Origin of the sequence: Streptomyces sp. HUAS 31 (assembly GCF_028198125.1) — a bacterium.
GTDB classification, from domain to species: domain Bacteria; phylum Actinomycetota; class Actinomycetes; order Streptomycetales; family Streptomycetaceae; genus Streptomyces; species Streptomyces chartreusis.
Map to the genome: position 1 here is coordinate 4,782,769 of NZ_CP116353.1, position 57,671 is coordinate 4,840,439.

Annotated in this window: 49 protein-coding genes (2 of these 49 only partly in view); 25 read left to right on the top strand and 24 right to left on the bottom strand. The window is 68.9% G+C overall.

Going from position 1 to position 57,671, the window contains the following annotated elements:
• From PGH47_RS21190 to PGH47_RS21205, 4 genes are all read right to left on the bottom strand, one after another.
• Positions 1-30, bottom strand: the beginning of a protein-coding gene (locus PGH47_RS21190; protein ID WP_271664742.1) for a M23 family metallopeptidase. Its footprint begins 1,035 nt before the window's first position; only the first 30 of its 1,065 coding nucleotides appear in the window; the start codon lies at positions 28-30; its stop codon lies off the left edge, out of view.
• Positions 31-119: 89 nt separating this feature from the next.
• Positions 120-3,650 carry a thiol reductant ABC exporter subunit CydD gene (cydD, locus tag PGH47_RS21195; protein ID WP_271664743.1) on the bottom strand — a complete coding sequence of 1,177 codons (3,531 nt, stop codon included), beginning with the start codon at positions 3,648-3,650 and terminating at the stop codon, positions 120-122.
• Positions 3,651-3,662: 12 nt separating this feature from the next.
• Positions 3,663-4,667 carry a cytochrome d ubiquinol oxidase subunit II gene (gene cydB, locus PGH47_RS21200; RefSeq protein WP_271664744.1) on the bottom strand — a complete coding sequence of 335 codons (1,005 nt, stop codon included), beginning with the start codon at positions 4,665-4,667 and terminating at the stop codon, positions 3,663-3,665.
• A 20-nt stretch (positions 4,668-4,687) separates the two neighbouring features.
• Positions 4,688-6,196 carry a cytochrome ubiquinol oxidase subunit I gene (locus PGH47_RS21205; RefSeq protein ID WP_269639288.1) on the bottom strand — a complete coding sequence of 503 codons (1,509 nt, stop codon included), beginning with the start codon at positions 6,194-6,196 and terminating at the stop codon, positions 4,688-4,690.
• Positions 6,197-6,338: 142 nt separating this feature from the next.
• Here PGH47_RS21205 and PGH47_RS21210 point away from each other — a divergent pair, with 142 nt between their 5' ends.
• On the top strand, positions 6,339-6,731 hold the full coding sequence (locus PGH47_RS21210) for a cyclophilin-like fold protein (RefSeq protein WP_271664745.1): 393 nt from the start codon (positions 6,339-6,341) through the stop codon (positions 6,729-6,731).
• Positions 6,732-6,778: 47 nt separating this feature from the next.
• Here the strand turns inward: PGH47_RS21210 and hisC are convergent, their stop codons facing one another.
• Positions 6,779-7,858, bottom strand: a complete 1,080-nt coding sequence (hisC, locus tag PGH47_RS21215; protein ID WP_107905005.1) for a histidinol-phosphate transaminase — start codon at positions 7,856-7,858, stop codon at positions 6,779-6,781.
• Positions 7,859-8,311: 453 nt separating this feature from the next.
• Between hisC and PGH47_RS21220 the strand changes: the two genes are divergently transcribed.
• The 3 genes from PGH47_RS21220 (at position 8,312) to PGH47_RS21230 (ending at position 11,801) form a co-directional block, all read left to right on the top strand.
• On the top strand, positions 8,312-9,424 hold the full coding sequence (locus PGH47_RS21220; protein WP_269639286.1) for a LacI family DNA-binding transcriptional regulator: 1,113 nt from the start codon (positions 8,312-8,314) through the stop codon (positions 9,422-9,424).
• Between the two features lie 240 nt (positions 9,425-9,664).
• Positions 9,665-10,738, top strand: a complete 1,074-nt coding sequence (locus PGH47_RS21225) for a metallophosphoesterase (protein WP_030966691.1) — start codon at positions 9,665-9,667, stop codon at positions 10,736-10,738.
• A 193-nt stretch (positions 10,739-10,931) separates the two neighbouring features.
• Positions 10,932-11,801 (top strand): hypothetical protein, encoded by an 870-nt coding sequence (locus PGH47_RS21230; RefSeq protein ID WP_271664746.1) that lies wholly within the window; start codon positions 10,932-10,934, stop codon positions 11,799-11,801.
• 260 nt (positions 11,802-12,061) lie between these two features.
• Here PGH47_RS21230 and thiC read toward each other — a convergent pair whose 3' ends face one another.
• Positions 12,062-13,864, bottom strand: coding sequence for a phosphomethylpyrimidine synthase ThiC (gene thiC / locus PGH47_RS21235; protein ID WP_271664747.1), 1,803 nt, complete (start codon positions 13,862-13,864; stop codon positions 12,062-12,064).
• A 523-nt stretch (positions 13,865-14,387) separates the two neighbouring features.
• On the opposite strand from thiC, the gene PGH47_RS21240 reads away from it, so the two are divergent.
• The gene (locus PGH47_RS21240) at positions 14,388-16,022 is read left to right on the top strand and encodes a YibE/F family protein (protein WP_271664748.1); all 1,635 of its coding nucleotides are present in this window, start codon (positions 14,388-14,390) and stop codon (positions 16,020-16,022) included.
• A 360-nt stretch (positions 16,023-16,382) separates the two neighbouring features.
• Here PGH47_RS21240 and PGH47_RS21245 read toward each other — a convergent pair whose 3' ends face one another.
• The 4 genes from PGH47_RS21245 to PGH47_RS21260 all read right to left on the bottom strand — a co-directional run bounded on the left by PGH47_RS21245 (position 16,383) and on the right by PGH47_RS21260 (position 18,666).
• Positions 16,383-16,820, bottom strand: coding sequence for an SsgA family sporulation/cell division regulator (locus PGH47_RS21245; RefSeq protein WP_271664749.1), 438 nt, complete (start codon positions 16,818-16,820; stop codon positions 16,383-16,385).
• 97 nt (positions 16,821-16,917) lie between these two features.
• Positions 16,918-17,778, bottom strand: coding sequence for an IclR family transcriptional regulator (locus PGH47_RS21250; protein WP_376050995.1), 861 nt, complete (start codon positions 17,776-17,778; stop codon positions 16,918-16,920).
• A gap of 195 nt (positions 17,779-17,973) precedes the next feature.
• Positions 17,974-18,186: a DUF5326 family protein gene (locus PGH47_RS21255; RefSeq protein ID WP_030820182.1), complete on the bottom strand. Its 213-nt coding sequence runs from the start codon at positions 18,184-18,186 to the stop codon at positions 17,974-17,976.
• A 162-nt stretch (positions 18,187-18,348) separates the two neighbouring features.
• Positions 18,349-18,666 carry a cupin domain-containing protein gene (locus PGH47_RS21260; protein WP_107905001.1) on the bottom strand — a complete coding sequence of 106 codons (318 nt, stop codon included), beginning with the start codon at positions 18,664-18,666 and terminating at the stop codon, positions 18,349-18,351.
• Between the two features lie 60 nt (positions 18,667-18,726).
• On the opposite strand from PGH47_RS21260, the gene PGH47_RS21265 reads away from it, so the two are divergent.
• From PGH47_RS21265 to PGH47_RS21285, 5 genes are all read left to right on the top strand, one after another.
• Positions 18,727-19,104 carry a phage holin family protein gene (locus PGH47_RS21265; protein ID WP_030957564.1) on the top strand — a complete coding sequence of 126 codons (378 nt, stop codon included), beginning with the start codon at positions 18,727-18,729 and terminating at the stop codon, positions 19,102-19,104.
• A gap of 7 nt (positions 19,105-19,111) precedes the next feature.
• The gene (locus tag PGH47_RS21270; protein WP_271664750.1) at positions 19,112-19,603 is read left to right on the top strand and encodes a low molecular weight protein-tyrosine-phosphatase; all 492 of its coding nucleotides are present in this window, start codon (positions 19,112-19,114) and stop codon (positions 19,601-19,603) included.
• On the top strand, positions 19,600-20,751 hold the full coding sequence (locus PGH47_RS21275) for a cystathionine gamma-lyase (RefSeq protein ID WP_271664751.1): 1,152 nt from the start codon (positions 19,600-19,602) through the stop codon (positions 20,749-20,751). The genes PGH47_RS21270 and PGH47_RS21275 overlap by 4 nt, the downstream gene beginning before the upstream one ends.
• Before the next feature lie 231 nt (positions 20,752-20,982).
• Complete coding sequence (locus PGH47_RS21280) at positions 20,983-21,888, top strand: LysR family transcriptional regulator (protein ID WP_271664752.1); 906 nt, start codon at positions 20,983-20,985, stop codon at positions 21,886-21,888.
• 158 nt (positions 21,889-22,046) lie between these two features.
• A complete protein-coding gene (locus PGH47_RS21285; protein ID WP_030967399.1) occupies positions 22,047-22,529 on the top strand; it encodes an NUDIX domain-containing protein in 483 nt (160 codons plus the stop codon).
• A 2-nt stretch (positions 22,530-22,531) separates the two neighbouring features.
• Here PGH47_RS21285 and PGH47_RS21290 read toward each other — a convergent pair whose 3' ends face one another.
• Both PGH47_RS21290 and PGH47_RS21295 read right to left on the bottom strand, forming a co-directional pair.
• A complete protein-coding gene (locus tag PGH47_RS21290) occupies positions 22,532-24,250 on the bottom strand; it encodes a globin domain-containing protein (RefSeq protein WP_271664753.1) in 1,719 nt (572 codons plus the stop codon).
• 414 nt (positions 24,251-24,664) lie between these two features.
• A complete protein-coding gene (locus tag PGH47_RS21295) occupies positions 24,665-25,297 on the bottom strand; it encodes an HAD family hydrolase (protein ID WP_271664754.1) in 633 nt (210 codons plus the stop codon).
• Between the two features lie 201 nt (positions 25,298-25,498).
• On the opposite strand from PGH47_RS21295, the gene PGH47_RS21300 reads away from it, so the two are divergent.
• Positions 25,499-26,365 carry a GNAT family N-acetyltransferase gene (locus tag PGH47_RS21300; RefSeq protein WP_271664755.1) on the top strand — a complete coding sequence of 289 codons (867 nt, stop codon included), beginning with the start codon at positions 25,499-25,501 and terminating at the stop codon, positions 26,363-26,365.
• 163 nt (positions 26,366-26,528) lie between these two features.
• Here PGH47_RS21300 and PGH47_RS21305 read toward each other — a convergent pair whose 3' ends face one another.
• The gene (locus PGH47_RS21305) at positions 26,529-26,951 is read right to left on the bottom strand and encodes a GlcG/HbpS family heme-binding protein (RefSeq protein WP_271664756.1); all 423 of its coding nucleotides are present in this window, start codon (positions 26,949-26,951) and stop codon (positions 26,529-26,531) included.
• A gap of 150 nt (positions 26,952-27,101) precedes the next feature.
• Positions 27,102-28,313, bottom strand: a complete 1,212-nt coding sequence (locus PGH47_RS21310) for an MFS transporter (RefSeq protein ID WP_271664757.1) — start codon at positions 28,311-28,313, stop codon at positions 27,102-27,104.
• Between the two features lie 142 nt (positions 28,314-28,455).
• Between PGH47_RS21310 and PGH47_RS21315 the strand changes: the two genes are divergently transcribed.
• Positions 28,456-28,914: a MarR family winged helix-turn-helix transcriptional regulator gene (locus PGH47_RS21315; RefSeq protein ID WP_271664758.1), complete on the top strand. Its 459-nt coding sequence runs from the start codon at positions 28,456-28,458 to the stop codon at positions 28,912-28,914.
• Between the two features lie 9 nt (positions 28,915-28,923).
• Positions 28,924-29,376: a GNAT family N-acetyltransferase gene (locus tag PGH47_RS21320; protein ID WP_271664759.1), complete on the top strand. Its 453-nt coding sequence runs from the start codon at positions 28,924-28,926 to the stop codon at positions 29,374-29,376.
• An 83-nt stretch (positions 29,377-29,459) separates the two neighbouring features.
• Here PGH47_RS21320 and PGH47_RS21325 read toward each other — a convergent pair whose 3' ends face one another.
• Together PGH47_RS21325 and dnaB are read right to left on the bottom strand one after the other, a co-directional pair.
• Positions 29,460-30,851 carry a serine hydrolase domain-containing protein gene (locus PGH47_RS21325; protein WP_271664760.1) on the bottom strand — a complete coding sequence of 464 codons (1,392 nt, stop codon included), beginning with the start codon at positions 30,849-30,851 and terminating at the stop codon, positions 29,460-29,462.
• Positions 30,852-30,910: 59 nt separating this feature from the next.
• Positions 30,911-32,389: a replicative DNA helicase gene (dnaB, locus tag PGH47_RS21330; protein ID WP_107904989.1), complete on the bottom strand. Its 1,479-nt coding sequence runs from the start codon at positions 32,387-32,389 to the stop codon at positions 30,911-30,913.
• Between the two features lie 460 nt (positions 32,390-32,849).
• Here dnaB and PGH47_RS21335 point away from each other — a divergent pair, with 460 nt between their 5' ends.
• A complete protein-coding gene (locus PGH47_RS21335; RefSeq protein ID WP_271664761.1) occupies positions 32,850-34,187 on the top strand; it encodes an MATE family efflux transporter in 1,338 nt (445 codons plus the stop codon).
• Between the two features lie 244 nt (positions 34,188-34,431).
• On the opposite strand, the gene rplI is transcribed toward PGH47_RS21335, so the two are convergent.
• The 4 genes from rplI to rpsF form a co-directional block, all read right to left on the bottom strand.
• Positions 34,432-34,878, bottom strand: coding sequence for a 50S ribosomal protein L9 (gene rplI / locus PGH47_RS21340; RefSeq protein WP_030953359.1), 447 nt, complete (start codon positions 34,876-34,878; stop codon positions 34,432-34,434).
• A gap of 18 nt (positions 34,879-34,896) precedes the next feature.
• Positions 34,897-35,133 (bottom strand): 30S ribosomal protein S18, encoded by a 237-nt coding sequence (rpsR, locus tag PGH47_RS21345; protein WP_003949403.1) that lies wholly within the window; start codon positions 35,131-35,133, stop codon positions 34,897-34,899.
• Between the two features lie 57 nt (positions 35,134-35,190).
• Positions 35,191-35,790, bottom strand: coding sequence for a single-stranded DNA-binding protein (locus PGH47_RS21350; protein WP_271664762.1), 600 nt, complete (start codon positions 35,788-35,790; stop codon positions 35,191-35,193).
• A gap of 80 nt (positions 35,791-35,870) precedes the next feature.
• Positions 35,871-36,161, bottom strand: coding sequence for a 30S ribosomal protein S6 (gene rpsF / locus PGH47_RS21355; RefSeq protein ID WP_010353482.1), 291 nt, complete (start codon positions 36,159-36,161; stop codon positions 35,871-35,873).
• Positions 36,162-36,424: 263 nt separating this feature from the next.
• Between rpsF and PGH47_RS21360 the strand changes: the two genes are divergently transcribed.
• The 3 genes from PGH47_RS21360 to PGH47_RS21370 all read left to right on the top strand — a co-directional run bounded on the left by PGH47_RS21360 (position 36,425) and on the right by PGH47_RS21370 (position 39,196).
• Complete coding sequence (locus PGH47_RS21360) at positions 36,425-36,730, top strand: hypothetical protein (protein WP_269641936.1); 306 nt, start codon at positions 36,425-36,427, stop codon at positions 36,728-36,730.
• A gap of 217 nt (positions 36,731-36,947) precedes the next feature.
• The gene (gene femX, locus PGH47_RS21365; RefSeq protein ID WP_030951926.1) at positions 36,948-38,066 is read left to right on the top strand and encodes a peptidoglycan bridge formation glycyltransferase FemX; all 1,119 of its coding nucleotides are present in this window, start codon (positions 36,948-36,950) and stop codon (positions 38,064-38,066) included.
• Between the two features lie 98 nt (positions 38,067-38,164).
• Entirely contained in the window at positions 38,165-39,196 is a 1,032-nt protein-coding gene (locus tag PGH47_RS21370) for an alanine racemase (RefSeq protein WP_107904986.1), read from the top strand.
• A 148-nt stretch (positions 39,197-39,344) separates the two neighbouring features.
• Here the strand turns inward: PGH47_RS21370 and PGH47_RS21375 are convergent, their stop codons facing one another.
• From PGH47_RS21375 to PGH47_RS21385, 3 genes are all read right to left on the bottom strand, one after another.
• A complete protein-coding gene (locus PGH47_RS21375; RefSeq protein ID WP_271664763.1) occupies positions 39,345-40,847 on the bottom strand; it encodes a glycosyltransferase family 87 protein in 1,503 nt (500 codons plus the stop codon).
• Between the two features lie 389 nt (positions 40,848-41,236).
• The gene (locus PGH47_RS21380; RefSeq protein ID WP_271664764.1) at positions 41,237-41,605 is read right to left on the bottom strand and encodes a hypothetical protein; all 369 of its coding nucleotides are present in this window, start codon (positions 41,603-41,605) and stop codon (positions 41,237-41,239) included.
• 885 nt (positions 41,606-42,490) lie between these two features.
• Positions 42,491-45,115: a transglycosylase domain-containing protein gene (locus PGH47_RS21385; RefSeq protein ID WP_271664765.1), complete on the bottom strand. Its 2,625-nt coding sequence runs from the start codon at positions 45,113-45,115 to the stop codon at positions 42,491-42,493.
• 351 nt (positions 45,116-45,466) lie between these two features.
• On the opposite strand from PGH47_RS21385, the gene PGH47_RS21390 reads away from it, so the two are divergent.
• From PGH47_RS21390 to PGH47_RS21405, 4 genes are all read left to right on the top strand, one after another.
• Positions 45,467-46,150, top strand: a complete 684-nt coding sequence (locus tag PGH47_RS21390) for a PadR family transcriptional regulator (protein WP_107904984.1) — start codon at positions 45,467-45,469, stop codon at positions 46,148-46,150.
• Between the two features lie 43 nt (positions 46,151-46,193).
• Positions 46,194-47,276: an inositol-3-phosphate synthase gene (locus tag PGH47_RS21395; protein ID WP_271664766.1), complete on the top strand. Its 1,083-nt coding sequence runs from the start codon at positions 46,194-46,196 to the stop codon at positions 47,274-47,276.
• Positions 47,277-47,371: 95 nt separating this feature from the next.
• Complete coding sequence (locus PGH47_RS21400) at positions 47,372-48,649, top strand: MFS transporter (RefSeq protein WP_271664767.1); 1,278 nt, start codon at positions 47,372-47,374, stop codon at positions 48,647-48,649.
• 111 nt (positions 48,650-48,760) lie between these two features.
• On the top strand, positions 48,761-49,258 hold the full coding sequence (locus PGH47_RS21405) for an LppU/SCO3897 family protein (protein WP_185843776.1): 498 nt from the start codon (positions 48,761-48,763) through the stop codon (positions 49,256-49,258).
• A 103-nt stretch (positions 49,259-49,361) separates the two neighbouring features.
• Here PGH47_RS21405 and PGH47_RS21410 read toward each other — a convergent pair whose 3' ends face one another.
• Positions 49,362-50,804, bottom strand: a complete 1,443-nt coding sequence (locus PGH47_RS21410; protein WP_271664768.1) for a CCA tRNA nucleotidyltransferase — start codon at positions 50,802-50,804, stop codon at positions 49,362-49,364.
• Between the two features lie 277 nt (positions 50,805-51,081).
• Here PGH47_RS21410 and PGH47_RS21415 point away from each other — a divergent pair, with 277 nt between their 5' ends.
• The 4 genes from PGH47_RS21415 to sigM form a co-directional block, all read left to right on the top strand.
• Positions 51,082-53,490: a DUF6049 family protein gene (locus tag PGH47_RS21415; RefSeq protein WP_271664769.1), complete on the top strand. Its 2,409-nt coding sequence runs from the start codon at positions 51,082-51,084 to the stop codon at positions 53,488-53,490.
• 45 nt (positions 53,491-53,535) lie between these two features.
• On the top strand, positions 53,536-55,785 hold the full coding sequence (gene murJ / locus PGH47_RS21420) for a murein biosynthesis integral membrane protein MurJ (protein ID WP_271664770.1): 2,250 nt from the start codon (positions 53,536-53,538) through the stop codon (positions 55,783-55,785).
• A gap of 136 nt (positions 55,786-55,921) precedes the next feature.
• On the top strand, positions 55,922-57,616 hold the full coding sequence (locus PGH47_RS21425) for a protein kinase family protein (RefSeq protein ID WP_271664771.1): 1,695 nt from the start codon (positions 55,922-55,924) through the stop codon (positions 57,614-57,616).
• Positions 57,617-57,634: 18 nt separating this feature from the next.
• Positions 57,635-57,671 carry the 5' portion of an RNA polymerase sigma factor SigM gene (gene sigM, locus PGH47_RS21430; protein WP_271664772.1) on the top strand. Its footprint extends 704 nt past the window's final position, so the window shows 37 of its 741 coding nt (coding positions 1-37); the start codon lies at positions 57,635-57,637; its stop codon lies beyond the right edge, outside the window.

The following is a 57,671-nucleotide window of genomic DNA, read 5'->3' on the forward strand; positions in this document are numbered from 1 at the left end:
GACCTGGAGGCGACAGCGATATGAGCGCATGTCAGCGATCCTGACCCGCAAGTCACGCCGGGGCCTCGTTCAGGTCGTACACCTGGGGGACAATTGACGCGGACGGTCCAGTGCGCGACTCACGCGCCGGGGAGAACCGCGGGCTGGGGCGCCCCCACCAACAGGTCGGCCGCTTCCTCCCGCTCCACCATCGCCCGCAACGGCCCGTCCGTGGCGGCCAGCTCCGCGAACGCGCCCCGCTGCACCACACGTCCCCCGTCCAGCACGACCACCTCGTCCACGGCGTCCAAGCCCGCCAGCCGGTGGGTGATGAGCAGCGTCGTACGGCCCTCGGTGGCGGCCATCAGGTCGGCGGTGAGGGCGTCGGCGGTCGGGAGGTCCAGGTGCTCGGCGGGCTCGTCGAGCACAAGGACGGGGAAGTCGGCGAGCAGCGCGCGGGCCAGCGCGAGCCGCTGCCGCTGTCCGCCCGACAGCCGTGCCCCGTGCTCGCCCACGAGCGTGTCCAGCCCGTCGGGCAGACCGTCGGCCCAGTCGAGCAGCCGCGCACGGCCCAGGGCGTCACGCAGGTCGGCCTCAGTGGCGTCCTTCCTGGCGAGGAGCAGGTTCTCGCGCACCGAGCTGTCGAAGAGGTGCGCGTCCTGCGCGCACAGCCCGACCAGCCGCCGTACGTCGTCGCCGTCCAGCGCGTGGGCGTCGACGCCGCCCAGCGTGTACGAGCCCGCGTCCGTGTCCAGGAAGCGCAGCAGTGCCTGCGCCAGCGTCGTCTTGCCGGACCCGGACGGTCCGACGACGGCGATCCGGCGGCCTTCCTCCAGGGTCAGGTCGAGACCGGCGAGCGCGTCCCGGTCCTGCCCCGCGTGACGGGCGGTCAGGCCCCTGACGGCGACCGGGAAGGGCGATGCGGGCGCCTTCCTGGGACGCCCCGGTTCCCGTACGGGCTCGGGTGCGTCCAGGACCTCGTGGACCCGCTCGGCGCTCTTGCGCACCCGCTGGCGGTACTGCACGGCCAGCGGCAGCCCCAGGACCGCCTCGAAGGCGGCCAGCGGGGTGAGGACGACGACGGCCATGGTCACGCCGCTGAGCCGGCCGTCCACGACCGCCTGCGCGCCCACGAGGGCGGTGGCGGCGACGGTGAGGCCGGAGATCAGCGCGGTGAGCCCGTCGCCGAGCGCGGTCGCGGTGGCGGCCCGCGAGGCGATCCGGGTGAGCGTCCCGTCGGCCCGGCGAGCCTCGGCCGCACGGCTGGGCAGCGCACCTGCGACGGTCAGTTCCGCGGTACCGGTGAGGAGATCCGTCACGCGCGTCGCGAGGACTCCCCTGGCGGGGGCCAGCCTGCGCTCGGCGCGGCGGGCTACGGCACCCGTGACGAGGGGGACTCCGAGGCCGGCCGCCAGCAGCCCCGCCGCGAGCACCGCACCGGCCTCGGGCAGCAGCCAGGCCGTGAAGCCGACGGCGCCGGCGGACACGACCGTCGCGGCGGCCGCGGGCAGCAGCCAGCGCAGCCAGTAGTCCTGGAGCGCGTCCACATCGGCGACGAGCCTCGACAGCAGATCGCCCCGTCGCGTGCGGCGCAGCCCGGCGGGCGCCAGCCGCTCCAGCCGCCGGTACACGGCGACCCGGGTGTCGGCCAGCATGCGCAGCACCGCGTCGTGCGACACCAGGCGCTCGGCGTACCGGAACACGGCCCGCCCGATGCCGAAGGCCCGCGTCGCCGTCACCGCCACCATCAGGTACAGCACGGGCGGCTGCTGCGAGGCCCGCGAGATGAGCCACCCGGAGGTGGCCATGAGCCCGACAGCGCTGCCGAGCGCGAGGCTCCCGAGCAGCAGCGCGAGGGCCAGCCGGCCGGGTCGGGGGCCGGACATGGCACGGACGCGCGCGAGGGCACCTCGCTCGTCCGCGGCGAGCGGCACGTCTTCGGTATCGGCGACAGCGGGCTCTCCGCGCGTTTCGCCGCTCTCGTTCCGACGGACGACGGACGCCTCGCTCTTGGGCAGGGCTTCCGCCCGACCGGGCGCCGCGGGCTCGGCGAGCCGCACCACGCGGTCCGCCACCCCCAGCAGCGCCGGCCGGTGCACGACCAGCAGCACCGTCCGCCCCACGGCGAGCCGGCGCACGGCCTCGACGACCTCGGCCTCGGTGGCCCCGTCGAGCGCGGCCGTCGGCTCGTCCAGCAGCAGGACGGGCCGGTCCGCGAGGAACGCCCGGGCCAGCGCGAGCCGCTGCCGCTGGCCCGCGGACAGCCCGGTCCCGTCCTCGCCCAGGACGGTGTCGACACCCTCGGGCAGCGCGTCCACGAACTCAAGCGCCCCGGCGTCCGCCAGTGCCCGACGCACAGCGGCGTCGTCGGCGTCGGGACGGGCCAGCCGTACGTTCTCGGCGATGGTCCCGGCGTAGAGATGCGGCCGCTGCGGCACCCAGGCGATGCGTGAGCGCCACTCCGCCAGATCGAGTCCGGTGAGATCGGTTCCCCCGACCAGCACCCGCCCGTCGGTCGGCCGCACGAACCCCAACAGGACGTTGAGCAGCGTCGACTTGCCCGCGCCGCTCGGCCCGACGAGCGCGATCGTCTCCCCGGGCTCGACGCTGAAGGACACGTCCGCCACCGCGTCGGCCGTGCGGCCGGGGTAGCGGACGGAGACCCCCTCGAACGACACCCCGCCGGTCGGTACCCCAGCGGTCCCGGACGCCGGCACCGGCGTCTGAAGCACCTCGAAGATCTCCTCCGCCGCGGAGAGCCCCTCGGCCGCCGCGTGGTACTGGGCGCCGACCTGCCGCAGCGGCAGATATGCCTCGGGTGCCAGCACGAGGATGACGAGGCCGTCGTACAGATGCATCTCGCCGTGGACGAGGCGCATGCCGATCGTGACGGCCACCAGGGCCACCGAGAGCGTCGAGAGCAGCTCCAGCGCGAACGAGGAGATGAAGGCGATCCGCAGGGTGCGCATCGTCGCCCTGCGGTACTCGCCGGTGATCCGCCGGATCGAGTCGGCCTGCGCCTTGGCCCGGCCGAACACCTTCAGGGTCGGCAGGCCGGCGACCACGTCGAGGAAGTGGCCGGACAGCCGGGACAGCAGCTGCCACTGACGGTCCATCCGTGACTGCGTGGCCCAGCCGATCAGCATCATGAAGACCGGGATGAGCGGCAGGGTGCCGACGATGATGGCCGCCGAGACCCAGTCCTCGGTCACGATCCGCGCCAGCACCGCGATCGGCACGACGACCGCGAGGCCCAGTTGCGGCAGATAACGCGAGAAGTAGTCGTCGAGGGCGTCGACGCCACGGGTGGCGAGGGCGACCAGTGACCCGGTCCGCTGTCCGCCGAGCCACCCGGGACCCAGCTCGGCGGAACGCTCCAGCAGCCGCCCCCGCAGCTCCGACTTCACCGCCGCGCTCGCGCGGTGGGCGGCCAGCTCCGTGAGCCAGGCGACCACCGCACGGCCGACCGCGACCGCCACCAACAGCAGCAGGGGAGTGCGCAGTTCAGCAGCGGACATGCCCTGCTGGAACGCCCCCACCACCGCCTCGGCGATGAGCATCGCCTGCGCGATGACCAGTACCGCCCCGACAACACCCAGGCCGACGACCGCGATCAGGAAGAGGCGGGTGGCGCGGGCGTACCGGAGGAGACGCGGATCGATTGGTTTCACGTGAAACACACCTCAGTGCACGGTCTCGGCGATGTGCTGCGTACCGATCCGCTTACGGAAGACCCAGTAGGTCCAGCCCTGGTAGAGCATCACGATCGGCGTGGCGATCACCGCGCACCAGGTCATGATCTTCAGGGTGTAAGGACTCGACGAGGCATTGCTGACCGTGAGGCTCCAGTCCTCATTGAGCGAGGACGGCATGACGTTCGGGAAGAGCGTCAGGAAGAGCATCGCCACGGCCGCCACGATGGTGACGCCCGAGAAGGCGAACGACCACCCCTCGCGCCCGGCCTGGTTCGCCGCCACAGCAGCGACCAGCGCCACGACCGCCACGATCAGCGCGGCCAGACTCTGTCCGTCGCCGTTGTCGATCTGCGTCCAGAGCAGGAAGACCGCGGCCACCACGGCGGTCGCGAGGCCCAGCCACAGCGCCAGCCTCCGTGCCCGCTCCCGGATCTCCCCCACGGTCTTGAGCGCCGTGAACACCGCACCGTGGAAGGTGAACAGCGACAGCGTCACCAGACCGCCGAGGAGCGCGTACGGGTTGAGCAGATCGGGGACGTTACCGACGTACTCATGGCTCCGGTCGATCTTCACGCCCCGCACGATGTTGGCGAAGGCCACGCCCCACAGGAACGCCGGGAGCAGCGAGCACCAGAAGATGGCCTGCTCCCAGTTGCGCTGCCACTTCTCCTCGGGCCGCTTCGCCCGGTACTCGAAGGCGACACCCCGGACGATCAGGCAGACCAGGATGAGCAGCAGCGGCAAGTAGAACCCGGAGAAGAGCGTGGCGTACCACTCGGGGAAGGCGGCGAAGGTCGCGCCGCCCGCCGAGAGCAGCCACACCTCGTTGCCGTCCCAGACGGGGCCGATGGTGTTGATCAGCACCCGTCGTTCGGGCCGGTTGCGGGCCAGCAGCCTGGTGAGGACGCCGACCCCGAAGTCGAAGCCCTCCAGGAAGAAGTAGCCGATCCACAGGACGGCGATCAGGACGAACCAGACGTCGTGAAGTTCCATGACTGTGCAGCTCCCTCGGCCTAGTACGAGAAGGCCATCGGCTTGTCGGCGTCAGGGGAGTCGCCGCCGATCTTCGTGGGCGGGTTCAGGTCGGCTTCCGTCAGCTCGGGCGGGCCGGCCTTGACGTACTTCGCGAGGAGCTTGACCTCGACGACGGCGAGGATGGCGTAGAGCGTGGTGAAGACGATCATCGAGGTGAGGACCTCGCCCTGCGAGACGCCGGGGGAGACCGCGTCGCGGGTCCGCAGGACGCCGTAGACAACCCATGGCTGGCGGCCCATCTCGGTGAAGATCCAGCCCCAGGAGTTGGCGATCAGCGGGAAGGCCAGGGTCCAGATCGCGATGCGCCAGTACCACTTGGTCAGCTTCGGGCCGAGTGCCTTCTTGGGGAGCAGCACCAGATGCGGAACCTCGTCCTCACCGGTCCGCAGGTGCTGCGGCAGCATGAACTTCTTGCGCGTCAGCCAGAGCCCGGCCACTCCGACGGCGAGCGACGCCATGCCGAAGCCGATCATCCAGCGGAAGCCCCAGTAGGCGACGGGGATGTTGGGCCGGTAGTCACCGGGACCGTACTTCTCCTGCTCGGCCTTGTTGACGTCGTTGATGCCGGGGACGTACGAGGTGAAGTCGTCCTTGGCCAGGAAGGACAGCAGGCCGGGGATCTCTATGGCGACCTTGTTGTGGCCCTTGTCGACGTCACCGACGGCGAAGATCGAGAAGGGCGCCGGCTTCTCGCCGTCCCACAGGGCCTCGGCCGCGGCCATCTTCATCGGCTGCTGCTCGTACATGATCTTGCCGAGCGTGTCACCGCTGACGGCGGTGAGCAGGCCGCCGACGGCGACGGTGACCAGGCCGAGTCGCAGCGAGGTCTTCATCTCGCGGATGTGCTTCTTGCGCAGCAGGTGGAAGGCGGAGATGCCGACCATGAACGCGCCGCCGGTGAGGAAGGCCGCCGACAGGGTGTGGAAGGCCTGCGCGAGCGCGGTGTTCTGGGTCAGAACCAGCCAGAAGTCGGTGAGCTCGGCCCGTCCCCGCGCCTCGTTGATCCGGTAGCCGACGGGGTGCTGCATCCAGGAGTTGGCCGCCAGGATGAAGTAGGCCGACAGGATCGTGCCGATCGACACCATCCACATGCAGGCCAGGTGGATCTTCTTCGGCAGCTTGTCCCAGCCGAAGATCCACAGCCCGATGAAGGTGGACTCGAAGAAGAAGGCGATCAGCGCCTCGAAGGCGAGCGGAGCACCGAAGACGTCACCGACGAAGCGGGAGTAGTCGGACCAGTTCATGCCGAACTGGAACTCCTGCACGATGCCGGTGACGACACCCATCGCGATGTTGATCAGGAAGAGCTTCCCCCAGAACTTCGTCGCCCTGAGGTACTTCTCCTTCTCCGTGCGTACCCAGGCGGTCTGCAACCCGGCCGTGAGGGCGGCCAGCGAGATCGTCAGAGGGACGAACAGGAAGTGGTAGACGGTGGTGATGCCGAACTGCCATCGCGCCAGGGTCTCCGGCGCCAAAGCCAGGTCCACGTCGCTGCTCCTTACATACGCTTGTGAAAGCGTTCACATTCACAAGCAATTATGCAGCACGGACATTCCAGGCCCTCACGGGGGGTCCCTCGTTCGGGCCAACCCCTTGGCGGGAACTTCAACATATTGTTGAATCGCCTGCATGCAGCCACAGACACCGCTTCGGATATGTATCTCCTGGCCCTCGGGGCATCTCACCGCGACCCTCGACGACACCCCGACGGCTCAGGCCCTCAGCAAGGCCCTCCCTCTCAGCTCCACGGCTCGCACTTGGGGCGAGGAGGTGTACTTCGACACAGGGGTGTCCGTTTCACGTGAAACGGACGCACAACAGGTGGTCGAGCCTGGCACAGTCGCCTTCTGGACCGACGGCGACGCGCTCGCCCTCCCCTACGGACCGACACCGATCTCGCGAGGCGCCGAGTGCCGCCTCGCGAGCCCGTGCAACATCCTGGGCCGCCTCGACGGCGACGCCCGCCTGCTGGCGACGGTCCGCGACGGCGACCCCGTCCGCGTGGAACTGGTCGACGCCTGACCGTGCCGGCATAGCCCCGTCGCCGCCCGGCCGTGCCCCCGGAGCCTCTAGAGCTCCTTGCGGAAGCCTTCCGCCACCTTCAGGAAGATGTCGTTCGCCTCGGCCTCTCCGATCGTCACCCGCACACCCTCGCCCGGGAACGGCCGGATCACCACGCCCGCCTGCTCACACGCCTGGGCGAAGGCGACCGTGCGCTCCCCCAGCCGCAGCCACACGAAGTTGGCCTGGGTCTCGGGCACCGTCCAGCCCTGGGCCCGCAGCCCGTCGCCCACACGGTTGCGCTCACACACCAGCGACCCGACCCGGCCGAGCAGTTCGTCCTCGGCACGCAGCGAGGCGATGGCCGCGTCCTGCGCGAGCTGGCTCACCCCGAAGGGCACGGCCGTCTTGCGCAGGGCCGCCGCGACCGGCTCATGGGCGATCGCGAAACCGACGCGCAGACCGGCGAGGCCGTACGCCTTGGAGAAGGTCCGCAGCACGCAGACGTTCGGCCGCTCGCGGTAGATCTCCACGCCGTCCGGCACCTCGGGGTCGCGGATGAACTCGCGGTAGGCCTCGTCCAGCACCACCAGGACATCGCTCGGCACCCGGTCGAGGAACCGCTCCAGCTCGGCCCGCTTCACGACCGTGCCCGTCGGGTTGTTCGGGTTGCAGACGAAGATCAGCCTGGTGCGGTCGGTGATGGCTGCGGCCATCGCGTCCAGGTCGTGCACCTCGTCCGACGTCAGCGGCACCTGCACGGAGGCGGCACCGCTGACCTGCGTGATGATCGGGTACGCCTCGAAGGACCGCCACGCGTAGATGACCTCGTCGCCGGGGCCGGCGGTGGCCTGGATCAGCTGCTGAGCGACACCGACCGAGCCGGTGCCGGTGGCCAGGTGGGAGAGCGGGACGCCGAAGCGCTCGGACAGCTCGTTCATCAGCCCCGTGCACATCATGTCCGGGTAGCGGTTGAACGACGAGGCAGCCACCGTGACGGACTCCATCACGCCCGGCAGCGGCGGATACGGGTTCTCGTTGGAGGACAGCTTGTAGGCCACCGGACCACCGGCCGCGGCGGGCTTGCCCGGCTTGTAGGTGGGGATACCCTCCAGCTCAGCGCGCAGCTTGGGGCTCGTCTCGCTCACCGCAGTCCTCCTCGCGACCACCGGCGGCCCATCACCACCGCCGGCTCCAATACTTCTCACCTTATGAGGATTCCGCGCCGATGCGTACAGGTGAGGAAGAGGCGATGCCCACGGGCGGGGCAGACCCGGGCTGCTGATCACACCTGTCACACCAGCATCAAGGGCATCGGCGCACGAAGGCGTACGAACCGGGGGGCGCGCCACACATATATCTACGCGCCGGTGGCTCGCGCCCTGGCGCGCATCCCCCGTGAAGGTGAGTTGAGACCTCTTCGAAACATCGGACACTTGGCAGGCCCATGCGCGCCGACAAGTCACGTCTTGCCATTGGATCGTTCAACTCCCTTGCTTTCAAAGGGATCTGACGGTCTATGACCTTGCAGAAACGTGCCTGTCAACGACTGCATATGCGTCCGCACTACCCCACCGCATGAGCCCTACTATCGGCTCGCCATGACAGCAGCAGGGAAGCACCAGGTGAGCCGCGCGGAAACCTCACGTCGAGGCAGTCGGCCCGGTCGGGCGGGCATCAGAGACGTGGCGGCCGCCGCCGGAGTCTCCATCACGACCGTCTCCGACGCCCTCAACGGAAAGGGCCGGCTCCCCGACGCCACCCGCCGCCATGTCCGCGAGGTCGCCGACCGGCTGGGCTACCGGCCCTCGGCCGCGGCCCGGACACTCCGTACCGGCAAGTCGGGACTCATCGGCCTGACCGTGACGACGTACGGGGATGAACCTTTCACCTTCACGGAGTTCGCGTACTTCGCCGAGATGGCCAGGGCGGCCACCTCGGCCGCGCTCGCCCGCGGCTACGCCCTCGTGATCCTCCCCGCGACCTCGCGCCACGACGTGTGGTCGAACGTCGCCCTCGACGGCACGGTGGTCATCGACCCGTCCGACCAGGACCCGGTCGTCAGCGAACTCGTCAGACAGGGCCTCCCGGTCGTCTCCGACGGCCGCCCCGCCGGTTCGCTCCCGGTCACGGCCTGGGTCGACAACGACCACGAGGCCGCCGTGATGGGCATCCTCGACCACCTGGCCGACGCGGGCGCCCGCCGGATCGGTCTGCTGACCGGCACCACGACGGACACGTACACGCATCTGTCGACCACGGCGTATCTGCGCTGGTGCGAACGGGTCGGACAGGACCCCGTCTACGAGGCGTACCCGGCGCACGACCCGTGCGCCGGCGCCGTCGCCGCCGACCGGCTGCTCGCCAGGCCCGACCGGCCCGACGCGGTCTACGGGCTGTTCGACCCGAACGGCACGGACCTGCTCGCCGCCGCCCGCCGCTACGGCCTGCGCGTACCGGACGACCTGCTCCTGGTGTGCTGCAGCGAGTCCACGGTGTACGCCAACACCGAGCCGCCCATCACCACGCTCTCGCTCAAGCCGCGCCGCATCGGCACGGCGGTGGTCCAGCTCCTCATCGACGCCATCGAGGGGGTCGAGTCGGACCAGCCGGTCGAGCAGGTGATACCGACGGAGTTGATCGTGCGTACTTCGTCCCAGCGACGCCCGCCGCGCACGACGGTCAGTCCGCCGCGGTCTCCCGAGGACCATTAGGCGCACGCCGAAGGACCGCAGAAGCAGGTCGGGGGGCGGGCAGGGCGCGGTCGTCGAGTGGTAGAAGCCCTGCCCAATCGGGGCGAAAGCCGCGGTGAACAGCACTCCTGCTCCGATTCACCACCCCTGGGTCATCACATGGCGCGATCGGCATTCCTATGATGGGCCCACGACACCGCGGGCCGCTGCGACCAGGCAGTCCGATGCGGTGCAGATGCGGCGTGATGGTGGAGGGGTCTGATGACTCAGGGGGCCGGTCAGGGACCCGAGGTGGAGCGCACGGCGACGTTGCGCGACTTCCGGGTACCCGCGTACGTCCACGAGACCGGTCCGTATGCCAGCACGCACCCGGGCGACGTCGCCCCGCCCGCCGAGGAGACGTATCCCGAGGGGTACACGCCCACGCAGCGCGACCTGCCGGTCATCAATCGCGGCGACACCGTCCAGGTGCATGTCGACCCCGCCTCGCTGCCGGCCGAGCAGCCGAACAGCGGCTCCGGTGCGCTGTTCGTCGTCGGTGACGTGCACGGCTATCTCGACGAGCTGGTGGCCGCTCTCCAGGAGAAGGGCCTGATCGACTCGGCGGGGAACTGGTGCGCGGGCACCGCACGGCTGTGGTTCCTCGGCGACTTCACCGACCGCGGCCCGGACGGCATCGGCGTCATCGACCTCGTGATGCGACTGTCCGCCGAGGCCGCGGCGGCCGGCGGCTACTGCAAGGCCCTCATGGGCAACCACGAGCTGCTGCTGCTCGGCGCCAAGCGCTTCGGCGACACTCCCGTCAACTCCGGCGCGGGCACGGCCACCTTCCAGGCCGCCTGGCTGCTCAACGGCGGCCAGAAGACCGACATGGACCGCCTCCAGGACCACCACCTCCAGTGGATGTCCCGACTGGACGCCATGGAGGAGGTCGACGGGCATCTGCTGGTGCACTCGGACACCACGGCCTATCTCGACTACGGCGACTCGATCGAAGCGGTCAACGACACCGTCCGCGAGACACTCACGCGCAACGACGCCGACGAGGTCTGGGACCTCTTCCGCAAGTTCACCAAGCGCTTCTCCTTCCGCGACGAGGGCGGCCCGGACCATGTCCGCTCGCTGCTCGATACGTACGGCGGCACCCGCATCGTTCACGGTCACAGCCCCATTCCGTACCTGCTGGGCGAGGTCGGCTCCGAGGACGGCGAGGACAACAGCGGGCCGCTGGTCGAGGGGCCGCACCTCTACGCCGAAGGGCTCGCCATCGCGATGGACGGCGGCGTGACCATGGCCGGAAAGCTGCTGGTCCAGCAACTTCCCCTGGATATCTGAACGTTCACCGGGCAGACGACCCCCCATCACGCAGGGACGGAGGACGGCGCAGGCCAGGGCCCAATTTTGGCAAACCCCCTGTCACCGTGTGCCGTCACCGCTCTACCATCGGCTTATCCGTAGCAGGCTCCCCTCCGTTTCTGCCCGACGGCTCGTTGGCATGCGAGCCCCAAGCCCTACGGAGCATCGGGGGATGCACATGAACAGCGTTCCGCAGCACCTGCACAGCGAGGACCGCCAAGAGTACGAGCGGATCCTCGACGAGGCGCTGCGCTCCGCACCACACCGCCCGGAACTGGCCGCTGTGGGACAGCGGCTCAACCCCGAACAGCTGCGCACCATGGCGCTGAACGCCACCGCACTCATCACGGCGGCCGCGGCGACCGAGTACCAGCACTACGTGAAGGTCCGCGAGGAACTGCGCCAGCCGGCGCCGTCCACCCCGTCGTCCAGCCGCGAGTCCGGCTCCTCCGAGTCGGGCACGGGCGCGATGGGGCTCGCCACCACCATGGGAGAAGTCGCCGAGACGGCCGGCCCCGGCATAGTCGCCGTGGTCGCCGTGCTGGCACCCGTCCTGGCGGGCACCGCCGCGGCGATCTTCCTGCTCGTCGGCTACATCCTGAAGATGCTCAACCCCGAGCCGGCGTTCGCTCAGACGATGCTCACCACCGGATGGGTGTTCGGCGCCATCGCGGCGGCCGCGATCCTGGTCGCCGCCGTCGGTCTCCTGCTCACCGCCCTGCGCAACCGGCCGGCCTTCGACTCGGGGCCGTACGGCGAACTGAGCGAAGAGGTCGCCCGGGCCAGGGAAGCCTGGCGCGAGGCCCTGCTGGAACGCGGCGTCCTGCCTTTCCTTCGGGAGGCACTGGCCGACCCCGGCACGACGGCGGCCTTGCACCGCACGCCGCCGACGACACCGGCCGGCCGCATCCCGAACCTCGGCTACGGCCGTCCGGGTTTCAGCAGCCCGGACAACGGCGCTGTCCCTGGCCCGCGTCCGAGCTACACGAGCCCGGACTACACGAGCCCGGACTTCGGAGGGCCCGAACACCAGCCGGAGTAGCCCCTCGGCTTGCGCCCCCGCCGTGAGAAGGCCCCGTCAGAGGACCTCCTCGCGGGAACCCCGGGGACATCTCCTCGGGGAGGCGCAAGCCGAACAGCCGGCAGCGCACATCCGGCCGACAGGCCCGACCGCGGCGCAGCACGCCCGACTTCGGGGGCTTGGCGCTCCGGATACTGTCGCCGAAGTCGGCCAGTTCAGCGATGCCGGCGTCCAGGCGTGACGAGAGGGGGCAGGGCGCCTGGTCTGCCCCCCTGGTGACGTCAGTCCGCGATCGGCAGGTACACCCGGTTACCCGCCGCGGCGAACTCCTGCGACTTCTGGGCCATGCCCTCCTCGATCTCCGCCCGGGATCCGCCATGGGTACGGCGGATGTCCTGGGAGATCTTCATCGAGCAGAACTTCGGCCCGCACATGGAGCAGAAGTGGGCCGTCTTGGCCGGCTCGGCCGGAAGCGTCTCGTCGTGGAACTCCCGTGCCGTGTCCGGGTCCAGGGCGAGGTTGAACTGGTCCTCCCACCGGAACTCGAAGCGGGCGTCGGACAGTGCGTCGTCCCACTCCTGCGCACCGGGGTGCCCCTTGGCGAGATCGGCCGCGTGGGCGGCGATCTTGTAGGTGATGACGCCGGTCTTGACGTCGTCACGGTTGGGCAGGCCCAGGTGCTCCTTGGGCGTGACGTAGCAGAGCATGGCCGTGCCCCACCAGGCGATCATCGCGGCACCGATGCCGGACGTGATGTGGTCGTATGCCGGCGCGACGTCCGTGGTCAGCGGGCCGAGCGTATAGAACGGAGCTTCATCGCAGATCTCCTGCTGAAGGTCGATGTTCTCCCTGATCTTGTGCATCGGGACATGTCCCGGGCCCTCGATCATGGTCTGTACGTCGAAACGCTTGGCGATCCGGTTGAGTTCCCCGAGCGTCCTCAACTCCGCGAACTGCGCCTCGTCGTTGGCGTCCGCGATCGAGCCGGGCCGCAGGCCGTCGCCGAGCGAGTACGTGACGTCGTAGGCCGCGAGGATCTCGCAGAGCTCCTCGAAGTTCTCGTACAGGAAGCTCTCCTTGTGGTGCGCCAGGCACCACGCCGCCATGATCGAGCCGCCGCGCGAGACGATGCCGGTCTTGCGGTTGGCCGTGAGCGGGACGTACGGCAGGCGCACACCCGCGTGGACGGTCATGTAGTCCACGCCCTGCTCGGCCTGCTCGATGACCGTGTCCTTGTAGATCTCCCAGGTCAGCTCCTCGGCGCGGCCGTCGACCTTCTCCAGCGCCTGATAGAGCGGCACCGTGCCGATCGGCACGGGGGAGTTGCGCAGCACCCATTCGCGGGTCGTGTGGATGTTGCGGCCGGTCGACAGGTCCATGACCGTGTCGGCGCCCCAGCGGGTCGCCCAGGTCATCTTCTCGACCTCCTCCTCGATGGAGGAAGTGACCGCGGAGTTGCCGATGTTGGCGTTGACCTTCACCAGGAACCGCTTGCCGATGATCATCGGCTCGATCTCCGGGTGGTTGACGTTGGCGGGCAGCACCGCCCGGCCCGCGGCGATCTCCTCACGGACCACCTCGGGAGAGACGTTTTCCCTGATGGCCACGAACTCCATCTCGGGTGTGATCTCGCCCCGGCGCGCATAGGCGAGCTGCGTGACCGCCTGGCCGTCACGGCCGCGACGGGGCTGCCGCGGACGTCCGGGGAAGACCGCGTCGAGGTTGCGCAGACCGCCGCGCGGCGAGGTGTGCTTGATGCCGTCGTCCTCGGGACGGACGGGACGACCCGCGTACTCCGCGGTGTCGCCGCGGGCGATGATCCAGTTCTCCCGCAGCGGGGGGAGACCCCTGCGGACGTCGGTATCGGCCACCGGATCGGTATACGGGCCCGACGTGTCGTACAGAGTGACCGACTGCCCGTTGGTGAGGTGCACCTGGCGGACCGGCACCCGCAGATCGGGGCGCGTGCCCTCGACATACGCCTTGTGCCAGCCGATGGACTTCCCGGCCTCCGTGGACGTTTCACCCTGAATGGGCTGTTCGTCCTGGCTGGAGGCAGGCGTGCGCGCGTCCTTGATGGTCATGAGACCTACTCCCTACGCCGGCATTACCCGGTAACAGGTTCGGCGGTCGACGCAGCGGTATCCGTCTGCCGACGTTTCGTGTGAAACATCACTCGTGATGAGTGATGTTTCATGTGAAACATCGCTGGGACGGAGGTCAGCGCCCTCTCAGCCCGGTGCTCCGAGCTCCCGCGTGTACAAAGGTGGCACCACGCTAGCGCCAATTCGGGCGCGCTGAACAGAGGGCCCCCACCGTTCTTGCGATGATCGGGCGGTGACCACGACGCATGAGCCTCCGTTCCCACCGCCCGATCCGCCTCGCGGCCCGGGCTCCGGAAATGGCCCTGGAAACCGCCCCGCACAGGGCAACGGCCGTACGGACGGCCGGGGTTCGGGCGTCCCCGGAGGCAGTTACGACGGTGGATTCGGCCGTGGTTCGGCGAGCACGCCCGACGGTGGATTCGACCGTGGTGCTGCTGGCGTCCCCGACGGTCGCACGACTGACACCGGCGGTTGGCACGCGCACGACCTCCGTCCCGGTGGGATGCGGGAGCCGCGGGGCGGAACCGGCGACTGGCAGGAACCCGGCCCTCGGCCCGGGGGTCCGCATGAGCGCGGAAGCGGAGCCGGCGGTCCGCAGGATCGTGGATACGGCTCAGGCGGCCCGTACCGGCAGGGACCCGGTCCGGGCGATCGTCCCGGCCCCGATGCCGGTGGAGGCCATGGTCACGGCCCTGATGCCGGTGGAGGCCATGGTCACGGCCCCGGATCCGGCGGCGGGCAGGGCGGTGGCGGCGGGGGCAACGATGACCATGGGCATGGGCCCGGACAGGGCCACGGACACTCGCACAGTCACGCCCACGGGCCCGCGACGCCGGTCTCACGGCATCTGCGCAAGGTCATCGCCGCGGTTCTGATCCCGTTCGCCGCGGCGGTGGTGGTCGGTCTCGCGGTGCTGTGGCCGGGCGGTGCCCCGGGCCACGAGCGCACCGGAGTCGGCTTCGACCGGCAGACGCAGCAGGCCACGGTCACCAAGGTCGTCGAGCTGAGCTGCAAGGACGTCAACGCCTCAGGCGTGCCGCCGACCGGCGACACCTCCACCGCCGAGGGTTCCTCCGCGGCGCAGCAGGAGAGCGGTACCTGCAAGAAGGCCACGATCCAGGTCGACACCGGCAAGGACAAGGGCCGTACGTTCACGGAGATCGTGCAGCCCGACCAGTCCCGCCAGTTGCACGAGGGCCAGGAGGTCGTGGTCGCCTACGAGCCCTCCGCGCCGAAGGACCTCCAGTACTCGGTCACCGATGTGAACCGGCGCGTTCCGCTGTCGGTGCTCGCCGGCATCTTCGCCATCGCCGTCGTGGTCGTCGGCCGGCTGCGCGGCGTGATGGCGCTGATCTCGCTGGCCATCAGCTTCATGGTGCTCAACTTCTTCATCCTGCCCGCGATCCTCCAGGGCTCGAACCCGCTGGTCGTGGCGGTGGTCGGGTCGAGCGCGATCATGCTGATCGCCCTCTATCTGTGCCACGGCCTCTCGGCCCGGACATCGGTCGCGGTGCTCGGCACACTGATCTCGCTGCTGCTGATCGGCATCCTCGGCTCGGTGTTCATCGACTGGGCCGCGCTCACCGGCAACACCGACGACAACACCGGCCTCATCCACGGGCTGTATCCGTCGATCGACATGAGCGGTCTGCTGCTGGCGGGCATCATCATCGGTTCGCTCGGTGTCCTCGACGATGTGACGGTCACGCAGACCTCCGCGGTCTGGGAGCTGCACGAGGCCAACCCCACGATGGGCTGGCGCGGGCTGTACCGGGCGGGCATCCGCATCGGCCGCGACCACATCGCCTCCGTCGTGAACACCCTCGTCCTCGCCTACGCGGGCGCCGCGCTGCCGCTGTTGCTGCTCTTCTCGATCGCGCAGAGCGGCGTCGGCACGGTCGCCAACAGCGAGTTGGTCGCGGAGGAGATCGTGCGCACGCTGGTGGGCTCCATCGGCCTGGTCGCATCGGTACCGGTGACCACCGCTCTCGCGGCCCTGGTGGTCTCGGCCGACCGTCCGGAGACGGGCTCGGTGCCGACCGGCGCCCAGCCGGTCCCCGCGGGCGCCCAGCCGGGCCCGGGAGGCGCTCAGCCGGGCCCCAGGCCGGGTGGGCGCGGCCGCCGGAGGAAGCGGTGACGCGGGGGCGTCGGCGGAAGTACTGACGCGCGACCGCCGGAGGAAACGGTGACGCGAGCCCGCCGGGGAAAGCGGTGACGCGCGGCCGCCGGCGGAAGTGCTGACGCGCGACCGCCGGCGGAAGCAGTGACGCGAGCCCGCCGACGGACGCCGTGGCGGCGGCGGGATCCGAGTCGGCGACGGACCGGGAGGCAGCCGGCCCGCGAGGCGTCGACCCCCTGAAGGGCTTCAAACCGCTGCGGCCGACTTCGCCCATCCGGCGGAGCGCAAAGCACACCCGGCGCACGAGGAGCGCTCCCACGCGCCCCTTGCACACCGCTGAAGCGTTACGCCAAACCCGCATCGCACCGGCGTAACGCTTCAGCCGGCGCTCTGCTCCTCCGCGAGGATGCGGTCCAGGGCCTCGTCGAGATGGGCGTCGAAGTCGGCGAGCGCGCCCTCCTGCCCCAGCGGCACCAGCTTGTCGGTGCGGTCGAGGAAGGCCACCAACGGCGCCACCGAGGACCGGAACAGCGCCTGGTCGGCACCCACCTGAAGCCGGATCAGAACATCCCCCAGCGTCTCGGAACCAGCAGGTGAGACGCGTACATCGCCCTCCCCGCACGGCCTGCCCACGCCGTCCACCAACAGCTCCCGACCGAAGGCCCAGGTCACCGGGGCGTCCCCGGGCAGGTGGAAGGTCAGCCGTACCGCATAGGGATCGCAGGTCTCGTAACGCAGCTCGACCGGGATGCGGAACGCGAGCTCGTCGGACACGAGAAAGCTCATCATGACCTCTGCCTGTACGGACTCTCGCATCGCCTACCCCGTCGGTTGCCTTCGACTGGCCGGGACCGGACCCCAGGCCTGGTGGAATCTTGCTGAAAGTACACGAGAGATCACAAGGAGTGAGTTTTCAGATACTGATAGAGATCGCCAGTGACCCCAGGAGTCGCCCGATCTCCTCCTGGAGCTGCCGCGCCGCCGACAGCAGTCGGTCGGACTGCTGGACGGGGAGGGAGATGGCCATCGTCGCCGCCGTGGTACCCAGCGTGATCGGGATCGCCGCGCACACCGTGCCCAGCGCGTACTCCTGACGCTCGACCACCGGCTCCATCCTGCGGACCCGTTCGAGGCGGCGGAGCAGCGAGCTGCCGTCGCGCACCGTGTACGGGGTGATGGACTGCACGGGGTGGCGCTCCAGGTGGTCGCGCCGGGCGTCCTCGTCGAGCTGGGACAGCAGACACTGGCCGATCGCGTGGGCGTGGCCGGTCTCGCGGAAGTCGGCCCATTCCTCGACCGCCGGGTTGCCGGGGGTGTCGGAGACGCACACGACCTCGATCTCGCCGTCGCGGTACTGGGCGTAGTACACGGGCACACCGATGGCGTCCCGGCACCTGGCGAGGGTCTCGGCGACCGTGCTGCGACGTTTCTGCTCGGCTCCGCTGCTGCTCAGCCGCACGGCGGCCTCGCCGAGGAAGAACAGTCCCTTGTCGCGGCGCAGATAGCCCTCGTGCACCAGCGTGCGCAGCAGGTGGTACGCCGTGGGCAGGGCCAGGCCCGTCTCACGGGCGAGTTGCTTGGCGGGGGCGCCGTACTCGTGCTCGGCGACACGTTCCAGCAGGCGCATCGCGCGCTGGACGGATCCGATGAGGGTCGCGGAGTTCGACGGCTCGGAGGGTTCCGGGGAGGCCTGCCGCGGCACCTGGGGTACGGAGGAGCGCGGCCGGGCCGGGGGTGCGTGGGGGTCCGATGGTGCGGTGTCTACCTTGGCCAAGGGTCACTCCCGTAGCGCGAGGGGGGCAGCCCGTGCGGGAACACGGGTGGGGTGTACGCCGCTCGCGGGGCCGGTCCCCGCGTCGATTTCCGGACTCTATTGGCCCGCCACCGCCCGCGGTCGCCCCGTCCGGGAAACTTCCCTCGCCCGAGGGAACCGGTGATTCCTGTTACCGCCCACCGGTCCCCACGGCCCTCACCAGTCGCTGCGTGACGAAGAGCTCGACATGAACTTCCGTACGACGTAGATCAGTCCGCCGACCAGTGCCACGAAGACCAGCACCTTGAAGAGCAGTCCGATCACGAATCCGACCACGCTCGCTATCAGCCCGCCGAACACGACCAGGGCGATGACCGGCACCGCGATCCACTTAACCCACCACGGCAGTCCTGCGAAGATCTCACGCATCGCCCTCGTCCTTACCTCTCCGCCCGTCCTGTGCCGGGTCCTGATGTCGGCGAATCTTCTGATTCCCCGCACTCGATGCTAGGACGGGCAGGTGCCCCAGCGGGGGCCTCGCAGCCCTTGTCCTCCCCTGATCGAACCCCTAGGGAACCCTGAGGCCGAAGGTCAGCTCTCGGGCGGAGAGAACATCACGAGCACCCGCAGGTCCTCGCTGATGTGGTGGAACTTGTGGGCGACCCCGGCCGGTACGTAGACCACGCTGCCGCGCGCCACGTTCGTGGTCTCCATGCCGACGGTGATCTGGGCGCGGCCGCTCACAACGAAGTAGACCTCGTCCTGGTTGTGCGGGCTCTGTGGATCGTGCTCGCCGGCGTCGAGCGCGTACAGGCCGACCGACATGTTCCGCTCCCGCAGAAACTGCAGGTAGGCGCCCTCGTTGGCGGCGCGCTCCGCCTCCAGTTCGTCCAGCCGGAATGCCTTCATCGCTGTCGTCCGCCCTCATCCCAGTGCTCGTGGCCGATCTCGTCTGCCACGATCAGACACATGAAGAATTTCGTAGTCAAGACGATCGCCAACGCGGGCGCCCTGGCGGTCGCCGTCTGGCTGCTCGACAAGATCACTCTCACCGGTGACAGCACGGGCAAGCAGATAGGCACCCTGCTCCTCGTCGCGCTGATCTTCGGCTTGGTGAACTTCCTGGTCAAGCCGATAGTCAAGCTCTTCAGCCTGCCTCTGCTCATTCTGACGCTCGGCCTGTTCACGCTGATCGTCAACGCGCTGATGCTGTTGCTGACCTCGTGGTTCGCCGACAAGCTCGACCTGAGCTTCCATGTCGACGGCTTCTGGACGGCCGTACTGGGCGGCCTGATCATCTCGATCGTCTCCTGGGCGCTCAACCTCGCCCTGCCCGACGGAGACTGAGGACCCGATGACCTACCGCGTCTGCTTCGTCTGCACCGGCAACATCTGTCGCTCGCCGATGGCCGAGTCCGTCTTCCGCGCCCGCGTGGAGGAAGCCGGACTCGACGACCGGGTCGAGGTCGACAGCGCCGGCACCGGCGGCTGGCACGAGGGCGACCCGGCGGACCCGCGCACGGTCTCCGTCCTCGAGGAGCACGGCTATGACGGCGGTCACACAGCCCGTCAGTTCCAGTCGTCCTGGTTCGCCCGCCTCGACCTCGTGATCGCCCTCGACTCCGGGCATCTCAAGGCCCTGCGGCGCCTCGCTCCATCGCCTGAGGACGCGGCGAAGGTACGGCTGCTGCGTTCGTACGACCCGGAGGCAGGCGACGACCTCGACGTGCCGGACCCGTACTACGGCGGCAGGGACGGTTTCGAGGAGTGCCTCGACATGGTGGAGGCGGCGAGCACGGGCCTGCTCGCCGCGGTCCGCGAACAAGTGGAGGGACACGCGGCATGAGCGACCCGGGCCCCCAGGGGCTGCCTTCCGACGGCGACGGCACGCGCGCGGTGCGGGCGGGCCTGCCCGAGCCGGTCAAGTACGAGCCGACTCTGCCGGGTCCGGTGTTCGCCGCCCACTTCCACCTGCCGGGCGAACCGACAGGGCCGTACACCTACGGACGGGACGAGAACCCGACCTGGACGCTTCTGGAACGCGCCGTCGGCGAGCTGGAGGCCCCGGGGGAGGACGGCGTCGAGACGCTGGTCTTCGCCTCCGGCATGGCCGCGATCTCCTCGGTGCTCTTCTCCCGGCTGCGGTCCGGGGACGCGGTCGTCCTGCCCGGCGACGGCTATCAGGCGCTGCCCCTGGTGCGCGCGCAGTTGGAGGCGTACGGCATCGAGGTGCGGACCGCGCCGACCGGCGGGGACGCCCAGCTCGGCGTCCTGGACGGCGCGAAACTGCTGTGGATCGAGACGCCGTCCAACCCCGGCCTCGACGTGTGCGACATCCGGCGGCTCGCCTCGGAGGCCCACGCGCGCGGTGCTCTCGTCGCCGTAGACAACACGCTCGCGACGCCGCTCGGGCAGCGCCCGCTGGAACTCGGCGCCGACTTCTCGGTGGCCAGCGGCACCAAGCAGCTGACGGGGCACGGCGACCTGCTGCTGGGGTACGTCACGGGCCGCGACGTCGAGGCCATGTCCGCGGTGCGGCGGTGGCGCAAGATCGTCGGGGCGATTCCGGGGCCCATGGAGGCCTGGCTGGCCCATCGTTCCCTCGCCACTCTCCACCTGCGCGTGGAACGGCAGAGCGCCAACGCCCTCGCGGTCGCCGAGGCGTTGCGGGACTGGCCGGAAGAGCTCGGTGTGCGCTATCCGGGGCTGCCCGCGGACCCCTCGTACGCGATCGCCTCGCGGCAGATGCGGCGCTTCGGGTGCGTGGTGTCCTTCACGCTGCCCACGCGCGCGCGTGCCGAGCGCTTCCTGGACACCTTGCGGCTCGTCGACGACGCGACCAGCTTCGGCGGAGTGCGCTCCACGGCCGAGCGGCGGGGCCGCTGGGGCGGCGACGCCGTACCGGAGGGCTTCATCCGCATGTCGGTCGGCGCGGAGGATCCGGAGGATCTGGTGGCCGATGTGCTGCGGGCGTTGGACGAATCGGCTGGGTGAACGGGGCCGACCCTGTGCCCGTCGACGGTCCGATACGTCGAACGGGCGGTCCGAGCCTCCCCCCTCGTGGCTCGGACCGCCCTCGGTTCCGCGCGCGAAGAACCGCGCGAACAAGGCTAGTTGACTCTCTGTCAGTGTCCAATCACAGTAGCGACAGAGACCTATCGACTTATTTATAGTTGGGCCCTGCCCTGGGGGCGGGGAGAAGGGCGGGGAAGGGGAGCGTCGGGTATGGATCTGGCCTTGCTGCGCACCTTTGTGACCGTGCACCGGGCCGGCTCCTTCACTCGCGCCGCCGCACTGCTGGGGCTGTCGCAGCCGGCCGTGACCTCGCAGATCCGCACTCTGGAGCGGCAGTTGGGCCGCCCCCTGTTTCTGCGCCAGGCCCGCGGGGTGACGCCCACGACCATCGGCGACGAGCTCGCCCACAAGGCCGCGCCGCATCTCGACGCCCTGGTCGAGATCACCGAGACCGGCCTCGACGACGAGTCCTCCCTGCGGTCCCTGCACCTCGCGGGCCCTCCCGAGTTCACGGCAGAGCGCGCGCTGCCCGCACTCACCGAGCTGACCGGCGAGGACGGCCAGGGCTTCGCGTTGCGCGCGTCCTTCGGGAACGCCGAGGAAGCCCTGGAGGGGCTGGCCGCCGGACATCAGGATCTGGCCATCAGTACGGCCCGTCCGCGCGGCGCCCTGCTCACGGCGACTCCGCTCTGCGACGAGGAGCACGTGCTCGTCGCCGCTCCCCGCTGGGTAGAGCGGATCGGCGAGGGCCAGCTGCGCCACAAGGGTGCGCATGCCCTGGAGGACGTCCCGGTGGTGGAGGTGCACGAGTCCCTCCCCTTCGTCTCCCGTTACTGGGCTTCGGTGTACGACTGCCGCCCCGCCGCCCCGGGCACCGTGATCGTCCCTGACCTGCGCGCGGTCCTGGCCTGTGCGGGCGCGGGAGCGGGGCTCGCGGTGCTGCCCCGCTATCTGTGTGCCGCCGCTCTGGAGCGGGGCGAGGTCGTCGCCCTGCACGATCCGCCGGTGCCACCGCTGCGGACGTACTTCCTCGTGGTCCGCACCGGCACGCTGGCCATGCCGCATATCGCGCGGGCCCATGAGTGGCTGCTGCGAGCGGCCTCGGACTGGGCCTGAGCACGGCGCACCGGCCAGTCCCGAGGGGCGCGTTTCGATGGGTGCGAGCAGCGGTCTGCGGCCCATCTGCGCCCACCCGGCAGGGACATCACCCGGTGAGCTCGACCGGTGACGTTTCGCGATGTTTCACGTGGAACCAGCCGGGCCACATTTCTCCCATGACCGTCCGACCCGTGGTCAAGCGCACCGCACGCGCCGTTCTGCTGGACGGCAACGACCTGATCCTGATCAAGCGCACCAAGCCCGGCATGGATCCGTACTGGCTCACGCCCGGTGGCGGCGTCGAGCCGACGGACGCGACCGTCGTCGACGCCCTGCACCGCGAGGTCTACGAGGAACTCGGCGCCAAGATCACCGATGTGGTGCCCTGCTTCGTCGACACCGTGGAGCACATCGGCGAGGACGGCGGAGCGACCGGCGTGAAGGTGCAGCACTTCTTCGTCTGCCACCTGGGGTCCATGGACCCGTCCTTGCGGCACGGCCCCGAGGTGGACGAGCCCATCGGCGAGTACGAGATCGTGAGAGTGCCGTTCACCCGGGTCGGGATCGCATCCGTACATCTGGTGCCGCTGTCACTGCGGCACTACCTCGACGGGAACATCGAGGGAGTGCGCGCGATGCACGCGCCCGACCTGGGCTGACCTCACATCGCGACGACGAGTTCCTCCACCGAGTCATGGCGTATGCGGTTGACCGGGATGCCGCTGGCCCTCAGCACGTCGACTCCGCTGCGGATCATGCCGGGCGGACCGGAGACATAGGCGTCGTACTCGATCCAGGGTCCGTACTCGCGGATGGCTTCGGGGAGCTGGAGCAGTCCCTGCCGGTCCACCACGGGGCGGACCTCCAGCCACGGGTGGGACTGCTTGAGCCTGAGCATCGTGTCGATGTCGTAGAGGTCCTGGTCGGTGCGGGCGCCGTAGAAGACCTCGACCGGTCGCCGCTCGCCGTGCTCGGCGACGTCCTCGACCAGTGCCTTGATGGGCGCTATGCCGGTGCCGCCGCCCAGGCAGAGAAGCCCGCTGTCGGTCGTGTGGTCCACGGTCATGGAGCCGCCGGGCGGCCCGAGCCGGATGATGTCGCCCGGCCGGGCGCGGTGCACCAGCGCGTTGGAGACCCAGCCCGCGGGCACGGCCTTCACATGGAACGTCAGCAGGCCGTCGGAGCGGGGCGCGGAGGCGAAGGAGTAGTGCCGCCAGACCCGGGGCCACCAGGGCGTCTCCACGCTGGTGTACTGCCCGGCGAGGAACGGATAGGGCTGGTCGGGGCGGACGGTGAGGACCGCGACGTCCGAGGTTCGCAGCTCGTGCGAAACGACCTCCGCGTACCACCAGGCGGGGGCGCGCAGTTCGTCGGCCGCGGCGGCGTCGATCATGACCTGGGAGATCGTCGTGTACGCCCGGACCCAGGCGGCCTCCATGTCCCCGCTCCAGATGTCGGGCGCGTACTTGCTGAGCGCGCCGATGAGGCATTCGCCGACGGCCGGGTAGTGCTCGGGCCGGGTGCCGTACTTGCGGTGGCCGCGGCCGAGGTTCTGCAAGTAGTCGACGAGGACGGGCTTGTTGTCTATGTGCTCGGCCGCGGTGAGCAGGGCCTTCAACAGCCGGTCCCGCTGGGTGTCCATCGCCGCGGGGAACAGGGACCGCAGGTCGGGGTGGCGCACGAAGAGCAGCGCATAGAAGTACGAGGTGACCTTGTCGGCCACGGGGCCCACCTCGGCCATCGTCCGGCGGATCAGTACGGCGTCCGGGGAGGCGGGTTGGGCCGGCGCGGGGCGCTGGGACGGGACGTGCAGCTGCTCGGCGGGCGGTGCGAAGGAGGCCGGCTGCGAAGGGGACGTCGACTGCGCGGGAGAGGTGGGCGCCGCCACGGACCCGGATGCCTCGAAGGCGCTGAAGGACGACGTCTGGGGCCGTGCCGGTGCGGCCTGGGCTGTGGCGTACGACGGCTGGCTCGATGCCGGAGCGGTGGGGGGCGTTGTGGGGGGCGTCTGCTGGGGAGGCGGTATGTGCCCGGAGGCGGGCCGTTCAGGGGGCGCCGTCGAGGGCGGGGCTCCCTGCTGTGGTGCCCTCGCCCCGGCGCCCGTGTGATCGGGACCGGCTGCCCTCGCGTCGGCACCGGTGTGATCGGGACCGGCTGCCTGGTGTGCCTCACCGGGGCCGGTGTCTCGGTCCTCGGCCGGCTGGGCCTCTTCGTCGGTCGTCAAGGTCCTGCCCACCGGGCGCATGGCGGCAAGTCGTCGGCCTTCGGTGGCTTCCTGTTCAGTGCCCGGAGTCGTCGCCGGCTGCTTGCGCGGCGTGAACCAGCCGCCCCCGCCGCCGGAAGTGCCGTTGTCGGCCGACGTGGTGGTCGGAGCGTCCATGGTGTGCCTCGCCTCGAACATCTTTCGGTCGGTCTGCGCACTTCCTCGATCGGAAGGTGCCTGATCCCCCGCGACGGCTTGCATTCCCCGTTCGTTGCCGCGATCCAATACGGCAACATTCAACCCGCATTCACACCCAGTACGGACAAGTAAGGCGAGAGTGTGACATTGGCCGCAGTGCTCTCACCGCAGCATCCCACCCAGCGTCAGCGCCCTGGCTCCATAACCGAGAATGCGGGTCTTCGATCTCTCCGTCCCATTACGCTGCTCTGCCTTGCGCTCGGTCCGCGCCGGGAGTCTGGATCACAGCTCGGACACGAACCGGAGTCGACCCTACCGGCCAAGGCCCCGATCACAAGTCCCCCCTTGCGTCCTCACGAAATGGGCGAGGGGACGAACGGTTAATTCCTTCAATTACCGGCCGCTGCGCACCAATTCATAGGCTTCCCACAGATCCATCCCCATGTAGGTATGGGTCGCAAGGCCGGCCAGATGATGGTCCGCGTTGACCGCGACAGACACCGGAACAGCTCCGAACAGGGCTTTGTCCGACCCCGAGTCGCCATAGGCGACGCATTGGGCTCGCGTCACGCCGAACTCCTCACAGAGCAGGTCGGCGATGCGAACCTTCGCCTCGGCACTGAGCACTCCGGCCGGATCGACGGGTTCGGTGAACGGCACGGCAGGAAAGCGTGAGCCGTACGCCGCGTGCGCACCCCAGCCCGTCAGCCGTTCCACGAAGAATGAGGGCGAAAGCGAGATCACGGCACAGTAGTCGCCTTGTCCCCTGATCTCGGCCCAGACCTCCCGGATCCGGGTCATCCAAGGAGCACTCTCGAAAGCGGCCGCCACATGGACCTCCGTGAGTTCGGCCCAGAGCGCGTGCACCCGCTGCGCATACTCCGGAGGGCCGATCAGCCCTGCCGAGACCTCCCGGTCGAGCGCGGCCGTCTCAAGCTCCAGCCCAAGCTGCCTTGAGATCTCCACGGGCGCAGATGTTCCACGCAGAAGCGTGCCGTCCAAGTCGAAGAGGTGCAGTCTCGCCATGAACCATCAGGCTAATGGCGAATGCCGCCGATCCCTTCTTGGAAGGCCCTATGGCGGATGCTCGCCGTTCGCCCATGTTTCACGTGAAACACCCAGCGACTATCGGCGTGCTGTGCGGGCACCCATGGCATGGCCAAAAGGTCGTACGTCTCCCCGGAAACTGGTGGACGATCAGGGCTGTTGTCAGACAGCCTGACCTGCGTGCCGACTCCTTCCCTCGCCGCTCTGCCCATCCGCCGTCTGACGCCTCGCGACCTCACCGCCTGCGCAGACTTGTCCGAGGATCGGGGCTGGCCCCGTGAGGAACACAAGTGGCAGTTCCTGCTCACAGCCGGAAGGGGCTACGGCATCGACGACCCCGACGGCGGTCTCGTCAGCGCCTGCGTCGTCACGGAGTACGGTCCGCGAGAACGCCCCGAACTGGGAGCCATCGGCATGGTCCTGGTCGCCGAGCGGCACGCCCGCCAGGGCATCGGACGCCGGTTCATGCGACACATCGTCGACTCGATGGGTACGACGCCGCTGACGCTGCACGCGACGCCGAACGGCCGGCCGCTGTACGAGGAGCTCGGCTTCAAGGTCACCGGGCGGGCGGAGATGCTGCGCGGATACTTCACGCCCGGTGCGTCGGTGCCGTCGATCGCCACACGCGCCGTCACCGCCGAGGACCTCAGTACCATCGTGCGGCTCGACGAGGAGGTGTTCGGCGCCGATCGCACCCACATCGTCACGCGGCTGCCCGCCTTCGCCGACCAGCTGCGCGTCGCCGAGGAGAACGGCCGGATCATCGGCTACACGGGTGCCTGGCCCAACATGGACACGCATGTCGTGGGTCCGCTGATCGCTCGTGACGCGGAGACAGCGAAGGCACTCATCGCCTCCCTCGCCGCCCACACCGACCGCCCGCTGCGCACGGACATCGACGTACGCCACGAGGAGCTGCTGGCCTGGGCGAAGGAGCACGGCCTGGCCTCCGTCGCCTTCAACTCGGTCATGACGTACGGCATCTCCGAGCTGCCCGGCGACTGGACCCGGCGGTTCGCTCCGCTGACGGTCGCGGCGGGCTGAGGGCTCGACCGCGGGCTACGACACCCATGGAAACGCCGGCCCCCTCGGGAGCCGGCGTTTCCTCGTCCATGCGCAGGTGCTGTCGGACGAGATCGATGTGCAGGTGCTGTCGGACAAGGCCGATGCGCAGGTTCTGCCGGCCGAGGCCGATGTGCAGGTGCCGTCAGGCGAGCGCCTCGATCGCGGTCGTCGCGAAACCGTGGTCCTGGTCCGGCGCGCCGCCGCCGACACCGATCGCGCCGATCAGCCGGCCGTCCCGGTGGACCGGCACACCGCCCGCGATGAACAGCAGCGGACGGTCGAGCGCGGTGGGCAGGGTGTGGAAGAGCCCTCCCGGCTGTACTGCGTCGACGAGGTCGGCGGTGGGGGTGTTGAGCTGGAGTGCCGTGTAGGCCTTGCGGGTGCTGGTCTCCCCCGCGATCAGTACGGCGCGGTCGTCACGGCGGAAGGCGAGCAGATGGCCTCCGGCGTCCAGGACGGTGACGCTGACGTTCACCCCGGCCGCCTCGGCAGCCTGGTGCGCGGCGGCGATGAGGAGGTCGGCGTCCTGGGTCGTCAGCGGGGCGGCTGCGGTGGTGGTGCTCATGAGGGCGTTCTCCTTGCTGTGGGTACTGAGGTGAAGCGGTGCTGTGGGGTACTGAGGTGAAGCGGTGTGGTGTCGCGCCGGAAGGTCACCATCCCGCCACCGGGCGGGAGAGGTGTGCGGGGGCGGCCCTGACCCCGCACAGGGGCCGGCTCAGTGGTGTACGGCGGCTCGCTGCTCGACGGGGGCGCTGCCCGTGACGACGGCGCTGCTTGCGGCTCCGTCGCGGCGCTCCAGTGCTGCCGAGAGGAACGCGAGCAGCAGCGCGGACGCGGCGAGGGCGGCACCGACCCAGTTGGGCGACGTGTAGCCGAAGCCGCCGGCGATGACGATCCCGCCGAGCCAGGCGGCGAGGGCGTTGCCGAGGTTGAAGGCGCCGATGTTCACGGCCGAGGCCAGCGTCGGGGCGCCGTGCGCCTGGTCGAGGACGCGCTTCTGCAGCGGGGGAACGGTGGCGAAGCCCAGGGCGCCGATCAGCGCGATGGTGACGGCCGCGAGGACCTTGTTGTGCGCCGTGAGCGTGAAGAGCGCGAGCACGACGGCAAGGGCGCCCAGAGAGACGTAGAGCATGGGCATCAGGGCGCGGTCGGCGTACTTGCCGCCGATCAGGTTGCCGCCGACCATGCCGAGTCCGAAGAGGACCAGGAGCCAGGTGACGGAGCCGTCGGCGAAGCCGGCGACGTGGGTCATCATCGGCGCGATGTAGGTGATGGCCGCGAAGACCCCGCCGAAGCCGAGGACCGTCATCGCCATGGCGAGCAGGACCTGGGCGTTCTTGAAGGCGGCGAGCTCATGGCGAAGGCGTACGCCCTCTGCCTTGGGCATGTCGGGGACGAGCTTGGCGATGCCGATCAGGCCGACGACGCCGAGGGCGGCGACGATGCCGAAGGTGACGCGCCAGCCGGCGGACTGTCCGACGAACGTGCCCAGCGGAACGCCGACCACATTGGCGACGGTGAGGCCGGTGAACATCATCGCGATGGCTCCGGCCTTCTTGTCCGGGGCGACCAGGTCGGCCGCGACGACCGAACCGATGCCGAAGAAGGCACCGTGAGCGAGTGAGGCGACCACGCGGCCGATCAGCATCACCGCGAAGGTGGGGGCGAAGGCGGACAGCAGGTTGCCGGCGATGAAGAGCACCATCAGCAGCATCAGCATCCGCTTGCGGGAGACCTTGGTGCCGAGCACGGTCATCAGCGGGGCGCCGAGGACCACGCCGAGCGCGTATCCGGTGACCAGCAGCCCGGCGGTGGGGATGGAGACGCCGAAGTCACCCGCGACGTCGGGCAGCAAGCCCATGATCACGAACTCGGTCGTTCCGATTCCGAAGGCCCCGATCGCGAGGGCCAGAAGCGCGAGAGGCATGGAGGGGTAACACCTTCCCGGAAGATTGCAGGAGCGCTTTACGTTCGAAGACAATACTTGCAGACGCGGCATACTTGCAAGCGCAGGCTATTGCGATCCTGCTCTACCCTGACTTCAGCCGCTCCGGGACGGAGGAACCGACATGACAGCGACAGACCCCGCGCTCACCGCGCTCGCCCAGGGCTGGTGCGCGCTCTCCCTGCTGCACGGCAGGATCGAGACGCACATCGAGCGCGCCCTACAGGCCGGCCACGACCTCAGCGTGCGCGAGTACTCCCTGCTCGACGTCCTCAGCCGCCAGCACAACGGCGAAGGCGGCCACCTCCAGATGAAGCAGGTCGCCGACGCCGTCGTCCTCAGCCAGAGCGCCACCACCCGCCTCGTCACCCGGCTGGAAGACCGCGGGCTGCTCTCGCGCTACCTCTGCCCCACCGACCGCCGCGGCATCTACACCGACGTCACCCAGGCCGGCCTCGCACTCCTTGACGAGGCCCGTCCCACCAACGACAAGGCGCTGCGCGAGGCCCTGGACGAGGCCGCGAAGAGCCCAGAGCTCGTTCCGCTGGTCCGGGTCGTCGAGTCGCTCCCGGCGCCCGCATAGGGTGCGGGCATGGGAGATCTTGAGATACGCCCCGCTGCCACCGACGACATCCCCGCGATCGTCGGCATGCTCGCGGACGATCCGCTCGGCGCCCGGCGCGAGTCGCTCGACGACCTGACGCCCTACCTCGCCGCGTTCGAGCGGCTCACCAGCGAACCGAACCAGCACCTGGTCGTCGCCGTCCGCGAGGGCCGTGTCATCGGCACGCTCCAGCTCTCGGTCATTCCCGGGCTGTCCCGGCGGGGAGCGACCAGGTCGATCATCGAAGCCGTACGCATCCATGCCGACGAGCGCGGGAGCGGCCTGGGCACGCGGCTCATCGAGTGGGCCATCGATGAATCCCGGCGTCAGAACTGCCAGTTGGTGCAGCTGACCTCCGACAAGAGCCGTACGGACGCCCACCGCTTCTACGAGCGGCTCGGCTTCGCGGCCTCGCACGCGGGCTTCAAGCTCGAGCTGTGAAACGGCGAGGCGCCTGTTTCACGTGAAACAGGCGCCTCGCCGTGCCCCCGGGCCGTGGCGGTGGACACACTCTCGGCCGACGGTCAGAGCCGGTCGGTCCCCCGCCACCCCTCGGGATCCACTCCGCCCGGCACAGCAGCCCCCTCGTCGTACGGCTGACGCGTGAACACGAACGACCCGAGGTCCAGGTGGTCCACGGTCCCGTCAGGACGTCGTACGGCCTTCAGGAGCTCTCCGGCGTAATAGCCCTCCAGTCCCGTCCATGTGCCATCACCGTTGGGCCGGAATCGCGAGCCGCGGCCCTTGCCGGACAGCGGCTCCAGGGAGACCGGTCCTTCGGCCGTCAGCCGCAGCGCGAAGGCATGCGTGCCCCAGTACCACTGCCCGGCCAGCTCCAGGACCCCCGGATCGACGTCCTGCATCGGCCGCCACGGCTCGGGGATGCGCGGCTCGGCCTCGGCGACGATCCGCACGAGATCTGCCGCGACCGTGAACAGCAGCGGTCCGGAGGTGCAGTTGGCCAGGACGACAGCGGCGAGATCGTCCTCCACGCTGACGGTGAGGCAGGCGAGGAAGCCCGGCAGTGAACCCGTGTGTCCGAGGAGGGCCCTGCCGCCCTGGTGCCGGAGCTCCAGGCCCAGGCAGTACGCATAGCCGCTCGCCACGTCCGCGGCCTCCATCGGAGCCGCCGGCGTCCTCATCTCACGCAGCGACTCGGCGCCGAGCACCCGGTCGTCGCCCTGGATCAGGAAGGCCGCGAACCGCGCCAAGTCGGCGGTGGTCGACCAGAGTTGACCGGCGGGCGCCATACGGCCGAGATCCTCGACCGGCTCGGGGAGCATCACGTCGGCCCAGGGATGCACGGCCCAGCCCCCGGCGTGCGGTGCCTGCGGTTGCCCACTCGTGCGGCTCAGCCCGAGGGGTTCGAGCACTTCCCGCCGGAGTACGTCCTCCCACGGGGCTCCGCGCAGCTTCTCGACCAGTGCGCCCAGCAGCGTGTAGCCGGGATTCGAGTAGTGGAACCGGCGGCCGGACGAATGCAGGAAGGGCTGCTTGCCGAGGACGTCGGACAGCTCGGGTCGCAGGGATCCCGAGGTCCGCTCCCACCAGGGCCCCGGCGACTCGGCCGCCAGCCCGCTCGCGTGCGCGAGCAGTTCGGCGATGGTGGCCTCCCCCGCAACCGTGCCCGGCAGATGCTTCTCCAGCGGGTCCCCGAGGGCGAGCAGACCCTCGTCGCGCAGGCGCAGAACGAGAACGGCGGTGAAGGTCTTGGTGATCGAGCCGATGCGGTACTGCACATGCTCGTCCGGCCCGTGCCCGTCCACCGACGTACGCGAGCCGTGCCACACCGCCCGTCCGCCCCGAACGACCGCGGCCACCATCGAGGGCGCACGCCCCTCGGCCTGGGCCATGGCGATGCGGTGCAGCAGGGCACGGCGGGTTGCGGGTAGCAGCTCGTCCTGAGAAGTCGTCATGCCCACAGTCCACCCCGCCGTCCGCTCGGGAGTCGAGCGCATTCCGGCGGAGGCGCGGATCAGGTCTGCGCCATGTCCACGAACCGCGAGTAGTGCCCCTGGAAGGCGACCGTGATCGTCGCCGTCGGACCGTTACGGTGCTTGCCCACGATGATGTCGGCCTCGCCGGCGCGCGGCGACTCCTTCTCGTAGGCGTCCTCGCGGTGCAGCAGGATCACCATGTCGGCGTCCTGCTCGATGGAGCCGGACTCACGCAGGTCGGACACCATCGGCTTCTTGTCCGTGCGCTGCTCGGGACCACGGTTCAGCTGCGAGAGCGCGATCACCGGGACCTCGAGCTCCTTCGCCAGGAGCTTGAGGTTACGGGACATGTCCGAGACCTCCTGCTGACGGCTCTCGGAGCGCTTGGAGCCACCGGCCTGCATCAGTTGGAGGTAATCGATGATCACGAGCTTGATGTCGTTGCGCTGCTTCAGCCGACGGCACTTCGCGCGGATCTCCATCATCGACAGGTTCGGGGAGTCGTCGATGTAGAGCGGCGCCGCCGAGACCTCGGGCATGCGTCGCGCCAGCCGGGTCCAGTCCTCGTCCGTCATGGTTCCGGAACGCATGTGGTGCAGGGCCACCCGCGCCTCGGCCGACAGCAGACGCATCGCGATCTCGTTGCGCCCCATTTCCAGGGAGAAGATGACGCTCGCCAGATTGTGCTTGATCGACGCGGCGCGTGCGAAGTCCAGGGCGAGCGTGGACTTACCCATGGCGGGGCGGGCCGCGATGACGATCATCTGGCCCGGGTGCAGTCCGTTGGTGAGCGAGTCGAGGTCCGTGAACCCGGTGGGCACACCGGTCATCTCGCCGGAGCGCGAACCGATGGCCTCGATCTCGTCGAGCGCACCCTCCATGATGTCGCCGAGCGGGAGGTAGTCCTCGCTGGTGCGCTGCTCGGTGACCGCGTAGACCTCGGCCTGGGCGCGGTTGACGATCTCGTCGACGTCGTCGTCAGCCGCGTATCCCATCTGTGTGATGCGGGTGCCGGCCTCGACCAGGCGGCGCAGCACGGCGCGCTCGTGAACGATCTCCGCGTAGTACTCGGCGTTCGCCGCCGTCGGCACCGTCTGGACGAGGGTGTGCAGATACGATGCGCCGCCGACCTTGTTGATCTCACCGCGCTTGGTGAGCTCGGCCGCGATGGTGATGGGGTCGGCGGGCTCGCCCTTGGCGTAGACGTCGAGGATCGCCTGGAAGATCGTCTCGTGCGCCGGCTTGTAGAAGTCGTGGCCCTTGATGACCTCGACCACATCGGCGATGGCGTCCTTGGACAGGAGCATGCCGCCGAGGACGGACTGCTCGGCGTCGAGGTCCTGCGGTGGGACCCGCTCGAAGGTCGAACCGCCACCGTCCCATTCGCCGTTGTCCCGGCCGCGATCATGCTGCTCGTCGCGTCCGCGGCCGCCTTCGCCGCGTCGGCGGGAGGCGGGCAGACGATCACTGGGACCGCTGTCGGCCCACGGGTCGTCCAAGGGCTCGGAAATGCTCACCGAGCCACCTCCTCCCGTCCGCCGAGCGGACCTCGCCGTGCCTCATCTGTTCTACGGCACGCCACTGACAAATAGGAGGCCCAGCTCCGGTTCAGGCACGTCGGTTTTGTGACGCTTTCACGGCCGACAGACGGAGCGGGCGCCGGACCACGGTAGGCCCGCGGGCACCGTCAGCCAATCTGGTTATCCACAGGCCATGTGGACGACGGCCCGGATGCTGTGGAGAACTCCTCAAAACCTGTGCACGAGCCGGTGGACAGCCCTGTGAACAAGCTCCGAATGATTCTCGGCAATCACCTCTGACCTGCTGGTTTACCATCCACCGGCTGTGCAGAAGAAAAACTTCCCCAGTCGGACCAAGATCGCTTCGAACGGTGCGCGAAAGCACACGACGCGAGACGGCGAGTAAGGGTCACTACCCAATTGCATCTCTTACCTGTGGACGATTAGATTGGTGGCCATGACACAGGCCCCCGCGAGACCCAAGGCTGCCCGGCGACAGCACGATCGAGAGATCGTCGCACTGGCCGTCCCAGCCTTCGGCGCACTCGTCGCCGAGCCCCTCTTCGTCATGGCCGACAGCGCGATCGTCGGCCATCTCGGCACCGCCCAGCTCGCCGGCCTCGGGGTCGCCTCGGCCCTCCTCATGACGGCCGTCAGTGTCTTCGTCTTCCTCGCCTACGCCACCACAGCGGCCGTCGCCCGACGCGTCGGCTCCGGCGATCTTCAGGCCGCGATACGCCAGGGCATGGACGGTATCTGGCTGGCCATCCTCCTGGGTGTCGCCGTCATCGCGGTCGTCCTGCCCACAGCACCGTTTCTCGTGGAACTCTTCGGCGCCTCGGACACCGCGGCTCCGTACGCCACCACCTATCTGCGGATCTCGGCACTCGGCATACCGGCCATGCTCGTCGTCCTCGCCGCCACCGGCGTTCTGCGCGGCCTCCAGGACACCAGGACCCCGCTGTACGTCGCCGTGGCAGGCTTCGTCGCCAACGCCGTCCTCAACGTGGGCCTCGTCTACGGCGCCGACCTCGGCATCGCAGGTTCCGCCTGGGGCACGGTCATCGCCCAGTTCGGCATGGCCGCGATCTACCTCGTGGTCGTCGTCCGCGGAGCCCACAAGCACGGTGCCTCCTTGCGCCCCGACGCGGCCGGGATCAGGGCCTCCGCACAGGCCGGAGTGCCTCTGCTGGTCCGAACGCTCTCGCTGAGGGCGATCCTCATGATCGCGACGGCCGTGGCGGCCCGGCTGGGGGACGCCGACATCGCGGCACACCAGATCATCCTCTCGCTGTGGAGCCTGCTCGCCTTCGCGCTGGACGCCATCGCCATCGCCGGCCAGGCCATCATCGGCAGGTACCTCGGCGCCGGAGACGCCGAGGGTGCCCGAGCCGCCTGTCGCCGCATGGTGGAGTGGGGCATCGCAGCAGGCGTCGTCCTGGGCCTTCTCGTGGTGATCTCCCGGCCGCTCTTCCTGCCGTTGTTCACCAGCGACTCGGTCGTCAAGGACACCGCCCTGCCCGCACTTCTCGTGGTGGCGCTCTCCCAGCCGATCTGCGGCGTCGTGTTCGTCCTGGACGGCGTCCTGATGGGAGCGGGGGACGGCCCCTACCTCGCCTGGGCCATGGTTGTCACGCTGGCCGTGTTCACTCCGGTCGCACTGCTCGTCCCTGTGCTGGGCGGCGGCCTCACGGCGATCTGGGCGGCCATGACGCTGATGATGGCGGTCCGCATGCTGACGCTCTGGCTGCGCGCCCGCTCGGGACGCTGGATCGTCACGGGCGCGACGCGCTGAGACGCAGGGTCGCCACGGGCGCGACGCGCTGAGGCTCAGGATCATCACGTCGCGCGGCGCTGACTGTTTCACGTGAAACACGCTGTTTCACGTGAAACGGACGCGGCCCATGAAGGCCTGCCGCTCCCTTCCGAGACCCCCGGCGGCCTTCCCGCACAGGGAGGGGCCGTCCGCTGCGCAATGAAGGGGCCGTACCTCAACAGGTACGGCCCCTTCATTCAGCTGTTCAAGCCGAGCGCAGCGATCAGGCCGCGATGACCTCGATGTTGACCTTGGCGGCAACCTCGGGGTGCAGACGCACGGACGTCTCGTGGGCGCCCAGGGTCTTGATCGGGGAGCCCAGCTCGATGCGGCGCTTGTCGACCTCGGGGCCACCGGCGGCCTTGATCGCCGAAGCGATGTCAGCCGGGGTAACGGAACCGAAGAGACGACCGGCGTCGCCGGAGCGGACGGCCAGACGAACCTTGACGGCCTCGAGCTGGCCCTTGATCTGGTTGGCCTGCTCGATGGTCTGGATCTCGTGGATCTTGCGAGCGCGACGGATCTGCTCGACGTCCTTCTCGCCACCCTTGGTCCAGCGGATAGCGAACTTCCGCGGGATCAGGTAGTTGCGAGCGTAACCGTCCTTGACGTCGACGACGTCGCCCGCGGCACCGAGGCCGGAGACCTCGTGGGTGAGGATGATCTTCATTGTTCGGTCACCCTTCCCTTATCGCGCGGTGGAGGTGTAGGGCAGCAGCGCCATCTCACGGCTGTTCTTGACGGCCGTGGCGACGTCACGCTGGTGCTGCGTGCAGTTGCCGGTCACGCGGCGGGCACGGATCTTGCCGCGGTCGGAAATGAACTTCCGCAGCATGTTCGTGTCCTTGTAGTCCACGTACGTGACCTTGTCCTTGCAGAAAGCGCAGACCTTCTTCTTCGGCTTGCGCACAGGCGGCTTCGCCATGGTGTTTCTCCTGTGTGATCAAGAAGTTTGGGTACGGCCCGCCCCAGACCCGAGGGTCTAGAAGGGGGGCTCGTCCGAGTAGCCGCCGCCCTGCTGGCCGCCGCCGGAGTTTCCACCCCAGCCGCCGCCACCGCCGCCGCCCTGGTTGCCACCGGCGGGAGCGCCGGTCGCCCACGGGTCGTCGGCAGGAGCACCGCCGCCGCCCTGCTGGCCGCCGCCGGAGTTTCCACCCCAGCCGCCGCCACCCTGGCCGCCACCGCCGCCGTAACCACCCTGGCCACTACGGGCGCCACCGGAGGTCTTGGTGACCTTCGCCGTGGCGTTCCGCAGGCTGGCGCCCACTTCCTCGACGTCCAGCTCGTAGACCGTGCGCTTGACGCCCTCACGGTCCTCGTAGGACCGCTGCTTCAGCCGGCCCTGCACGATGACGCGCATGCCTCGCTGGAGCGACTCGGCGACGTTCTCCGCCGCCTGACGCCAGACCGAGCAGGTCAGGAACAGGCTCTCGCCGTCCTTCCACTCGTTCGTCTGACGGTCGAAGGTGCGGGGGGTGGACGCGACACGGAACTTCGCGACCGCCGCACCGGAAGGGGTGAAGCGCAGCTCGGGGTCGTCGACAAGATTGCCGACGACCGTGATGACGGTCTCGCCTGCCATGGGGAACCTCTCGGCGGGTTTGCTGCTCTGGCTGCTTGGTTGCTGCTACTCGAATCCCGAGATCAGCTGAGCGGGAGAGCTCAGTGGGTCTCGGGGCGGAGGACCTTGGTCCGGAGGACCGACTCGTTCAGGTTCATCTGGCGGTCGAGCTCCTTGACGATCGCAGGCTCGGCCTGCAGATCGATGACCGAGTAGATGCCCTCGGGCTTCTTCTTGATCTCGTACGAGAGACGACGACGGCCCCAGGTGTCGACCTTCTCGACCTTGCCGTTGCCCTCACGGACAACGGAGAGGAAGTTCTCGATCAGGGGGGCGACAGCGCGCTCCTCCAGATCGGGGTCGAGGATGACCATCACCTCGTAGTGACGCATGTGGAACCCACCTCCTTTGGACTCAGCGGCCACGGTCGTTCCGTGGCAGGAGGGTTGTGATGCGTACGCAACGGTATCGGCGGGCACTGACAATCAGGGTGACCTCGCGGTTTCCCTGAGCTGGCCCGGGCAGACATCGGTGCAGACGGTACACAGTACCCGCACACCTGCTTCCGGTTGAAATCCGGCCGCCGTCGCCCACAATCTGTACACATCGGGTGTGTATGGCGCTACGATGCGCCGTCTTCCGCAGGAGGTGCCCTATGGCACAGGCATTGCGACCCAACACCGTCGGAGGCCTCTTCGCCACGGACGGAAAGCCCCATCCCATCCAGGACACCCTGCTCGTGGTGACCCTGGTGCTCGGTATCACCTCGTTCATCACGGCACAGTTCGACTTCCTGCACCTGCTCAGCTCCTGGACGGGTCTGGTGGGCATCCTCGCCGGCGCGTACGGCCAGTGGATCTCGGAGACGACCCGTGAGCGCTTCGGCCTGATCGTGGGTCTCGGCGCCTCCGGAGTCGGCTTCTTCCTCGGCATGGCGCACGGCGGGCTCTTCGGCGTCTGACGTCGGGGGCAATGCCCTTCCCGCACCGGCCGGGGGGATCGTCTCCCGAACACCGGTAGAACAGCGCATAGAACACTCTCGAACGCCTCGGCGGCGCGGAAGCCGGGGCGAAGCTGCCGTACGCCCAGTCGGGGCGCTCCAAAGGCGCAGTAGGCTTCGGCGCGAGAGCCGGAGCCCCTGTACCCATGGGGACACACCAGCCCGAGGAGCGCCCCGAATGAGCCTGACCCTGAGGACGATCAGTCGCGAGCAGCATCTGGCCTACATCCAGAGCCTGCCCGCGGCCAGCCACATGCAGGTCCCGGCCTGGGCTGACGTCAAGGCTGAGTGGCGTTCGGAGAGCCTCGGATGGTTCGACAGGAGCGGCGAGCTGGTCGGCGCGGGTCTCGTCCTCTACCGCCAGCTGCCCAAGATCAAGCGCTACCTCGCCTATCTGCCCGAGGGCCCGGTCATCAACTGGTTCACGCCGAATCTGACCGAGTGGCTGGAACCGATGCTCGCGCACCTCAAGCAGCAGGGCGCCTTCTCCGTGAAGATGGGCCCGCCGGTGATCATCCGGCGCTGGGAGGCCACCTCCATCAAGGCGGGCATCCAGAACCCCGACGTGAAGCGGCTGCGTGACATCGAGGCCGACTTCATCGAGCCGCGCGCCTTCGAGGTCGCCGACAAGCTGCGTCGTATGGGCTGGCAGCAGGGCGAGGACGGCGGGGCCGGCTTCGGCGACGTGCAGCCCCGCTACGTCTACCAGGTGCCCCTGGCCAACCGGTCCCTGGAAGAGGTCCACAAGAACTTCAACCAGCTGTGGCGACGCAACATCAAGAAGGCCGAGAAGGCCGGCGTCGAGGTCGTCCAGGGCGGTTACCAGGACCTTGAGGAATGGCAGCGCCTGTACGAGATCACGGCCGTGCGCGATCACTTCCGGCCGCGTCCGCTGTCGTACTTCCAGCGCATGTGGACGGCCCTCAACACCGAGGACCCCAACCGCATGCGGCTGTACTTCGCCCGCCACAACGGTGTGAACCTGTCGGCGGCGACGATGCTGATCGTCGGCGGGCACGTCTGGTACTCCTACGGCGCCTCCGACAACATCGGCCGTGAGGTCCGGCCCTCGAACGCGATGCAGTGGCGGATGCTGCGCGACGCCTACGCGCTCGGCGCCACCGTCTACGACCTGCGCGGCATCTCCGACTCGCTGGACGAGACCGACCACCTCTTCGGCCTGATCCAGTTCAAGGTGGGCACGGGCGGCCAGGCCGCCGAGTACCTCGGCGAGTGGGACTTCCCGCTGAACAAGCTGCTCCACAAGGCGCTGGACATCTACATGTCGCGTCGCTGACCTTGCGTTCTCTGCTTCGATACCGTCAACAGCTGCACCGTCGATAGCTTCCATATCTCTGATACACCGCAGCCACCAGAAAGGTTCCAGGTCCGGCCATGGCGCTCACGCTCTACGTCGACACCGCGCGCTGGCGGGCGCACCACAAGCACGTGCAGGAGCAGTTCCCGGGCCTCGTCCCGGTCTGCAAGGGCAACGGCTACGGGTTCGGGCACGAGCGGCTGGCGGAAGAGGCCACACGGCTGGGCTCGGACATACTCGCCGTCGGCACGACGTACGAGGCCGCGCGCATCAAGGACTACTTCGGTGGTGACCTCCTGGTGCTGACGCCGTACCGGCGCGGCGAGGAGCCCGTCCCGCTGCCGGACCGGGTCATCCGCTCGGTGTCGTCGGTGGACGGCGTGTACGGCCTGGTGGGCGCCCGTGTCGTCATCGAGGTCATGTCCTCGATGAAGCGGCACGGTGTGAACGAGCACGACCTGCCGCAGTTGCACTCCGCCATAGAGAACGTCCGGCTGGAGGGCTTCGCCATCCACCTGCCGCTGGACCGCACCGACGGCTCCGACGCCGTCGAGGAGGTCATCGGCTGGATGGACCGGCTGCGTGCGGCCCGGCTGCCGCTGCACACGATGTTCGTCAGCCACCTCAAGGCCGAGGAACTCGCCCGTCTCCAGCAGCAGTTCCCGCAGACCCGCTTCCGCGCCCGCATCGGCACCCGGCTGTGGTTGGGAGACCACGACGCCACCGAGTACCGCGGCGCCGTCCTGGACGTCACGCGTGTCTCCAAGGGCGACCGCTTCGGCTACCGGCAGCAGAAGGCGGCCTCTGACGGCTTCCTGGTGGTCGTGGCGGGCGGTACGTCGCACGGGGTGGGTCTGGAGGCCCCGAAGGCCCTCCACGGCGTCATGCCGCGCGCCAAGGGCGTCGCACGGGCCGGCCTCGCCACGGTCAACCGGAACCTCGCTCCCTTCGTGTGGGGAGGCAAGCAGCGCTGGTTCGCGGAGCCGCCGCACATGCAGGTCTCGATCCTTTTCGTCCCGTCGGACGCCCCGGAACCGAAGGTCGGCGACGAGCTGGTCGCCCATCTGCGGCACACCACCACGCAGTTCGACCGCATCGTCGACCGCTGATCCCAGCGCCGCTCGGCGACTGACCGCCGCCGGCTGCCAACGCCGTAACCACGAAAGGCCGTACACGGACTCCTCCGTGTACGGCCCTTTCGCTGTCTGTCCCGCCCCGTGCAGGGCCTTCGGCGTGGCTCTCACGAGCCCCGTTCGCTCAGAGCGAACTGCCGGCGGCCCCGCGGTTGCCCCATTCCACTTGCGGCCCCTCGAAGTGCGCCGCATGCCGCGGTGGATGGGTCGGGGCGCCGAGGACGAACACGTCCTCGGCCTTGTCGAGGACGCCGCCCGAGGGGTCGTCCTCACCGGTACGCCGCACCGGATCGCGCTCCGGCATGAGGATGTCCCGCACGATGACGGCGCACAGGTACAGCGTGCCGAGAAGATGCGCGCCGATGGCCCAGTGGTAGCCGTCCGGCGGCAGGCCCTTGTGAGCGTCTCCGCTGGTCGTGTACGCGAGGTACAGCCAGATTCCGAGGAAGTAGGCGACCTCGCAGGCCTGCCAGATGAGGATGTCCCGCCACCTCGGCCGGGCCAGGACGGCCAGCGGCACCAGCCAGAGGACGTACTGCGGCGAGTAGACCTTGTTGGTGAGGATGAACGCGGCGACGATCAGGAAGGCCAGCTGGGCGAAGCGCGGGCGCCTGGGCGCGGTGAGCGTGAGCACGGCGACGCCGGCGCAGCACAGCAGCATCAGCAGCGTGGCCAGCGTGTTGACGGACTCGGTGCTCAGCGGGTCGTCGGAGTTCTGGGCCAGGATCAGCCAGAAGGATCCGAAGTCGACGCCGCGCTCCTGGCTGAACCGGTAGAACTGCGACCAGCCGTCCCAGGCGAGCAGCATCACCGGAAGGTTCACCACCAGCCAGGCGACCACGGTGCCGCCCAGCGCCTTGCCGAAGTCCCGCCACTTGCCGGCACGCCAGCACAGGACGAACAACGGGCCCAGCAGGAACACGGGATAGAGCTTCGCGGCCGTGGCGAGGCCCAGGAGGATCCCGAAGGCGAGGGAACGGCCTCGGGACCACATCAGCATCGCCGCGGCCGTCAGAGCGACGGCCAGCAGGTCCCAGTTAATGGTCGCGGTCAGCGCGAAGGCGGGCGCCAGGGCGACCATCAGGCCGTCCCAGGGGCGTCGGATGTGCGTACGGCTCACGCAGACGGCGATGACAGCCGCGCACGCCATCAGCATCCCGGCGTTGACCATCCAGTACCACTGCTCCTGGTCCTGGATGCTGCCGCTGCCCGGCGTGAGCCAGGAGGCGACCTCCATGAAGACTCCGGTCAGCACCGGGTACTCGAGGTACTCCATGTCGCCGGGGAGCTTGTCGAAGTACGGCACGAGCCCGTCGGCGAAGCCGCGCCCCTGAAAGAGGTGCGGGATGTCCGAGTAGCAGGCGTGTGTGTACTGCGAGCTGGCGCCGAAGAACCAGGCACCGTTGTAGCAGGGCGCCTTCTGGACCAGCCCGAGGGCGAACATGCCGATCGCCACGAGGGCGACGATCCGCACGGGGGTCCACCAGGACGTCCCGAGGAGGGCACGCCGTCCGATGGGGCCACCGATCAGCTCGCTCCCGTTCGCGGCGACCTCGTCCTCCTTGGTCGGCCGCACCACCGGGTCGGGCTCGTGCACGCTCGTGGGCGTCGTCTCTGCACTGGGCATGGGGCACATCCTGCCGTACGTGCCTTTGGGCGAGGTGTCAGGACGGCCGTAGAGCACTTGAACCGCTGGCGAAGGGGTTCGCACTCGCATAAGGCACACTTCATGACAAGTTAGAACTGTGCATGCCCTCAGTGACACCGAGAAGCAGCATCAACTTCACGGAATGCGCTTTCGTCAGGAGGGCCGCGGATCGCACCCTTGGACCACGCACGGCGATGCCCGGCCAACAGCTGGCCGGGCACGAGTCCGAGAGCACCGCACCAACCGTGTCCGGCCGGCATCAGGTGATCTGCCGCCACTCACCCGCGGACAGAGACCCGCTCCCCGATCCTGTCGCGCAGGAGGGGAGCCACCTGCCGAGGCCGGTCGGGCTACGGGGCCGCGCCGGATCAGTACCAGTTGTAGTCGGTGCAGTACGTGATCTGGTTGTCTCCCTCATAAACTGCGGCCTGGACAGCGAATCCCGCGGTGGTGGCCGGAGAGTAGGCCGAGGTCGACCAACCCTTCGAGGTGCCGTTACCGTCGTAAAGGGCACGCCACGGGTAGTAGGTGTGGGGACCACCTACGCTGAGAGAGACGAAGCGGATCCGCACATGGTGGCCGTCAGCCTTGGTGTCAGCCACCGAGAGGTACACGGACGGGTAGTTGTGGGAGCCGGCGGTGTAACCCTCGACGTTGACGGTCCCGCTGACACCCGTGGCGGTGCACCCGGCGACCGCGGCATACGCAGGGCTGCTCCCCTGACCAACCAGAATCACGCCCGTGAGTGCAGCGGTGGAGACCAAGGCCCGGGAGCGGTTACGCCATCTCATTGTCATTGCCCTCACTCATGCTCATGCCATCGGTTCTGGCAGCCGTTTCAGAGCACCTTAAAGATCTTGCAATGTCTTGTACAGATCAATCCAAGCTATCCAGGGCTTCAGCCCCTGCCAAAGGGATTCGTGGACGAACGACGGCAGCGGAACAGTCAGGCGGCCGACGATCGCGGCTGCCTACGGAGAAACACACGCCCCCAGCTCTGCTGCCCCGCCTGGATCCCCGGTCAGCCGTCACAGCACACGTCGCCAGCCAGCCGGCTGCCGTCCGCCAGAAATGCTGCGACGGCACGGCCTTCGCGGGTCCGCGCCGCCGTCCTCGCGGCGGCGGATGCCTCCGACAACATCAGCTGGACTGTGTCGGTCGATACCACAGACGCCCGGGCGCACCAGTCGCTGCCGGATCCCTCAAGAGCAACAGGCCGCCTGGTCTGTGACCGTCGGCACAGCCCCTGGCACAGCGGGCCAAGCCGGTGACGCGCACGTCTTGAGACAGTAAAGGCCCGCTCCGGATGCCGAAACCCGGTCCCTCCCGGGCCTGGACCCACCCCGCCGTGATCCCGTCGACCCCGCCTGTTCATCCCACGCGATCCGAGGCCACCTGCGCCGCCGACAGATCCGCGCGGTTATCGCGCGGCCGTCGGACCAGATCAGTCGGCGTCCGCCGCAGGGCCGACGAGGTGGAAGCGGGCCCGGCTTCGCTGCAGGAGTCCGATCAAGCTGTGGCGCCCCTTGGCCACAGCCGACAGACTCTCACTTCGCCTACCGGGTCGCATTCCACCTCACCTCCATCCTCCCCTGGACACGGCGCTGAGCAAGGGACAGAACCTAGCCCGTCGAACCTCCGAAGATGCCTCCGTTGCCGTTGGCATTACCTCCGGTGTTGTCCGTCTCTGTTTCCGTTGGCGTCGGTGACGAGGTCGTCCCCCCGTCCGAACCGCCGTTCTGTCCACCGTTGCTGTTGTCGCACTGCCAGTCGAACTCGCTGCATGTGCCGGTGGGCGTAGGTGTCGGCGAGGTCTCCGTCTCCGACGGCGTCGGGGTCGGGGTGGGACTCTCCTCGACCGACTCGGTGGGCGAGGGCGCCACGCTGGGCGTGGGCGTCTCCTCGATGATCTCCCCGAGGGGCTCCGCCGGCGGGAACTCCTCGTAGTCGATGCCCTTCATGGCCTCGGCCATGTAGTCCTTCCAGACCTGCGCCGGAATGTCACCACCATGGATGGAGGTGACGCCACCGGTGCCGTTCATGGAAAGCAGCTTGCCCTTGCCCGGGTCCGTCCGGAACAGCGTGACGGCTGTGGACAGCTCCCTCGTGTAGCCGACGAACCACGCCGACTTGTTCTCGTCGGTCGTACCCGTCTTGCCGGCCACCGGGAACCCGATGTCCGCGACCTTCTTGCCGGTGCCGTTCTTGACCACGTTCTGCAGGACGTCCGTCACGTTGTTCGCGACGTTCTCGTCCATGGCGATCTGCTTTTCCGGCTTCTCGAATCCTTCGAGGGGCTCGCCGTCCTTGAGGACCTTCGTGACCGAGTACGGCTCGAAGTGCTCGCCCGACGCGGCGAACGAGCCGTACGCGTCGGCCATGCGGATGGCGCTGGGGGTCGAGGTACCGAGCGAGAAGGAGACGTTCCTGATGTTGGCCTTGTCGAAGAAGCCGGATGAGATACCCATCTTCTTCGCCATCTCCTGTGTCTTGGACAGGCCCACGTCGATGCCCAGCTGAGCGAACGGGCTGTTGATGGACTGCTCCATGGCCTTCTTGAGCGTCACCTCGCCCCAGGCCGTGGTGCCCTCGTTCTTCTGCCGGAACGGCTTTCCCTTGTCCATGATCGGGTCGCCGTTCTGGTCCTTGATCTCCAGAAGGTCGTTGCCGTTGTACTTGGCCAGCGGCGAGAGCGGCTCAGGGGATGTCTGGTAGGTCCCGTACTGCATCGCGGAAGCCAGCACGATGGGCTTCCAGGTCGAGCCGACCGGCACACCCAGAGTGTTGGCGTTGTTGGAGTAGTGCCCCTTGTCGTAGCCCTCGCCGCCGTACAGCGCGACGATCGCTCCGGACTTGGGATCGACCGACGCCCCGCCGAACTGGACGTACTTGTCCTTCTCCCGCTTCTTGGCGTTGAGGAAGCTCTTGCGCGTCTTCTCGACGGCCGCCGCCATCTGGTTGACCTTCTCCTTGTCGAAGGTCGTGTAGATCCGGTAGCCGCCCTTCTCCAGGTCCTCGGGAGAGAGACCTGCCTTCTTGGCGACGTACTCCTTGGCGATGTCGATCAGATAGCCGGACTGCCCGGAGAGGTTCGAGTTCTGCTTCTTCAGCGTGGGGAACTCGCCGACCTTGGCCCGGTCCGCCGGCGTCAGCCGTCCGACCTCGACCATGCGGTCGAGGATCCACGACCAGCGGTCCTTGGCCCGCTTGGTGTTCTGCTCCGCAGAAGCGTTCGCTCCCACACCCCCGTCGGGGTTGTAGAAGTTCGGGCCCTTCAGGACGGAGGCCAGGAAGGCGCACTGCGTGGTGGTGAGCTTCGTGGCGTCCACGCCGAAGTAGGCCTGCGCCGCCGCCTGGATGCCGTAGGCGTTACGGCCGTAGTAGGCGGTGTTGAGGTAGCCGGCAAGGATCTCGTCCTTGGACAGCTTCTGGCCGACCTTGATGGAGATGAACAGTTCCTTGAACTTACGGGTGACTGTCTGCTCCTGGCTCAGGTAGGTGTTCTTGACGAACTGCTGGGTGATCGTCGAACCACCCTGCGTCTCGCCGCCCTTCGCCATGTTGAGGAGAGCACGCCCGATGCCCGCCGGGTCGATGCCCTTGTCGTCGTAGAAGGACGCGTTCTCGGCGGAGACCACCGCGTCCTTCATCTCCCGCGGGATCTCGGCATCGCTCACGAGCTGGCGGTTCGTCTGACCGCCGGTCGCCGCCATCTGCTTGCCGTTGGACCAGTAGAAGACGTTGTTCTGCGCCAGGGCCGTGTCCTGGGCCTTCGGGATCCCGACCATGGCGTACCCGATGCCCGCGGCCGCGATCAGCCCGCCCATGAACGCCAGGAAGGCTCCCGTGACGAGGCGCCACGAAGGCGTCCAGCGCGCGAGGCCGTCCTTGCCGGCGCGGGGATAGTCGATGAACCGCTTGTTGGGCGGCGGTGCCGCCCGCCCTCTGCCCCGCCCGGGCCCGCTCGGCCCACCCGGGGCGCCGCGGCGGCCGCCTCTGCCCGGTTCGGGCGCCTTGCGCCGGCCACCGGCGCTCCTCTGGGCCGCGCGTCGTGCTTCGGCGCGGCCGCCGTACTCACGTTCCTCGCTTACCGCACCGGTGGAACCCGACCCGTACGAGTCGGTGGGAGATCCGGTGGCGCCTCGCGGTGCCGCTCGGCGGCCGGCGGACGAGCCGGCCTGGCCGCGTCGGGCCGCGGCACGTCCGCCTCCCTGCGGCTGCGGCGGTTTGCGACGGTGCTCGCTCATCGAACGACTACTCCTTGGACAGGCGCACCCCTGGGCGCCTGGCAACGGCGGCGGTTTTCCGGTCCCCCCGGAGTACGGATGTGGCCGGTTCCTCATTCACCCGTACTGCACCAAGGATGACGACGCCCTCAGGCGTCACTCGGTTCCCGGTGCTGTGCATGGCGCACAGACTACGCACCGTCAAAGTCCTCCTAGCCCCGAACTTCACCCCAAATCAGGCAACTCGCTCCACATGAATCGTTGATGTGATCCCGTTCACCGTTCCCCCACTTGTCGCGGCCGGAAGGCCGTTCTATCGTCTTGATGTATCGAGTCGATACATCAGCGCGACATAAGACGAGGAGGCGAGGGGTGAGCCGACGTTCCGGGATCCTCGAGTTCGCCGTACTCGGACTGCTGCGCGAGTCCCCGATGCACGGCTATGAGCTGCGCAAACGACTCAATACGTCACTGGGCGTGTTCCGTGCGTTCAGCTACGGAACGCTCTATCCCTGCCTCAAGACGCTGGTCGCCAACGGCTGGTTGATCGAGGAACCGGGGAACACCACCGAAGACGCGCTCGCCGCACCCCTCGCGGGCCGTCGCGCCAAGATCGTCTATCGATTGACGGCGGAAGGTAAGGAGCACTTCGAGGAGTTGCTCTCCCAGACCGGACCCGACGCGTACGAGGACGAGCATTTCGCTGCCCGATTTGCCTTCTTCGGACGCACACCCCAGGACGTGCGCATGCGCGTGCTGGAGGGCCGTCGCAGTCGGCTGGAGGAGCGCCTGGAAAAGATGAGCGCCTCTCTGGCGCGCACCCGGGAACGCCTCGACGACTACACGCTCGAGCTCCAGCGCCACGGGATGGAGTCCGTGGAGCGCGAAGTGCGCTGGCTGAACGAGCTCATCGAGAGCGAGCGGGCCGGACGGGACCTGAGGGGTTCCGCCTCCGGGGGGCCCGACTCGCAGGACAACACCACTGGAGCGCCGGGCGGCCTGCCCCGGCCGGGGGACGACCTCCGGCCGGATACGCCCGGCGACACCGCCACGTGAGATCCACTCAGGAACTCACTCGTACACACAGGGAGCAACCGGAATGGGTTCGGTTCGCGTAGCCATCGTCGGCGTGGGCAACTGTGCCGCGTCGCTGGTTCAGGGAGTCGAGTACTACAAGGACGCCGACCCGGCGTCGAAGGTCCCCGGCCTGATGCACGTGCAGTTCGGCGACTACCACGTCAGCGACGTCGAGTTCGTCGCCGCGTTCGATGTCGACGCGAAGAAGGTCGGCCTCGACCTCGCGGACGCCATCGGCGCGAGCGAGAACAACACGATCAAGATCTGCGACGTGCCCCGTTCCGGCGTGACCGTCCAGCGCGGTCACACCCACGACGGTCTCGGCAAGTACTACCGCGAGACCATCGAGGAGTCCGCCGAGGCCCCGGTCGACATCGTCCAGGTCCTCAAGGACAAGCAGGTCGACGTTCTCGTCTGCTACCTGCCCGTCGGTTCCGAGGACGCGGCGAAGTTCTACGCCCAGTGCGCCATCGACGCCAAGGTCGCCTTCGTCAACGCCCTGCCGGTCTTCATCGCCGGTACGAAGGAGTGGGCCGACAAGTTCACCGAGGCCGGCGTCCCGATCGTCGGCGACGACATCAAGTCCCAGGTCGGCGCCACCATCACGCACCGCGTCATGGCGAAGCTGTTCGAGGACCGCGGTGTCGTCCTGGACCGCACGATGCAGCTGAACGTCGGCGGCAACATGGACTTCAAGAACATGCTCGAGCGGGACCGCCTCGAGTCCAAGAAGATCTCCAAGACGCAGGCCGTCACCTCGCAGATCCCCGACCGGGAGCTCGGCGAGAAGAACGTCCACATCGGCCCGTCCGACTACGTCGCCTGGCTCGACGACCGCAAGTGGGCCTACGTCCGCCTCGAGGGCCGTGCCTTCGGTGACGTCCCGCTGAACCTGGAGTACAAGCTCGAGGTCTGGGACTCCCCGAACTCCGCCGGCGTCATCATCGACGCGCTGCGCGCCGCGAAGATCGCCAAGGACCGCGGCATCGGCGGCCCGATCCTGTCGGCGTCCAGCTACTTCATGAAGTCCCCGCCGGTCCAGTACTTCGACGACGAGGCCCGCGAGAACGTCGAGAAGTTCATCAAGGGCGAGGTCGAGCGCTAAGCAGACGGAGCCGCACCAGAACGCTCCTGCCAGGGCCGTGGAGGGTCCCCGGGTTGTACCGCCCGGGGACCCTCCCGTATGTGAGGCTGTGCCTCATGTCCGTCGTACGCGATCTGCGGGTCCTGCTGCGCTTCCGCGACTTCCGGCGCCTGCTCGTCGTACGCCTGCTCTCACAGGGCGCCGACGGCGTCTACCAGACCGCGCTCGCCACGTACGTCGTCTTCTCCCCGGAGAAGCAGACGTCGGCCACCGCGATCGCCTCCGCCATGGCGGTACTGCTCCTGCCGTACTCCCTGGTGGGCCCGTTCTCCGGCGTACTGCTGGACCGCTGGCGCCGCCGCCAGGTCCTGCTGTACGGCAGCCTGCTGCGCACCCTGCTGGCCTCGGCGACCGCCGCCCTGATCGTCACCGAGGTCCCGGACTGGCTGTTCTACGTCTCCGCGCTGTGCGTCACCGCCGTCAACCGCTTCGTCCTGTCAGGTCTGTCCGCGGCGCTGCCACGCGTGGTCGACGAAGAGCGGCTTGTCATCGCCAACTCCCTTTCCCCGACCGCCGGGACGCTCGCCGCGACCACGGGAGCCGGCCTGGCCTTCGTCGTACGGCTGGTGGTCTGGGACTCCGATGCCGCCGTGGTGCTGCTGGGAGCGGCCCTGTATCTGTGCGCCGGGCTGGCCGCGCTGCGCATGGCGCCGGAACTGCTCGGTCCCGATCGCGAGTTGGTGCAGCCACGTCTCGCGACGGCTCTCTCCGGCACCACACGCGACCTGGCGGCGGCCGTACGCCACCTCGCCGCTCCGCCGCGCCGAGAAGCCGCCTGGGCGCTGTTCACGATGACGCTGATGCGCTTCTGCTACGGCGCTCTGCTGGTCATGGTGCTGATGCTGTGTCGGTACGCCTTCTCCACCACCGCCGATGACGGACTCGCCCTGCTTGGGCTGGCGTTGGCCATCTCCGGCGCCGGCTTCTTCGCGGCGGCGGTGGTGACTCCCTGGGCCGCCTCGCGACTCGGTCCCGGCCGCTGGATCGCCACGTGCGCGGGTGCCGCCGCCGTGCTGGTGTCCGCGCTCGGGCTGCCCTTCGCCACAACTCCCATGCTGGTGGCGGCATTCGTGCTGGGCCTGACGACGCAGGGCGCGAAGATCTCGACGGACACGATCGTGCAGTCCTCGGTCGAGGACGGCTTCCGTGGCCGGACCTTTTCGGTCTACGACGTGCTGTTCAACGTCGCGTTCGTCGGAGCGGCCGGAGTTGCCGCGCTGATACTGCCTCCGGACGGCCGTTCTGCCCCGCTCATTGTCACAGTCGCCGTTATCTACGCGGCAGTTGCGGTGGCTATGGCCCGCTTTGAGTATCGGTCTGTGTCACATCAATGACACAGAGGCATTCCCGAGTACTGAGTTGTCAGTGGGGCCCGGTAACTTACGTCCGTCTTACATCGCGCCAATGTTCGCGATCACGCACCCATGTTCTAGGGGGACCCCCAAGTGACGACTCCGCCGCCGCAGGGCAATCCATTCGCGCAGGGCCAGAACCCGTACGCCCAGGGCCAGCCGCCCCAGGGCCAGGCCCCGTACCCGCAGCAGCCGGGCCAGCCGGGCTTCCCGCAGGGTGGGGCGCCCTACGCACCGGTTCCCCCGGAGCAGCCGCGCCGCAAGGTCAGCTTCAAGACGATCAAGAACGTCCTCGTCGGCGTGGGTGTCGTGACTGCGATCGTCGTCGGCTACATAGCCAGCCTGGACGACGCGGACCAGGCGAAGGTCGGCGACTGCCTGAAGTCCGCCTCCTCGTCATCCTCGAGCGATGAGATGGAGGTCGTGGACTGCTCTTCCTCGGAGGCGGAGGCCAAGGTCCTCAAGAAGGTCGACGGCACCTACACCTCATTCACCGCCGAGACGGAGTGCCGCAAGGTCAGCGGCGCCACGAGCTTCTACGCCCAGACCGGCGATGGCGACAACTTCGTGCTGTGCCTCTCGGACGTCTGATCTGAGCTCTCCACGCACTGAGGGGCGATGTTTCACGTGAAACATCGCCCCTCGGCGTATCCAGGCGGGCACGTTTCACGTGAAACATGCCGCGCCCCGGAGCTCAGCCCTGCGCGGCCCACCACTCCTTGAGCGCCGCCACCGCATCGTCATGCTCCATCGGCCCATGCTCCAGCCGAAGCTCCAGCATGTGCTTGTACGCGTTGCCGATCACCGGTCCCGGGCCGACTCCGAGGATCTCCATGATCTGGTTGCCGTCGAGGTCGGGGCGGATGGAGTCGAGCTCCTCCTGCTCCTGGAGTTGAGCGATGCGCTCCTCCAGGCCGTCGTAGGCGCGGGACAGCGCTGCTGCCTTGCGTTTGTTGCGGGTCGTGCAGTCCGAGCGGGTCAGCTTGTGCAGGCGGTCCAGGAGCGGGCCGGCGTCGCGGACGTAGCGGCGGACGGCGGAGTCCGTCCACTCACCGGTGCCGTAGCCGTGGAAGCGCAGGTGGAGTTCGACCAGACGTGAGACGTCCTTCACCAGCTCGTTGGAGTACTTGAGCGCCGTCATGCGCTTCTTCGTCATCTTCGCGCCGACCACCTCGTGGTGGTGGAACGAGACCCGACCGTCCCCCTCGAAGCGACGCGTGCGCGGCTTGCCGATGTCGTGCAGCAGGGCAGCCAGCCGGAGGGTCAGGTCGGGACCGTTCTCCTCCAGCGCCATCGCCTGCTCCAGGACGATCAGCGTGTGCTCGTAGACGTCCTTGTGACGGTGATGCTCGTCGCTCTCGAGCCGCAGCGCCGGCAGCTCGGGGAAGACCCGCTCGGCGAGCCCGGTGTCGACCAGCAGCGTCAGACCCTTGCGGGGGTGGGCGGAGAGGATCAGCTTGTTCAGCTCGTCCCGCACCCGCTCCGCCGAGACGATCTCGATCCGCTCGCTCATCTCCTTCATGGCCGTCACCACCTCGGGGGCCACTTCGAAGTCGAGCTGGGCCGCGAAGCGCGCCGCGCGCATCATGCGCAGCGGATCGTCGGAGAAGGACGCCTCCGGCGTACCCGGGGTCCGCAGGACCCGCGCCGCAAGGTCCTCCAGCCCGCCGTGCGGGTCGACGAACTCCTTCTCCGGCAGGGCGACCGCCATCGCGTTGACCGTGAAGTCACGCCGGACGAGGTCCTCCTCGATCGAGTCGCCGTACGACACCTCGGGCTTGCGCGACGTCCGGTCGTACGCCTCCGAGCGGTAGGTCGTCACCTCGATCTGGTAGCCGTCCTTCTGAGCACCGACCGTGCCGAAGGCGATCCCGACCTCCCACACCGCGTCCGCCCAGGGGCGCACGATCTTCAGCACGTCCTGGGGACGGGCGTCGGTCGTGAAGTCCAGATCGTTGCCGAGCCGACCGAGGAGCGCGTCCCGGACCGATCCGCCGACGAGGGCGAGTGAGAACCCCGCGTCCTTGAAACGGCGGGCGAGGTCGTCGGCGACAGGCGCGACCCGCAGCAGTTCACTCACCGCGCGATGCTGCACCTGACTCAGGACACTGGACTTGTCTTCGTTGGCGTTCGGCACAACAGAAGAGGGTACGTGGCCCCGGCGCGCCCGGGCGCCTCCATTAAACGTGCACGAGGCGCGCACAGACGCCTCCGCCGATGCGCCCTGCGGGCTGCCGTCGCTACCTTTACGACTTGGTGACGGCCTTCCCTTTATAAAGACACATACGGGACAGGCCGGCGCCTCGGACCGATCTTGTGGGGCAGTCCGCGGCACTTCCCCTCAGCGCACATCGTTACCATGCGTGGACGCACATTCCGACGACCACTGACGACGACGAGGGACGGGCGAGCGCGTGGCCGAGGCGGCAGACTTCCAGGGGATGAGTCCCTCACCTGCCCGCCGCTGGTTGCGGCGCACCGGAGCACTGCTCGCCGGGGCGCCACTGCTGGCCGGCCTGCTCCAGCTGCCTGCCGCGGCGCCTTCGCACGCCGCCGGACAGGACTCCCTGAAGGCCGCTTCCGGCTCGGAAACCGTCGATGTCGCTGTGGACTCGCTCACTCCGACCGTTCCCGGCGAGGACGACACCATCACCGTGTCCGGCACGGTGACCAACAAGGGCAAGGAGACCGTCACCGACGCGCAGGTCGACCTGCGTCTCGGAGGCGCCCTGAACACCCGCTCGGCCATCGACGCGGTCGCCGGACGCACCGACTACCAGCAGGGGCTCGACGGCGCCCCGGTCGGCGGGAAGTACGTCAAGGAGTTCGCGAAGCTCACTCCGGGCGTCGCCCAGAACTTCAGCATCTCGGTGCCGGTCGACAAACTCGACCTCGGCGGCGAGGGCGTGTACCAGTTCGCCGTCTCCCTGTCCGGCGAGACGTCCTCGCAGGCCTGGGACCACGTGCTCGGCATCGAGCGGACGTTCCTGCCCTGGCAGCCGGACGGCGCCGACACGAAGACGAAGACGACGGTTCTGTGGCCGCTCGTCTCCACGTCCCACATGACGGCGCAGACGGGATCCGACGAGTCCCAGACGCCTGTCTTCCGTGACGACGACCTCGCCAAGGAGATCTCCCCGGGCGGGCGCCTCCAGCAGCTGCTGTCGCTCGGCAAGGATCTCGACGTCACCTGGGTGATCGACCCCGACCTGCTGGCCTCCGTGAGCGCGATGACGGAGAGCTACCGCGTCCAGGGCGAGGGAGACACGACCACGGCCGGCACCCATCAGGGAGCCGCCAATAGGTGGCTGTCCGAGCTCCAGGACGCGGTGCAGGACAAGGAGGTCGTCGCACTGCCCTTCGCCGACCCGGATCTGGCCTCCCTGGCACACAACGGCACGAACGTCACCGGCTCCCTGAGCCACCTCAAGGAAGCCACCGACGTCGCCTCGGACACCGTCGAGTCGGTGCTCCATGTCGTACCGACCACGGACTTCGCCTGGCCCGTGAACGGCGCCGTCGACCCGTCCATCGTCAAGGTCGCCACCTCCGCCGGCGCGGACAAGGTGATCGCCCGCAGCGACAGCCTGATCGAAACCGGCGGTCTGCCCTACACGCCCTCCGCGTCCCGCCCCATCGGCGGCGGCACGACGGCGGTCGTCGCCGACGCCCGGATGTCGACGGTGTTCCAGGGCAACCTGACACGGGCGTCGAGCTCGACGCTCGCCGTGCAGCGGTTCCTCGCCCAGAGCCTGGCGCTGAACCTCCAGTCCGACCGGCAGCGCAGCATCGTCGTCGCCCCGCAGCGGATGCCGTCGGCGAGCGAGGCCCAGGCGATGGCCGCGGCGGTGACGGCGCTTCAGGGCAGCTCCTGGTCCCAGCCCCAGGAACTCGCGGCGGCGGCCACGGCCAAGCCGGACTCCGGAGCCACCACGAAGGTCCCGTCCGCCGCCCGGTACCCCTCCTCGCTGCGCAAGCAGGAGCTGCCGCGCGCGGCCTTCGAGCAGATCGCGTCCACGCAGAACAAGCTCGACAACTTCAAGGTCATCCTCAGCGACCCGTCCCGCGTGGTGACCCCCTTCGGCCGGGCCATGAACCGCGAGATGTCCACGTCGTGGCGCGGTCGCTCGGCCGAGGCGGCCGACTTCCGCAACGGCGTCGAGGCGTACATCAACTCCCTCGCCGGCCAGGTCACGCTGATCGAGAAGTCCGAGATCAAGCTCTCGGGGCGCAGCGCCACGATCCCCGTGACCGTGCAGAACAACCTGGTCCAGGGCGTCGAGCACCTGGTGCTGCGGCTCACCTCCACGAGCCCGAGGCGTCTGGAGATCGGCGGCGATGCCTACTACGAGCAGTCCGTCTCGGTCTCCGGCGGACACAGCCAGACCGTGAAGTTCCCCACCTCGGCCCAGGCCAACGGCCAGGCCTCGGTGATCGCCCAGCTGTACACGGAGGACGGGCAGGCGTACGGCCAGCCCGTCAGGTTCGATGTGAAGGTCACCGAGTTCACGGCCACCGTGATGCTGGTCATCGGCGGCGGTTTCCTGCTGCTGGTCCTCGCCGGGTTCCGGATGTACACGCAGCGCAAGCGCGCCGCGGCCCGTGATGCGGACGAGGACGACTCCCGGGAGACGGGCGCGGAAGAAGCCGGTCCGGAGAACCCGGAAGGGCCCTCCGACCGTCTCACGCCCGAGGATGTTCTCAAGGAGGAGTCCCGCCCCGAGGACGGGGCAGACGCCCCGGAGCAGGCGAGTGACCCTTCAACGGACACCGCAGCGGAAAGCGCCGACCCGTCCGGCACGGGTGAGAGAGTGGACCGTTGAGCGATGTCGTGGCCGGTGGGCCAGGGACGATGAGGTGGGGTAGCCATGAACGCGCCGTACGACGGTGACCGCGGCCAGGCCGCGGGCAGCTCGGGGCACCCCGAGGGCCCGCCGCCCGAGCCCGGCCAGGTGCCGCCGCAACAGCCCGCGGACATGTACCTCCAGGACGCCTACGACCAGGACCCCTACCGGGGCCAGGAACTCTCCGCCCAGGACCCGGTCGCCGAGGCGCTGTACGACCGTGCCGCGCACCCGCCGCCCCCGCCGGGCACGTACCAGCCTCAGCAGCCTCTCTACTCCCAGCCGCCCCAGTCGCCGTACGCCCCCGACCCCAACGTGTGGGCCCAGACCCCGGCGCCCGAGCCGGAGGGTCCTACCCAGTACCTGCCGTACGGTGACGACCCCCGTACGACCCAGTACGTGGGCGTCGACGACCTCGTCTCGAATTCCGCCGGGGAACAGCAGGAGCACGACGCCTTCGCGCACCTCTTCCGCGACCAGCAGCAGGGCGGCCACCCGCAGTACCAGGCACAGCCCACCGTCCCGGCACCGTCCCCCGCGCCCGCCGCGGGCCTCACGCCGCCCGTGGGCCCCACGCCGCCCGCGGGGGCCGAGACGGCCTCGCCGGAGCCCGCCCCTGCCCCCGCCCCCACCGGGAAGAAGGGCGGCCGGGCCGGCGGTCTGCTGAAGTCGAGCGCAGTGATGGCCGCGGGGACGATGGTCTCCCGGCTCACCGGGTTCGTCCGGTCCATGCTGATCGTCTCGGCATTGGGCCTCGGCCTGCTCGGCGACTCCTTCCAGGTCGCCTACCAGCTGCCGACGATGATCTACATCCTGACCGTCGGCGGCGGCCTCAACTCCGTCTTCGTGCCGCAGCTCGTGCGTGCCATGAAGGACGACGAGGACGGCGGCGAGGCCTACGCGAACCGTCTGCTGACGCTGGTGATGGTGGCGCTCGCCGCCCTGACCGCGCTCGCCATGTACGCCGCACCGCTGCTCGTCAGCGCGCTGTCCACCAAGGTCGCCAACGACCCCGCCGCCAACGACGTCGCGGTCACCTTCACCCGTTACTTCCTGCCCTCGATCTTCTTCATGGGCGTCCACGTGGTGATGGGCCAGATCCTCAACGCGCGAGGCCGCTTCGGCGCGATGATGTGGACCCCGGTCCTGAACAACATCGTCATCATCGTGACGCTCGGCATGTTCCTGTGGGTGTACGGCACCGCCGAGCACTCCGGCATGTCGGTCACGAGCATCCCGCCGGAGGGCCAGCGGCTCCTCGGCATCGGTGTCCTGCTCGGTCTGGTCGTCCAGTCCCTTGCGATGATCCCGTATCTGCGCGAGACCGGTTTCCGGCTGCGGCTGCGCTTCGACTGGCGCGGTCACGGCCTCGGCAAGGCCGCCGTGCTCGCCAAGTGGACCATCCTGTTCGTCCTCGCCAACCAGGCGGGCGCGCTCGTGGTCACCCAGCTGTCCACGGCCGCCGGGATCGCCTCCGACGAGGACGGCACCGGCTTCGCCGCCTACGCCAACGCCCAGCTGATCTGGGGCCTGCCGCAGGCCATCATCACCGTGTCCCTGATGGCCGCCCTGCTGCCGCGCATCTCGCGTTCGGCCGCGGAGGACGACCCGGGCGCCGTACGCGACGACATCTCCCAGGGCCTGCGCACGACGGCCGTGGCGATCGTGCCGCTCGCCTTCGGCTTCGTGGCGCTCGGCATCCCGATGTGCACCCTGATGTTCGGCTCCTCGGGCACGAGCGAGGCCACCAACATGGGCTACATGCTGATGGCCTTCGGCCTCGGCCTGATCCCCTACTCGGTCCAGTACGTCGTGCTGCGCGCCTTCTACGCCTACGAGGACACCCGCACCCCCTTCTACAACACGGTCATCGTGGCCGCGTGCAACGCGGGCGCGTCGGTGCTCTGCTTCCTCGTGCTGCCGGCCCGCTGGGCCGTGGTCGGCATGGCCGCCTCGTACGGCCTGGCCTACGCGATCGGCGTCGGTGTCGCCTGGAGCCGGCTGCGCAAGCGGCTCGGCGGCGACCTCGACGGCACCCGGGTGATGCGGACGTACACCAGGCTCTGCATCGCCTCGGTGCCGGCGGCACTGCTGAGCGGCTTGGCCTGCTACGGAGTCACTCTGACGCTCGGCCAGGGCGCGCTGGGCTCCCTGGCCGCCCTGCTGGCCGGTGGAGCGGTACTGCTGGGCACCTTCTTCGTCGCCGCGCGCAGGATGCGCATCGACGAGCTCAACTCATTGGTCGGCATGGTTCGCGGGCGTCTGGGTCGCTGAACCGGGGTACGCGCACAACCATCGTCCGCCACCGTGTGTCGTGCATAGCGGCGGACTGTGGGCACAATTGGTTTCGGCGTCGGACGGCGCGCACGGGGTCCAACGGCGCGCAATGGATGGGGAGGCAGGAACGACGGTGGCGGAACGGAGCACGGCTGCCGTCGACGTGGCAGACAACAGCGGCGACGAGCCGCTGACCGCTCAGGCGGACCAGTCCACGGCCGACGGGGTGGCCAAGAATCGGGAGCGGGTCACGGACATCGACGAGGCACAGGGGAGTGGCGGGACCGAGGGTCCCGAGAAGGCCTCACCGCCCGAACTGCACAGCGGCCACAAACTCGCCAGACGCTACCGCCTCGAGGAGTGCGTCACCCGTCTGGACGGTTTCAGCAGCTGGCGGGCGGTCGACGAGAAACTCCGTCGCGCCGTCGGCGTGCACATCCTGCCCGCGGACCACGCACGGGCGCGTTCCGTGCTGGCCGCGGCGCGTTCCTCCGCGTTGCTCGGCGACCCGCGCTTCGTCCAGGTGCTCGACGCCGTGGAGGAGAACGACGTCGTCTACGTCGTCCACGAATGGCTCCCCGACGCCACGGAACTGACGACCCTTCTCGCCTCCGGTCCGCTGGAGGTGTACGACGCCTACCAGATGGTCACCCAGGTGTCCGCGGCCATGGCTGCCGCCCACCGCGAGGGTCTGGCCCATCTGCGGCTCAACCCGAACGCCGTGCTGCGCACCTCCAGCGGGCAGTGGCGCATCCGCGGCCTCGCCGTGAACGCCGCGCTTCGGGGCATCAGCTCCGACACCCCGCAGCGCACCGACACGGAGGCCATCGGCGCCCTGCTGTACGCCGCGCTCACCCAGCGCTGGCCGTACGAGAGCGACGCCTATGGGCTGTCCGGGCTGCCGAAGGACGTCGGTCTGATCGCGCCCGACCAGGTGCGTGCCGGTGTCCACCGCGGGCTGTCCGAGCTCGCCATGCGCGCGCTCGCCAACGACGGCGCGACCGCCTCCCGCCACGAGTCCGCCTGCACCACGCCGGAGGAACTGGTGAAGGCGATCGGCGAGATGCCCCGCATCCGCCCGCCGGAGCCCTCGTTCACGGCCCCGCCGGACTATCAGCGCACGACGTACCAGCAGGGCACGTACGGCCGCCAGACGCGTCCCGGCGTCACCCAGCAGATGCCGACCCCGCCGCCCCCGCTCCAGAGCCGCACGGGCAAGGCCCTGAAGTGGGCCGTCTCGGCCCTCCTCATCGCTGCTCTGGGCCTGGGCAGCTGGCAGTTGGCGGACGCGCTCATGGACCAGGGCGGCAAGTCTGAGGACTCCAACCAGACACAGACGACTGAGGACAACGACAAGAGCCCGACGAAGCCGGCCAGCAAGCCGATCGCCATCGAGGGCGTCCAGGACTACGACCCGTTCGGCTCGGACGGCTCGGAGAACCCGAGGGACATAGACAAGATCTACGACTCGGCCTCGGGCACCTACTGGCAGACGAGCTACTACGCCAGCGCCGACTTCGGTCGCTTGAAGTCGGGCGTCGGAGTCATCCTGGATCTCGGCAAGGCCCAGCCCGTCGGCAAGGTCACCATCAGCTTCATGGGCGACACCTCCGTCGAACTCCGTGCCGCCTCGGGCGACCCCGGCGCCACACCGACGTCCTTCGACAGCTACCCCAAGGTGGCCTCCGGTTCCGGCACCACGGTGACGCTCAAGCCCGGCGACTCCCTCAAGTCCCGCTACCTTCTGATCTGGCTGACCAATCTGCCGAAGCAGGTCGACGACGGCCAGTTCCGTGGCAGGGTCTTGGACGTCAAGGTGAGCAGCTGAGAGAGGGAGGGGGGTCCGATGGCGGATGGCGGCGCATACGGTGACACAAGCGATC

Coding starts and splice junctions, on each gene's coding strand:
- cydB (WP_271664744.1), bottom strand. CDS start 4,667: ATGGAACTTCACGACGTCTGGTTCGTCCTGATCGCCGTCCTGTGGATC.
- PGH47_RS21210 (WP_271664745.1), top strand. CDS start 6,339: ATGCAGCCACAGACACCGCTTCGGATATGTATCTCCTGGCCCTCGGGG.
- PGH47_RS21220 (WP_269639286.1), top strand. CDS start 8,312: ATGACAGCAGCAGGGAAGCACCAGGTGAGCCGCGCGGAAACCTCACGT.
- PGH47_RS21225 (WP_030966691.1), top strand. CDS start 9,665: ATGACTCAGGGGGCCGGTCAGGGACCCGAGGTGGAGCGCACGGCGACG.
- PGH47_RS21230 (WP_271664746.1), top strand. CDS start 10,932: ATGCACATGAACAGCGTTCCGCAGCACCTGCACAGCGAGGACCGCCAA.
- thiC (WP_271664747.1), bottom strand. CDS start 13,864: ATGACCATCAAGGACGCGCGCACGCCTGCCTCCAGCCAGGACGAACAG.
- PGH47_RS21240 (WP_271664748.1), top strand. CDS start 14,388: ATGCGGGAGCCGCGGGGCGGAACCGGCGACTGGCAGGAACCCGGCCCT.
- PGH47_RS21245 (WP_271664749.1), bottom strand. CDS start 16,820: ATGCGAGAGTCCGTACAGGCAGAGGTCATGATGAGCTTTCTCGTGTCC.
- PGH47_RS21255 (WP_030820182.1), bottom strand. CDS start 18,186: ATGCGTGAGATCTTCGCAGGACTGCCGTGGTGGGTTAAGTGGATCGCG.
- PGH47_RS21260 (WP_107905001.1), bottom strand. CDS start 18,666: ATGAAGGCATTCCGGCTGGACGAACTGGAGGCGGAGCGCGCCGCCAAC.
- PGH47_RS21265 (WP_030957564.1), top strand. CDS start 18,727: ATGAAGAATTTCGTAGTCAAGACGATCGCCAACGCGGGCGCCCTGGCG.
- PGH47_RS21270 (WP_271664750.1), top strand. CDS start 19,112: ATGACCTACCGCGTCTGCTTCGTCTGCACCGGCAACATCTGTCGCTCG.
- PGH47_RS21275 (WP_271664751.1), top strand. CDS start 19,600: ATGAGCGACCCGGGCCCCCAGGGGCTGCCTTCCGACGGCGACGGCACG.
- PGH47_RS21280 (WP_271664752.1), top strand. CDS start 20,983: ATGGATCTGGCCTTGCTGCGCACCTTTGTGACCGTGCACCGGGCCGGC.
- PGH47_RS21285 (WP_030967399.1), top strand. CDS start 22,047: ATGACCGTCCGACCCGTGGTCAAGCGCACCGCACGCGCCGTTCTGCTG.
- PGH47_RS21290 (WP_271664753.1), bottom strand. CDS start 24,250: ATGGACGCTCCGACCACCACGTCGGCCGACAACGGCACTTCCGGCGGC.
- PGH47_RS21295 (WP_271664754.1), bottom strand. CDS start 25,297: ATGGCGAGACTGCACCTCTTCGACTTGGACGGCACGCTTCTGCGTGGA.
- PGH47_RS21305 (WP_271664756.1), bottom strand. CDS start 26,951: ATGAGCACCACCACCGCAGCCGCCCCGCTGACGACCCAGGACGCCGAC.
- PGH47_RS21310 (WP_271664757.1), bottom strand. CDS start 28,313: ATGCCTCTCGCGCTTCTGGCCCTCGCGATCGGGGCCTTCGGAATCGGA.
- PGH47_RS21315 (WP_271664758.1), top strand. CDS start 28,456: ATGACAGCGACAGACCCCGCGCTCACCGCGCTCGCCCAGGGCTGGTGC.
- PGH47_RS21320 (WP_271664759.1), top strand. CDS start 28,924: ATGGGAGATCTTGAGATACGCCCCGCTGCCACCGACGACATCCCCGCG.
- PGH47_RS21325 (WP_271664760.1), bottom strand. CDS start 30,851: ATGACGACTTCTCAGGACGAGCTGCTACCCGCAACCCGCCGTGCCCTG.
- PGH47_RS21335 (WP_271664761.1), top strand. CDS start 32,850: ATGACACAGGCCCCCGCGAGACCCAAGGCTGCCCGGCGACAGCACGAT.
- rplI (WP_030953359.1), bottom strand. CDS start 34,878: ATGAAGATCATCCTCACCCACGAGGTCTCCGGCCTCGGTGCCGCGGGC.
- rpsR (WP_003949403.1), bottom strand. CDS start 35,133: ATGGCGAAGCCGCCTGTGCGCAAGCCGAAGAAGAAGGTCTGCGCTTTC.
- PGH47_RS21350 (WP_271664762.1), bottom strand. CDS start 35,790: ATGGCAGGCGAGACCGTCATCACGGTCGTCGGCAATCTTGTCGACGAC.
- rpsF (WP_010353482.1), bottom strand. CDS start 36,161: ATGCGTCACTACGAGGTGATGGTCATCCTCGACCCCGATCTGGAGGAG.
- PGH47_RS21360 (WP_269641936.1), top strand. CDS start 36,425: ATGGCACAGGCATTGCGACCCAACACCGTCGGAGGCCTCTTCGCCACG.
- femX (WP_030951926.1), top strand. CDS start 36,948: ATGAGCCTGACCCTGAGGACGATCAGTCGCGAGCAGCATCTGGCCTAC.
- PGH47_RS21370 (WP_107904986.1), top strand. CDS start 38,165: ATGGCGCTCACGCTCTACGTCGACACCGCGCGCTGGCGGGCGCACCAC.
- PGH47_RS21375 (WP_271664763.1), bottom strand. CDS start 40,847: ATGCCCAGTGCAGAGACGACGCCCACGAGCGTGCACGAGCCCGACCCG.
- PGH47_RS21385 (WP_271664765.1), bottom strand. CDS start 45,115: ATGAGCGAGCACCGTCGCAAACCGCCGCAGCCGCAGGGAGGCGGACGT.
- PGH47_RS21395 (WP_271664766.1), top strand. CDS start 46,194: ATGGGTTCGGTTCGCGTAGCCATCGTCGGCGTGGGCAACTGTGCCGCG.
- PGH47_RS21400 (WP_271664767.1), top strand. CDS start 47,372: ATGTCCGTCGTACGCGATCTGCGGGTCCTGCTGCGCTTCCGCGACTTC.
- murJ (WP_271664770.1), top strand. CDS start 53,536: ATGAACGCGCCGTACGACGGTGACCGCGGCCAGGCCGCGGGCAGCTCG.